Annotated in this window: 43 protein-coding genes and 6 tRNA genes (1 of these 49 cut by a window edge); 38 read left to right on the top strand and 11 right to left on the bottom strand. The window is 48.8% G+C overall.

Annotated features, from left to right (window positions below):
- The first annotated feature begins 63 nt into the window (after positions 1 to 63).
- From HJV72_RS09615 to HJV72_RS09565, 11 genes are all read left to right on the top strand, one after another.
- A tRNA-Tyr gene (locus HJV72_RS09615) sits at positions 64 to 145 on the top strand.
- Between the two features lie 65 nt (positions 146 to 210).
- A tRNA-Thr gene (locus tag HJV72_RS09610) sits at positions 211 to 283 on the top strand.
- 24 nt (positions 284 to 307) lie between these two features.
- Positions 308 to 381 (top strand) — tRNA-Met (locus tag HJV72_RS09605).
- Positions 382 to 544: 163 nt separating this feature from the next.
- A tRNA-Phe gene (locus HJV72_RS09600) sits at positions 545 to 617 on the top strand.
- 26 nt (positions 618 to 643) lie between these two features.
- Positions 644 to 716 (top strand) — tRNA-Lys (locus HJV72_RS09595).
- A gap of 973 nt (positions 717 to 1,689) precedes the next feature.
- Complete coding sequence (locus HJV72_RS09590) at positions 1,690 to 2,631, top strand: L-lactate dehydrogenase (protein WP_208070555.1); 942 nt, start codon at positions 1,690 to 1,692, stop codon at positions 2,629 to 2,631.
- Between the two features lie 126 nt (positions 2,632 to 2,757).
- Complete coding sequence (locus HJV72_RS09585) at positions 2,758 to 3,831, top strand: glycosyltransferase family 2 protein (RefSeq protein ID WP_208070553.1); 1,074 nt, start codon at positions 2,758 to 2,760, stop codon at positions 3,829 to 3,831.
- Positions 3,719 to 6,217, top strand: coding sequence for a YfhO family protein (locus HJV72_RS09580; RefSeq protein WP_208070551.1), 2,499 nt, complete (start codon positions 3,719 to 3,721; stop codon positions 6,215 to 6,217). Before HJV72_RS09585 ends, HJV72_RS09580 begins: the two co-directional genes overlap by 113 nt.
- Complete coding sequence (locus HJV72_RS09575; protein WP_208070549.1) at positions 6,204 to 6,599, top strand: GtrA family protein; 396 nt, start codon at positions 6,204 to 6,206, stop codon at positions 6,597 to 6,599. The genes HJV72_RS09580 and HJV72_RS09575 overlap by 14 nt, the downstream gene beginning before the upstream one ends.
- A gap of 246 nt (positions 6,600 to 6,845) precedes the next feature.
- Positions 6,846 to 9,380 carry a cation-translocating P-type ATPase gene (locus tag HJV72_RS09570; protein WP_208070547.1) on the top strand — a complete coding sequence of 845 codons (2,535 nt, stop codon included), beginning with the start codon at positions 6,846 to 6,848 and terminating at the stop codon, positions 9,378 to 9,380.
- A gap of 1 nt (position 9,381) precedes the next feature.
- Positions 9,382 to 10,542, top strand: a complete 1,161-nt coding sequence (locus HJV72_RS09565; RefSeq protein ID WP_208070545.1) for an AI-2E family transporter — start codon at positions 9,382 to 9,384, stop codon at positions 10,540 to 10,542.
- 46 nt (positions 10,543 to 10,588) lie between these two features.
- On the opposite strand, the gene HJV72_RS09560 is transcribed toward HJV72_RS09565, so the two are convergent.
- The 3 genes from HJV72_RS09560 to HJV72_RS09550 all read right to left on the bottom strand — a co-directional run bounded on the left by HJV72_RS09560 (position 10,589) and on the right by HJV72_RS09550 (position 13,366).
- On the bottom strand, positions 10,589 to 11,563 hold the full coding sequence (locus HJV72_RS09560; protein ID WP_208070542.1) for a dipeptidase: 975 nt from the start codon (positions 11,561 to 11,563) through the stop codon (positions 10,589 to 10,591).
- Positions 11,564 to 11,601: 38 nt separating this feature from the next.
- Complete coding sequence (locus HJV72_RS09555; RefSeq protein WP_208070540.1) at positions 11,602 to 12,837, bottom strand: DUF819 family protein; 1,236 nt, start codon at positions 12,835 to 12,837, stop codon at positions 11,602 to 11,604.
- A 160-nt stretch (positions 12,838 to 12,997) separates the two neighbouring features.
- A complete protein-coding gene (locus tag HJV72_RS09550) occupies positions 12,998 to 13,366 on the bottom strand; it encodes a sporulation initiation factor Spo0A C-terminal domain-containing protein (protein WP_208070538.1) in 369 nt (122 codons plus the stop codon).
- A gap of 133 nt (positions 13,367 to 13,499) precedes the next feature.
- On the opposite strand from HJV72_RS09550, the gene HJV72_RS09545 reads away from it, so the two are divergent.
- The 3 genes from HJV72_RS09545 (at position 13,500) to HJV72_RS09535 (ending at position 16,427) form a co-directional block, all read left to right on the top strand.
- Complete coding sequence (locus HJV72_RS09545; protein WP_243765600.1) at positions 13,500 to 14,282, top strand: helix-turn-helix domain-containing protein; 783 nt, start codon at positions 13,500 to 13,502, stop codon at positions 14,280 to 14,282.
- Between the two features lie 119 nt (positions 14,283 to 14,401).
- Positions 14,402 to 15,028 carry a nucleoside recognition domain-containing protein gene (locus tag HJV72_RS09540; RefSeq protein ID WP_208070534.1) on the top strand — a complete coding sequence of 209 codons (627 nt, stop codon included), beginning with the start codon at positions 14,402 to 14,404 and terminating at the stop codon, positions 15,026 to 15,028.
- 13 nt (positions 15,029 to 15,041) lie between these two features.
- Positions 15,042 to 16,427 carry an alanine/glycine:cation symporter family protein gene (locus HJV72_RS09535; RefSeq protein ID WP_208070559.1) on the top strand — a complete coding sequence of 462 codons (1,386 nt, stop codon included), beginning with the start codon at positions 15,042 to 15,044 and terminating at the stop codon, positions 16,425 to 16,427.
- Here HJV72_RS09535 and brnQ read toward each other — a convergent pair.
- Entirely contained in the window at positions 16,424 to 17,740 is a 1,317-nt protein-coding gene (brnQ, locus tag HJV72_RS09530) for a branched-chain amino acid transport system II carrier protein (protein WP_208070532.1), read from the bottom strand. The two genes, HJV72_RS09535 and brnQ, sit on opposite strands and share 4 nt — an antisense overlap.
- Positions 17,741 to 17,953: 213 nt before the next feature.
- On the opposite strand from brnQ, the gene HJV72_RS09525 reads away from it, so the two are divergent.
- From HJV72_RS09525 to HJV72_RS09510, 4 genes are all read left to right on the top strand, one after another.
- On the top strand, positions 17,954 to 18,655 hold the full coding sequence (locus HJV72_RS09525) for a helix-turn-helix domain-containing protein (protein ID WP_208070530.1): 702 nt from the start codon (positions 17,954 to 17,956) through the stop codon (positions 18,653 to 18,655).
- Positions 18,656 to 18,668: 13 nt separating this feature from the next.
- Entirely contained in the window at positions 18,669 to 19,928 is a 1,260-nt protein-coding gene (locus HJV72_RS09520; RefSeq protein ID WP_208070529.1) for a dicarboxylate/amino acid:cation symporter, read from the top strand.
- Between the two features lie 135 nt (positions 19,929 to 20,063).
- Entirely contained in the window at positions 20,064 to 21,311 is a 1,248-nt protein-coding gene (locus HJV72_RS09515; RefSeq protein WP_330618922.1) for a 5-bromo-4-chloroindolyl phosphate hydrolysis family protein, read from the top strand.
- A 46-nt stretch (positions 21,312 to 21,357) separates the two neighbouring features.
- The gene (locus HJV72_RS09510) at positions 21,358 to 22,494 is read left to right on the top strand and encodes a toxic anion resistance protein (RefSeq protein ID WP_208070527.1); all 1,137 of its coding nucleotides are present in this window, start codon (positions 21,358 to 21,360) and stop codon (positions 22,492 to 22,494) included.
- Between the two features lie 145 nt (positions 22,495 to 22,639).
- Here HJV72_RS09510 and HJV72_RS09505 read toward each other — a convergent pair whose 3' ends face one another.
- Entirely contained in the window at positions 22,640 to 23,998 is a 1,359-nt protein-coding gene (locus HJV72_RS09505) for an MATE family efflux transporter (RefSeq protein WP_208070524.1), read from the bottom strand.
- A gap of 141 nt (positions 23,999 to 24,139) precedes the next feature.
- On the opposite strand from HJV72_RS09505, the gene HJV72_RS09500 reads away from it, so the two are divergent.
- Positions 24,140 to 24,667, top strand: coding sequence for a spore maturation protein (locus tag HJV72_RS09500; RefSeq protein ID WP_208070522.1), 528 nt, complete (start codon positions 24,140 to 24,142; stop codon positions 24,665 to 24,667).
- A 176-nt stretch (positions 24,668 to 24,843) separates the two neighbouring features.
- Here the strand turns inward: HJV72_RS09500 and HJV72_RS09495 are convergent, their stop codons facing one another.
- Positions 24,844 to 26,562, bottom strand: coding sequence for a DUF885 domain-containing protein (locus HJV72_RS09495; protein WP_208070520.1), 1,719 nt, complete (start codon positions 26,560 to 26,562; stop codon positions 24,844 to 24,846).
- 508 nt (positions 26,563 to 27,070) lie between these two features.
- Here HJV72_RS09495 and metG point away from each other — a divergent pair.
- From metG to HJV72_RS09435, 12 genes are all read left to right on the top strand, one after another.
- Positions 27,071 to 28,963 (top strand): methionine--tRNA ligase, encoded by a 1,893-nt coding sequence (gene metG / locus HJV72_RS09490; protein ID WP_208070518.1) that lies wholly within the window; start codon positions 27,071 to 27,073, stop codon positions 28,961 to 28,963.
- Positions 28,964 to 29,085: 122 nt separating this feature from the next.
- On the top strand, positions 29,086 to 30,072 hold the full coding sequence (locus HJV72_RS09485; RefSeq protein ID WP_208070516.1) for a diaminopimelate dehydrogenase: 987 nt from the start codon (positions 29,086 to 29,088) through the stop codon (positions 30,070 to 30,072).
- A gap of 103 nt (positions 30,073 to 30,175) precedes the next feature.
- Positions 30,176 to 30,955 carry a TatD family hydrolase gene (locus HJV72_RS09480; RefSeq protein WP_208070515.1) on the top strand — a complete coding sequence of 260 codons (780 nt, stop codon included), beginning with the start codon at positions 30,176 to 30,178 and terminating at the stop codon, positions 30,953 to 30,955.
- Positions 30,956 to 30,991: 36 nt separating this feature from the next.
- Positions 30,992 to 31,876, top strand: a complete 885-nt coding sequence (gene rsmA / locus HJV72_RS09475) for a 16S rRNA (adenine(1518)-N(6)/adenine(1519)-N(6))-dimethyltransferase RsmA (protein WP_208070514.1) — start codon at positions 30,992 to 30,994, stop codon at positions 31,874 to 31,876.
- Between the two features lie 120 nt (positions 31,877 to 31,996).
- The gene (locus HJV72_RS09470; RefSeq protein ID WP_208070513.1) at positions 31,997 to 33,367 is read left to right on the top strand and encodes a citrate/2-methylcitrate synthase; all 1,371 of its coding nucleotides are present in this window, start codon (positions 31,997 to 31,999) and stop codon (positions 33,365 to 33,367) included.
- 133 nt (positions 33,368 to 33,500) lie between these two features.
- Positions 33,501 to 34,433 carry an alpha/beta hydrolase gene (locus HJV72_RS09465; RefSeq protein WP_208070512.1) on the top strand — a complete coding sequence of 311 codons (933 nt, stop codon included), beginning with the start codon at positions 33,501 to 33,503 and terminating at the stop codon, positions 34,431 to 34,433.
- A 206-nt stretch (positions 34,434 to 34,639) separates the two neighbouring features.
- Positions 34,640 to 35,497: an aminotransferase class IV gene (locus HJV72_RS09460; protein ID WP_208070511.1), complete on the top strand. Its 858-nt coding sequence runs from the start codon at positions 34,640 to 34,642 to the stop codon at positions 35,495 to 35,497.
- A 15-nt stretch (positions 35,498 to 35,512) separates the two neighbouring features.
- Positions 35,513 to 36,298, top strand: a complete 786-nt coding sequence (pxpB, locus tag HJV72_RS09455) for a 5-oxoprolinase subunit PxpB (RefSeq protein ID WP_208070510.1) — start codon at positions 35,513 to 35,515, stop codon at positions 36,296 to 36,298.
- Positions 36,289 to 37,197, top strand: a complete 909-nt coding sequence (locus HJV72_RS09450) for a biotin-dependent carboxyltransferase family protein (protein ID WP_208070509.1) — start codon at positions 36,289 to 36,291, stop codon at positions 37,195 to 37,197. Before pxpB ends, HJV72_RS09450 begins: the two co-directional genes overlap by 10 nt.
- Positions 37,194 to 37,982 carry a putative hydro-lyase gene (locus HJV72_RS09445; protein WP_208070508.1) on the top strand — a complete coding sequence of 263 codons (789 nt, stop codon included), beginning with the start codon at positions 37,194 to 37,196 and terminating at the stop codon, positions 37,980 to 37,982. The genes HJV72_RS09450 and HJV72_RS09445 overlap by 4 nt, the downstream gene beginning before the upstream one ends.
- Positions 37,983 to 38,004: 22 nt before the next feature.
- Entirely contained in the window at positions 38,005 to 38,775 is a 771-nt protein-coding gene (locus HJV72_RS09440; protein WP_208070506.1) for a LamB/YcsF family protein, read from the top strand.
- A gap of 12 nt (positions 38,776 to 38,787) precedes the next feature.
- Positions 38,788 to 39,669, top strand: coding sequence for a DUF4392 domain-containing protein (locus tag HJV72_RS09435; RefSeq protein WP_208070504.1), 882 nt, complete (start codon positions 38,788 to 38,790; stop codon positions 39,667 to 39,669).
- A 9-nt stretch (positions 39,670 to 39,678) separates the two neighbouring features.
- Here HJV72_RS09435 and HJV72_RS09430 read toward each other — a convergent pair whose 3' ends face one another.
- A complete protein-coding gene (locus HJV72_RS09430; protein WP_208070501.1) occupies positions 39,679 to 40,140 on the bottom strand; it encodes an Lrp/AsnC family transcriptional regulator in 462 nt (153 codons plus the stop codon).
- Between the two features lie 176 nt (positions 40,141 to 40,316).
- Between HJV72_RS09430 and HJV72_RS09425 the strand changes: the two genes are divergently transcribed.
- The 4 genes from HJV72_RS09425 to HJV72_RS09410 all read left to right on the top strand — a co-directional run bounded on the left by HJV72_RS09425 (position 40,317) and on the right by HJV72_RS09410 (position 43,868).
- Entirely contained in the window at positions 40,317 to 40,910 is a 594-nt protein-coding gene (locus HJV72_RS09425) for a TetR/AcrR family transcriptional regulator (RefSeq protein WP_208070499.1), read from the top strand.
- Positions 40,911 to 41,169: 259 nt separating this feature from the next.
- A complete protein-coding gene (locus HJV72_RS09420) occupies positions 41,170 to 41,874 on the top strand; it encodes a DUF5058 family protein (protein ID WP_066571388.1) in 705 nt (234 codons plus the stop codon).
- Between the two features lie 17 nt (positions 41,875 to 41,891).
- Positions 41,892 to 42,572 (top strand): hypothetical protein, encoded by a 681-nt coding sequence (locus HJV72_RS09415; RefSeq protein ID WP_208070497.1) that lies wholly within the window; start codon positions 41,892 to 41,894, stop codon positions 42,570 to 42,572.
- 27 nt (positions 42,573 to 42,599) lie between these two features.
- Positions 42,600 to 43,868, top strand: coding sequence for an amidohydrolase family protein (locus tag HJV72_RS09410; RefSeq protein ID WP_208070495.1), 1,269 nt, complete (start codon positions 42,600 to 42,602; stop codon positions 43,866 to 43,868).
- Between the two features lie 289 nt (positions 43,869 to 44,157).
- Here the strand turns inward: HJV72_RS09410 and HJV72_RS09405 are convergent, their stop codons facing one another.
- The 3 genes from HJV72_RS09405 to HJV72_RS09395 form a co-directional block, all read right to left on the bottom strand.
- A complete protein-coding gene (locus HJV72_RS09405) occupies positions 44,158 to 44,634 on the bottom strand; it encodes an ImmA/IrrE family metallo-endopeptidase (RefSeq protein ID WP_208070493.1) in 477 nt (158 codons plus the stop codon).
- A gap of 57 nt (positions 44,635 to 44,691) precedes the next feature.
- On the bottom strand, positions 44,692 to 45,018 hold the full coding sequence (locus HJV72_RS09400; protein ID WP_208070491.1) for a helix-turn-helix domain-containing protein: 327 nt from the start codon (positions 45,016 to 45,018) through the stop codon (positions 44,692 to 44,694).
- Between the two features lie 330 nt (positions 45,019 to 45,348).
- A complete protein-coding gene (locus tag HJV72_RS09395; RefSeq protein WP_208070489.1) occupies positions 45,349 to 45,684 on the bottom strand; it encodes a sporulation initiation factor Spo0A C-terminal domain-containing protein in 336 nt (111 codons plus the stop codon).
- A gap of 86 nt (positions 45,685 to 45,770) precedes the next feature.
- On the opposite strand from HJV72_RS09395, the gene HJV72_RS09390 reads away from it, so the two are divergent.
- Complete coding sequence (locus HJV72_RS09390; RefSeq protein WP_208070487.1) at positions 45,771 to 45,962, top strand: hypothetical protein; 192 nt, start codon at positions 45,771 to 45,773, stop codon at positions 45,960 to 45,962.
- A complete protein-coding gene (locus HJV72_RS09385) occupies positions 45,940 to 46,392 on the top strand; it encodes a hypothetical protein (protein WP_208070485.1) in 453 nt (150 codons plus the stop codon). Before HJV72_RS09390 ends, HJV72_RS09385 begins: the two co-directional genes overlap by 23 nt.
- Before the next feature lie 63 nt (positions 46,393 to 46,455).
- Here HJV72_RS09385 and HJV72_RS09380 read toward each other — a convergent pair.
- A tRNA-Ser gene (locus HJV72_RS09380) sits at positions 46,456 to 46,540 on the bottom strand.
- Between the two features lie 116 nt (positions 46,541 to 46,656).
- Here HJV72_RS09380 and HJV72_RS09375 point away from each other — a divergent pair.
- A protein-coding gene (locus HJV72_RS09375; RefSeq protein WP_208070483.1) for a ComEC/Rec2 family competence protein crosses the window boundary here: on the top strand, positions 46,657 to 47,394 show its 5' portion. The gene runs 180 nt beyond the window's last position; only the first 738 of its 918 coding nucleotides appear in the window; it begins with the start codon at positions 46,657 to 46,659; the stop codon falls past the right edge of the window.

The raw sequence follows: 47,394 nt of genomic DNA, 5'->3' as shown, positions 1-47,394 counted from the left end.
GAGAGCATCTGCCTTACAAGCAGAGGGTCATAGGTTCGAGCCCTATAGGTCCCATATGAAAATGGATGGATTCCCGAGTGGCCAAAGGGGGCAGACTGTAAATCTGTTGGCAACGCCTTCGAAGGTTCGAATCCTTCTCCATCCACTGGAAAAGAGTCAACTGTTTGCTAGAGCAAAATGGTTACAATCTTTTCATTCGTTATCAGACTTGCCGTTGTGGCTCAATTGGCAGAGCAGCTGATTTGTAATCAGCAGGTTACCGGTTCAAGTCCGGTCAACGGCTTCAATATCATATATTAGTTAATAGCGCGGGGTGGAGCAGTCTGGAAGCTCGTCGGGCTCATAACCCGAAGGTCGTAGGTTCAAATCCTGCCCCCGCAATTTGCACGTTGTAGTTCAGAGCGTGCACAGATGCAAAATAATAATTGAGTCAAGCTTGCTTGAGTGAAAGTATTATTTTGTAGATGTATAGGCGGTAACGCCGTGACTGAGAAAACATAGTTTTGAAGTCGTACGCGAAAGTTTCACATAATAATGCCCATTTGCCCAGATAGCTCAGTCGGTAGAGCAGAGGACTGAAAATCCTCGTGTCGCTGGTTCGATTCCGGCTCTGGGCATTTTCTTTACTGTCATAATTGTATAAGGGCGTGTAGCTCAGGTGGTAGAGCACTTGACTTTTAATCAAGTTGTCCGGGGTTCGAATCCCCGCACGCTCATGGGAATGAGAGGAAAGCAGTGTCTTTTATTGGATACTGCTTTTTTTGTTCAGTAAAATCAGGTGGCTTCTATAAAAATATTAATAAAAGTGACGAAATTTGAAAGAAGATATAATTTTATTGACCTTTAATAGTAATATAATGTCTCCTAATTACTTTTGCCTTTGTGAAAACATGAGTTATTATCATTCAGCACACAAAGATAATAACAAGAAGACGGTTTATTCAAAATCTGGATTAGATTCGAATGACATAAAAACAGTAATTGAAGAGAGGCTGTCAGAAAATGAGAGTCAGCCTTTGAAGTTAACAGACGAGCAGAAAAATTATCTAAAGGAGAAATATGATTTGGAGGAAATGACTTTTCCAATCAATTATACTTCATCATCAGTGACCGACAGTTTTATGAAAGACTTGTACGAGAGGTGAGAATATAAGAGATGCCTTTGAGATTTTGGCAGTCCAGCAATAAAGGTATTCGGAGATTGTATTGGGCGAGAACAGCAAGAATATGTACTTGGAAAATGCAAATATGTATAATAAACTGTTGGATATCTTAGATGAGATATATGGATAGAATTGTGTCTATATGCATGACCTCTTGACTCGGTTATCATATTATAGGCTTAAGGGGCTATCGGCTGATACTGATTTTAACCCCAGATATTTAAGAAGGAAAAACCCCTGTAGAATTCAGGCTTTTTCAAAGCCTTGAACCTCTACAGGGGTTTTTTACTCCTTTCCCCCCATATTTCTCAATCTCTTGATGAAGGAACCGGTGATATTTATCCATATTTCGTCCTATCGCATACAACATGAACTTTTTGTATACTTATTATGTCCTATTATGTTATTTGCTATAATTTATAATTTTTAGCGAAACTTAAGATTATCTTTCAGAAATGGATAGATACTATATATATTTACTAATGATTCAAGCAAAAGTAATCAGACATTAAGAAGGAGGTATTTTATGGTCAATATACAGAAAACTGCAATCATCGGGTGTGGATTTGTCGGTTCTACAATTGCGTATACATTATTGCAGAGAGGGACATTTTCAGAGATGGTACTGATTGACACAGATAAGAGAAAGGCCGAAGGAGAAGCGATGGATATTAATCATGGTCTCCCCTTTGTCCATGCTATGGATATCTACGCGGGAGATTATGATGATATAAAAGATGCAGCGCTCGTTATCATAACCGCGGGCGCCAATCAGAAACCGGGAGAGACAAGGCTGGATCTTGTACAGAAAAATACAAAGATTATGCGTTCGATTATCCATGATATCAAGGCTGCCAAGTGCGAGGGCATCCTCTTAATCGTATCGAATCCTGTCGATATACTCACGTGCGTAGCACTAAAAGAATCAGGCTTTCCAAAAGAAAGGGTCATAGGGTCTGGAACGGTCCTTGATACGGCAAGGCTTAAATATCTGCTTGGCGAGCATCTGAAGGTTGACAGCAGAAGCGTGCATGCATTTATCATCGGTGAACACGGTGACAGTGAGCTTGCGGTCTGGAGTACGGCGAATATATCCGGCATAGATATAGAACACTTTAGCGAGCTGCGTGGGCGTAATTCAGAGGAACACGTATGGGAAACCATATATCAGGATGTACGTGACAGTGCCTATGAGATTATAGAGAGGAAAGGGGCTACGTATTATGGCATAGGAATTGCCGTAGCCAGGATTGCAGAGTGCATCATCCGCGACAGCCATGCGGTGCTGCCGATATCTGTATTCCTGTCAGGGCAGTATGGATTACAGGGGCTGTGCCTCAGTATTCCTACAGTCGTAGGCCAGAAGGGGGCAGAGCAGGTACTGGAGATTGAACTGGATGCAAGGGAGCGGCAGAAGCTGATACAATCAGCAGAAGAGATAAGTAAAACACTCAGCCAGATAGTATAACGTGAGCTGATTAAAAGCAATCTTTATCTAAACTTAAGATTTTCTTTCGGAAATCGATAGATACTATATCTATAATTACTATTGAACCAAGCAAAAGCAATCAGTCATTAAGAAGGAGGTTTTATAATGTACGGAGATAAGAAACCTGCGGTCAGCGTGGTTGTCCCTTGTTATAATGAGCAGGATGTACTGCCTCTTTATGTACAGGCCATGCAGGAAGTAATAAAGAAGATGGAGCCTGCAGCCGTGGAGATCATATTTGTAGATGATGGTTCTACAGACGATACGCTTAAGCTTTTAAAGGGATATCATGAGCAGGATAAAGATTACCGATACCTATCCTTTTCCAGAAATTTTGGAAAGGAGTCCGCCCTTTATGCGGGCCTCAAAGCAGCAGGGGGCGAATATGTCGTCGTAATGGACGCAGATCTGCAGGATCCACCTGACTATATACCGGAAATGCTCGGTATATTACAGCAAGGCGAGTATGATTGCGTAGCGACGAGAAGAGGAGACCGTGAGGGCGAAGCCAGGATACGGTCATTCCTGTCGGCATCTTTCTATAAATGTATTAATAAGCTCTCTGAGGTCCAGATAGTGGAGGGTGCCAGGGATTTCCGCATGATGAATAGGAAGATGGCCGATGCCATACTCTCGCTGAGCGAATGCAACCGATTTTCCAAGGGCCTGTTCGGATGGGTCGGTTTCAGGACGAAATGGCTGGAATACCACAATGTGGAACGTGCGGCAGGGGATACGAAGTGGTCTCTTTGGAAGCTGTTCAAATACTCCATCGACGGGATCCTCGGCTTTTCGACAGTACCTCTGTCAATGGCTTCTTATGGAGGGATATTGTTCTGTGGGGCAGCATTCTGCATGATCGTATTTCTCGTCGTCAAGAACCTGTTCTGGCATGACCCCGTAGCAGGCTGGCCGGCCATGATGTGCGTCATCTTCCTGATAGGCGGGATTCAGCTGCTCTGCATTGGAATCTCGGGACAGTATCTTGCAAGGGCTTACACGGAGATCAAAAACAGGCCAATCTATTTATTGAGGGAATCAAGTGATGAAGAGGATGCAAAAACTGATGGCAAAGGCAACAAAAAACAGGGAAGATATTTTATATCTCTCGATTCTTATAATCATTCCGCTCATCCTGTATATCCTGAAGACAAGAAACGGATATCTGGCAGGCTCTGAGATAGACTGGCTCGGGCAGCATATCGTATTCCCGGACTATTTCCGCAAGCTGTTTTATGAGACAGGGACCTTGTTCCCACAGTTTGCGGCAGAGCTTGGAGGAGGGCAGAACATCTATAACTTTGCATACTACGGGCTCTTTAATCCGCTATATCTTCTGTCATACATGCTGCCTTTTATAAAGATGACCACATATATTCAGGCGTTAGCGCTCCTGGAACATATAGCGGACGGGATCCTGTGCTATTGCTGGCTTGGGAGAGGCCATTTCAGAAGGCGGGAAAGCTTCTATGCTTCCGTTATGCTTGCGCTGGCTGCTTCTGTTACCTATCATTCATCGATGCAGCTGATGTTTGTGAATTATATGCCGTTTCTTCTGCTGGCGCTGATCGGTTACGACCGGTATTGCGAGAATGGGAAATATGGCCTGTTGACGGTATCTGTATTATGTATGATACTGACAAGCTTTTACTTTGCCGTGGGAGGGCTGGCAGCTCTGTTCATCTATGGAGCGTGTGGATACAGGCACGAGAAAGGGGCATCAGTGTGGGGCATGATCAAGTGGTTCTGGTACAGGTATTACCCGGCCCTTCTTGGCTGCCTTCTTTCTCTGTTCTATCTTGTGCCTGTATATTTTGCGATGTCGGCAGGGCGGACCGGACACGCGGCCCAGTCTTTGAAGGAGCTGCTTGTTCCTGATATACGGCTTCATAAGCTCCTATACAGCGGTTATGGGATGGGTCTCTCTGTCGCTGCACTCATCCTATTATGTGCGAGTATCTTTTACAGAAGATGCAGAGAGAAGTATATGGCAGCCACGTTGTTTCTCTTGCTGCTGTTCCCGGTGTTTGACTGGCTTCTGAACGGAACGCTCTATCTGAGAGACAAAGCATTCATACCGTTTCTGCCGCTTATGTGCTGGCTCGCCGCCTCGTTCTTTTACAGAATCGGCAGCCGCCTGCTCAGGGCGCGTGAGGCTGTGGGAGGCTGCGTGCTGGCAGGTGTGCTGCTTACGGTCTCCCTGCTGACCAATACTTATGTACGGCAGGAGCAGTATTTTATCTATATCGACTTCGCAGTTTGTGCGGCAGCAATCGCCATCAGCATGTATTGCTGGAAAAAGGCCGTATCCACAGTCATGCTTGCGGTGATGGCTCTGCTGTGCGTAGGTCAGGTGACGCTGCTGAAAGAGGAGCTGGTCACAAAGGCGGAGATGGAAAGAATTGAAAGCCCGGCTATCGGGAAAGCTGTCGAATCTGTGCAGGGTGGCGGTTCATACCGCACTGAGACACGGGACGGATACAGTGCGAACAAGGCGAACCAGAATAAGGTGTGGGTGTGTGGGCAGAACCTGACCACCGTATATTCTTCTATCAGCAATCCTTACTACAGCAGCTTCCGCAGCAAAGTCCTGCATCTGAGCAAGCCAAGCAGGAACAGCCTGATGGCCGATACGGTAGATAGTCCGGTATTCCTGAAGATTATGGGCGTCCGGTATATTGTGGGCAGCCGGGCACCGGACGGCTACAAGAAGATAAATCGGTACGGGGACGTCAATATATATGAAAATAATGAAGTGGCGCCCTCCGTTTATGTGACAGACCAGATTATGACGGAAGAGGATTTCTTAACCTTATCCTGGCCGGAAAGACAGCTTGCTATGCTCCGTACCGCAGTGGCGGATACAAAAGAGGCGGCGGTTGAGAGTAAAGAACGCGCTGCAGAGGTGGATGTACATATGAGTGCATCCAGAATCAAGGGAAGTGCATCGTCCGGTATATTGACTGTTGATAATGACAGGGAAGAAGATGCTTATCTGTTTCTGGAATTTGATGTAAAGAACAATAAGGCTGCCAGAGATGTAACGGTTACGGTAAACGGGGAGCAGAACAAGCTGAGTGCAGATAATGCGGCGTATTATAATGCCAATACGACGTTCCACTATACTTCATTACTTTCTGCCGGTGAGAATGAGGTTCCGGTTGAATATGGCGAAGGAGATTACGAGATCAGCAATGTCCATGCATGGATTGGAAGAGCAGACGAGAAGGAGACGCGCAACCTGTACAGCAGCCCCGTCAGCCTGAATGTTACAGGAGCGGGAAATGTGCTGGAAGGGACGGCCAGGTCCGGCAATGGAGGGTGGCTGGTCACATCCATTCCTTACGACGAGAATTTTAAGCTCTATGTGGATGGCAGGCAGGAGAAGATACACAAAATCAATACCGCTTTTATCGGTGCGCCCCTTAAAGAAGGTGTTCACCAGGTCAGGCTCGTGTACGAGGCCAAAGGCAGAACAGCAGGTATAGCAGCAACGCTGGCAGCCCTTGGCATACTTGGAGCAGACCTTATAAGAAGGAAGAGGAGACTGCATGGTAAAATATAAATATAAAAGAATTACAGCTTACATGATATTTGGGATACTGACTACAGTCGTCAATGTGGCGGCGTATTATGTCTGCTACCAGATACTGAAGGTTCCAAACGTGTACAGCACAATAGCCGCGTGGTGTATAGCGGTCGTATTTGCGTTTCTTACCAACAAGCCTTTCGTGTTCGAAAGCAGGGACTGGAAAGGATTGACAGTCATATCGGAGGCAGCCCGTTTCTTTGGGTGCAGGGCGCTGACCGGCGTGCTGGAGGTGGTACTCATGTATCTGCTTGTGGATATGCTGTCGCTGCAGGGCACGGTTATGAAGATACTGACCAATATTGCAGTCATCATATTGAATTATATCGCAGGCAGATATTTTGTATTTGACAGATGATAATAAATGGCAAATAGTATTGACTTTTATGATTTTATTCGGTATATTATGAAATAATAAAAGGGAGTAACTGGCGCCGGCAGAAGCCCGCGTTTACGATGTCGTCAGTACGATGAGCAATCATCCGTATCGTAATGAAATGGTGAGACTTTTATTGCATATTAAATTATGCAATAGAGGTCTCTTTTTTATTTAGGTGGAAATAATAGAAAAGAGAGTCTCATTGCAGGAAAGAGAGGAAAACATATGCTGACAAGTGAACAGGCAAAAATAAACCAGGAGAAATACGGCTATAATGAGCTGGCGGAAGGCAAGAGGAAGAGCACGGCGAGGATATTTCTGGAACAGTTTGAGGACTTTCTCGTCATTATACTTATAATTGCAGCCATCGTTTCAGGCTTTTTAGGCGATGCGGAAAGTGCTGTGGTCATCTTCGTAGTGATAACAATCAATGCCATACTGGGGACGGTGCAGACGGTGAAGGCAGAACAGTCTCTGAAGAGCCTGAAGCAGCTGTCCGCGCCCGAGGCGAAGGTCATAAGGGACGGGGTGATGGTCCAGATACCATCCAGGGAGGTCACGGTTGGAGATGAAGTGATACTGGAAGCCGGGGACTGTGTTCCTGCTGACGGCCAGCTTCTTGACGTAGCCAGCCTCAAGGCAGATGAAAGCGCCCTTACCGGAGAGAGCCTGTCTGTGGAGAAATCACTGGAAGAAGCTCCGGCCGGGGCAGCGCTCGGCGACCAGACGAACCGGGTCTTTTCCGGAAGCTTCGTAACTTATGGGAGGGGTACCTTTGAGGTCACCTCGATTGGGATGGAAACGGAGGTCGGCAAGATTGCCAGGCTATTGAAGACGACATCGGAGAAGAAGACGCCGCTTCAGATGAATCTGGATGACTTTGGAAAGAAGCTTTCAATCATCATCCTCGTATTCTGCGGTATATTATTTGCAGTAAATGTGGTGCGGGGCGGTTCTGTTGCGGACGCGTTCCTGTTCGCGGTGGCGCTTGCAGTCGCGGCAATTCCGGAGGCACTGAGTTCCATCGTTACGATCGTGCTGTCTTTCGGTACCCAGAAGATGGCCAGGGAACATGCCATTATCCGCAAGCTCCAGGCGGTAGAGGGACTCGGGAGCGTGTCTGTCATATGCTCGGACAAGACAGGAACGCTGACGCAGAATAAGATGACGGTGGAAGATTATTATGTGGACGGCAGGCGGATACCGGCGGGGGATATAGATCTGTCTGTCTGTAACGAGGAGAAGCTGCTTATATTCAGCATGCTCTGCAATGATTCCGTGAATGCGGAGGGTCAGGAAATCGGGGATCCGACGGAGACCGCGCTCATCAATGTGGGCAGCAGGCTTGGCGCTGACGCGTCTGAGATAAGGAAGAGGTTCCCACGTAAGTCAGAGATACCGTTCGACAGCGACCGGAAGCTGATGTCTACGCAGCACCGGATAGACGGAGCAGAGATTATCGTCGTCAAAGGGGCCGTCGATGTTCTGCTTGGACGTATGAGCAGTATAAGGACGGGGGAGGCAGTACGGGATATTACAGAGGACGACAGGCTGGAAATCGAGAGACAGAACATGGAGTTCTCAAGGGATGGCCTGCGGGTGCTGGCATTTGCATATAAGGAGATAGAAAGTGCCCGTGCCCTAACGCTGGAGGATGAAGACGGCCTTATCTTCCTCGGACTCATATCGATGATGGATCCGCCGAGGGAGGAGTCGAAAGCCGCCGTATCGGAGTGCAAGGCAGCGGGCATCAAACCGGTTATGATTACGGGAGACCACAAGGTTACGGCAGCGGCGATTGCAAGGAAGATCGGTATCCTGGAAGATGATTCCGAGGCCTGCGAAGGCGCGGTTATTGAAGACATGTCCGACGAAGAGCTTCAGGACTTCGTGGAAAAAATCTCTGTGTATGCGAGAGTTTCCCCGGAACATAAGATAAGGATTGTCCGTGCATGGCAGGATAAGGGCAATATAGTCGCTATGACGGGAGATGGCGTGAATGACGCTCCTGCGCTCAAACAGGCAGATATCGGGGTGGCCATGGGTATCACCGGTTCGGAGGTGTCCAAGGATGCGGCGTCTATGGTACTCACGGATGACAACTTCGCCACCATTATCAAAGCAGTAGAAAATGGCAGAAACATCTACCAGAACATCAAGAACTCCATACAGTTCCTCCTGTCAGGGAATTTCGGCGCTATTCTGGCTGTACTGTATGCTTCTGTGGCGGGACTGCCGGTGCCGTTTGCTCCGGTCCATCTCCTGTTCATCAATCTGCTGACAGACAGCCTTCCGGCTATCGCGCTCGGCCTTGAACCGCACACGCAGAACGTGATGCAGGAGAAGCCCCGCCCGATGGATGAATCTATACTGACGGGAAAGTATCTGCTCAGTATCGGAACGGAAGGGCTGTGCATCGGCGTCATGACGATGGCCGCTTTTTATATCGGCTATGTAAGCGGGGGCAGTGCGCTTGCAAGTACGATGGCTTTTGGTACACTCTGTACGGGCAGGCTTGTTCACGGTTTCAACTGTAAGTCGAAGGGCCCGGTACTGTTCACGAACAGGTTCTTCAACAATATATACCTCATAGGTGCATTTGTCATCGGCCTGCTGCTTATTACGGGTGTACTGATGATACCGGGGCTTCACGGCATCTTCAAAGTGGTTACGCTTGATCTGGGACAGCTGCTTACCGTATATGGGCTGGCGCTTCTGAACCTTCCTGTGATACAATTGATGAAAAAGATAAGGAGTTAAGATGGAATTTGACAGAGAGAGTGTAAAAAAGATAAGAGGGCTCATCATATTTACAGCTATCGTCGTGCTATGCCTCTGGGAATACAACAAAGTATTCGATATTCTCGGATTCGTGTTCCATATCATGTTCCCGTTTATTCTTGGCGGAGCGATAGCATTTGTGCTGAATGTGCCGATGAACTTTGTGGAACGCCATCTGTTCGGCAGTGAAAGGGCACAGAAGAGCAGAGCGTGTGCCAAAGCGGCGCGTCCGGTCAGCATGCTCATCGTGCTGCTGCTGGTCTTTGGAGTCATAGCCGTCGTAATGTTCATATTGATACCGCAGCTTGGAAGGACCTTTGCAAATCTGGGTGACAGCATTCAGGCATTTATCCCGAGGGTGCAGGTGTGGGCTAATGACCTCTTCCACAACAATAAGGAAGTGATGGCCTGGGTGAACAATCTGAAATTCGACTGGAACAAGATTATGGACGCGGGGATTGATTTCTTCCGGAACGGCGCAGGAAGCGTCCTCGACTCGACCATCACGGCGGCCAAGAGCATCGTGAGCGGAATCACGACGTTCTTCATCGCATTTGTATTTGCCTGCTATGTGCTGCTGCAGAAGGAAAAGCTGAGCGTTCAGGCGAAGAAGGTACTGTTCGCCTTTGTAAGAAGAGGAAGGGCAGAGGCGGCTCTGGAAGTGTTCTCGCTGACCTACAGTACATTTTCCAGCTTTCTGACCGGACAGTGCGTGGAAGCGATCATACTTGGAAGCATGTTCGTCGTATCCATGGGGCTGTTCCGCCTTCCCTATGCGCTGCTGGTCGGTATTGTGATAGCCTTTACGGCGCTGATACCTATCTTCGGCGCTTTCATCGGGTGTGCGGTAGGCGCGTTCCTCATCTTCATGGTCGATCCGGTCAAGGCGCTTGTATTCGTCGTCCTTTTCCTCGTGCTGCAGCAGATTGAAGGGAACCTCATCTATCCTCATGTAGTCGGTAACTCGGTGGGACTGCCGTCCATATGGGTGCTGGCAGCAGTCAGCATAGGAGGAAGCCTGATGGGAATCGTGGGCATGCTCATATTCATCCCTATCGTATCTGTCGTATACGCCTTGTTCCGTGAAATCGTGTATCTGAAGCTGAGGCAGAAAAAAGTGGACCCGGGTTCCATAAAGTAGCAGAAAGGCACAGCCGCATCGGCTGTGCCTTTCGTGATTATATCTGTTATTTAATGACCTCTCGAATAAGACGATGCCAGTTCTTATAGGAGATCTTTTCAATCTCCTCACTATGGAATCCGGCACGTTTCATTTCCTCAATGACATTTGGAACCTTGGAGGCGTCCTCCAGACCGATCGTATAGGGATTCTCCTGGCTGCTGAACGAGCTCAGCGTGTCTCCGCATATAAATTCAGAGAAATCGAAGCCGAAGCCGACGTGGTCGATCCCCATCAGTTCCACCATACGGACGAGATGCTTCACAAGGTTCTCTACCGTCTGTTCTGATTCCACATCATGTACGAACTCATTGAAGGAATTCAGGCCGACGATACCTCCTGTCTTAGCCAGCTCCTTTAACTGTTCATCGGTGAGGTTCCGGCGCTGGTTACACAGAGCCCTGCAGTTGGAATGCGTGGCTACGACAGGTCCTCCCGCCGCATCAAGCAGATCCCAGAAGGATGCATCATTTAGATGCGATACGTCCAGTATCATCCCAAGCTCCTGGATTTTCCTCACTGCCCTCCGGCCCACATCTGTCAGTCCGCGTTCAGGATTCCCCAGCGCTCCCGTTGCCAGCGGATTTTCTTCGTTCCATGTAAGGCCGGCGTGTCTGGCCCCGAACCGATAGAATTCATCAATCAGATCCAGGTCTTCACCGATACTTTTTAATCCTTCCAGCCCGATGAAGGCATACATCCTGCCTTCCTCCCGGGCTTTCATCATATCATCGTAAGAACGTGCCACCTTTAATATATCCGCACAGTCAGGCTCTTCGTGGGCAATCGCCTCCATCATCTGGCGTGTGCGCTTCAGCGGCTCCTTATCGAAAGGTGGATCATTCCAGATTACAAATATTCCGCCCTCAATCTGTCCTTTTTTAAGACGTTCATAGTGGTATTTGCGGAAAATGTCAGATTCCCCGTCAAGATAATGGTGTGTCACGTCGGTCCAGATATCAGAATGTGCATCAAAATTCATATCTTATAATCCCCTTTCTTTCTAGTTGTGTTTGGCTCTTATAAGCCGAGTATGCTTCCTACTACAAGGCCGAAGTATGTACCAAGGACATAACCTAATGTACCGATAAGTACAATCGGTCCGACGAGCTTCGTCCAGCCTTTGGATACTGCCATGGCGACCGCTGTCGTAGGTCCGCCGATGTTGGCGTTGGAGGCAAGTATGATATCCTCCAGGTTGAACTTCAGCAGCTTACCTGCCACAAGGCTGAATGTCATATTGACCGCAACGACGATGGCAGCGAATACGAGCAGCAGCGGAGAGTTCCGGATGATAAGCGGTACAGATGCCGGAACACCGATTACGAAGAAGAACAGGTAGATCAGGAAGGTTCCAAGCTCCTGCGTGCCTTTGATATTGCCGAAGAACCCCGGTGCGAATGTAGCACAGAGCATGGCAATCGTCGTAATCCACAGATACATGTTGCCGAACAGCGTGTTGAGGATCTTCAGGAACGCGTTGGATGTCGGGATGACGCTTCCAAGTCCGGTTGCGATGATATTGGACAATGCAACGATTACAAACGCGGTTGCAGCTGCAAGGGCGATATCCTTCAGGGAGATTTCTTTTCTTCCCCAGAATGCAGATGCGTTCGTCTCGTTTTCTTTCAAGTTGCTACCTGCAGCCTCAACTTCATCCACGTATGGGTGCTTGAAGTTCTTGCGGAAGAAACCGATGGACGGCATCGCAATCAACAGGAAGAAATATAATACCATCAGCAGGTTGTCTGCTACCGTGGCAGCGGAAATCATCTCACCTGATACGTCAAACGCCGCGCCAAGTGCCGCGAAGTTCACCGTGCCGCCGATGTACGTTCCGGTGAAGACTCCTGCAAGCCCTGCCAGCTCCGGAATAAATTTGTTGAGCGCCGTATAGGCAAGCAGTGAACCACACGCCGTACCTACGGAGCCTATGAGGAAGATTATCAGGATACGCCCGGAATCCTTACCTATCTTTCTCATATCGCACTGCAGAAGCAGCAACGGGATGGACAGCGGTACCACATACCCCCACACGATGTCCCATACAGGAGCGCTCATAGGAATGATACCGAAATTGGATAAAACGATTGCAAAGATAAGAGCGATGATGGCTCCCGTCATTTTTGCCGCCCATTTATACCTCTGTTCCAGATAAATGGCAGCAGCGGCGCCTGTGGCACAGATAGCCCAGAGCACCCATGTGTTTTCCTCTCCTATAAGAGGATTGCTCAGATCGAAAATATGTCCCCACATACTCTCTTCCTCCTTTCATTTTTGCAAGTTTTTTGAAGAAATTTCGTCAATTGTTGTTAATTGAACTAAACTAAGTATATATAATCTGTCTAAAAAAGTCAATAATTGTACCAAAAAGGACAAAAAAAGAAAAGACAAAATTGAAATTGTGAGAAATTTTTCACAAAAAAAGAATGGTATGTGTCAGAAGAGCGATGAACTGTGCGTTCGTCGGCCTGACGTCGCAGTAACAGTTGGTCAGTTCCTGATAAGTTATCTTGGCATGTGAATGCCATAGTATGTCGATGGAGTTGCGGATAGCCCGCTCCACGGCGGAGGGGCTTGTGCTGTACGCGGCAGCGAGAGAAGGATATAGATTTTTCGTGATTCCTGAAAGATAACTTGTATCATTGATGCAGAGTGACAAAGCGCTTCTCAGATATAGATATCCTTTCAGCTTGGGAGAAATCTCAAGCCGGTTCAGCAGAAGCGTCAGCCGGCGGTTAAGCTGGATATCTACCGGTGTAGAAGTGTAAATATTGTTAGTCATGGCGTTTACCTCTCTTTTTTGAACATTATGCTTAAAAAAATAATAACAATAAGTCTGATTATAGGAAATATGCTATAATAAATCAATATCGGCATAGGGTAGAAAGTTTCCAAAAATGGAAAGGTGGAGAATTTTGAAAAACGAAAGAATAAAGTATATCATGCAAAAAAGAGGACTTACATTTGAAGATCTGGCATGGCTGAGCGGGGTTCCCTACAGTACGTTGACGAAGATTGGAAGCGGCGTGACGGAGAATCCCGGATTTTCCGCCATGGAGAAGATAGCAAGGGTGCTGGACTGTTCCCTGGACGAGTTTACGGACAGGGAGCCGAATGTGCCATACGACTTTTCGGATTATGTATATCGGTTTAAAAAGCTGCCGGACCCTATGAAAGAATATATAAAATACACGATAGACACCGAATACGACCAGATGATTCACAGCACTTCCCATGAAAAGATAAAAATGAAATGTTTTGAATTTACGAACATAGTACAGGGCCTGGCGCAGTATGACAGCAGGATAGAAAGAGATATAATGGTGAGCGATAATGAGATAAGCCGGCACTGTACCTTCTGTGTATATGTGAGCACACCAGTGCTTACTCCGAAGTTTCCGGAAGGCAGCCTGCTCGGGTTCCGTTATGATGATGATTATGATCCAAAGAACGGAGAGATATGGATTATAATGCGGGGAGGCTATCTGTATATGGGGAGAGTATATAAGAGGCACGATGACATATATATTAAGGCGTTAAATGGTACGATAGATGACTGGCATATCAATTCTCATACGCAGTATAAGAGGATAGGCAGGCTGGTCGGCGTCCTGAGGGAAGGCCATGTGGATGTAGGTGCAAACGGCCCGGTAAGGCAGGACAGGAAGAAGAGCCAGATAAGGAGAGCCAGACGATGACAGGACGTCTGGCTCTCCTTCGTGTACGTATCTGCCGGATGCCGATGTGTCTCGTCCAGAACATATAATATCCCGGTCCGGCATAGGATGTAGAGATATTACATAAATGGAATGATTACATGCTGAATTATCTGTGGGCAGGAATGATACTTGTGGGCATCATATTTGCCGCCTGTACGGGAAAGATGCCAGACGTGACGAATGCAGCCATAGACTCGTCCAAGGAGGCAATTACGCTATGCATCACCATGATGGGGGTCATGTCCTTCTGGGTGGGACTTATGGAAATTGCGACAAAAGCAGGAATTATCAAGAGCGTATCGAAGAAAATGCGGCCCATTATCCGGTTTCTCTTTCCGAGGCTTCCGGCTGACCATCCGGCTGCGGAGCACATTACGACCAATATGATAGCCAATATCCTCGGACTTGGATGGGCGGCCACCCCTGCGGGGTTAAAGGCCATGGATGGCCTGGCGGAACTGGAACGGGAGCGGGGCAACCCAGAATACCAGGATAAGAAGAGGCTGCTTGGAGGCGTGTCGAAAGGCCGTACCGCAAGCAATGAGATGTGTACCTTCCTGATTATCAATATCTCGTCCCTGCAGCTTATCCCGGTCAATATCATCGCTTACCGGAGCCAGTATGGGAGCGTGAATCCCGCCGCTATCGTAGGGGCGGCTATCGTTGCGACAAGCATAAGCACGCTGGCAGGAATCATCTATGCGAAGCTGATGGACAGAAAGTGAGTAGTCTATGACGATGACGGAATATATCAAACAGGTCAACGATGTTCTTCGTGACTTTATCTGGGGCCGGGGCATGCTCATCATCTTTCTTGCGGTCGGCCTTCTTTTTACGGTGCGTACCGGCTTCTTCCAGTTCAGGAAGTGGCGTGTCTGGCTCGGCATGACGCTTGGCCAGCTCTTTCGAAACAGGAAGGTAAGGCGTACGGATGACGAACAGTCCATGTCCCAGTTCCAGGCATTCTGTACGGCTCTGGCAGCCACGCTCGGCACGGGCAACATAACCGGAGTCGCTACAGCGCTCATCGCGGGTGGTCCCGGTGCCATATTCTGGATGTGGATATCTGCGGTGCTGGGAATGATGACCATGTATGCAGAAAATGTCCTGGGCATCCTCTACCGCTATAAGAACAGAAGCGGCAGATGGGTGGGAGGCGCAATGGTCTATATGGAGCGGGGGCTCGGCTGCAAGTGGCTGGCCGTCCTGTTCGCCGTGTTCTGCATCCTTGCCTCGCTCGGCATGGGCAATATGACACAGGCCAATGCGATGGCCGGAGGGCTGAAGGAAGCCTTCTATGTCCCCACTTTTGTCACCGGTCTGGCGGCCATGGTGCTGGTAGGCATGGTATTGTTCGGCGGCGTCCGCCGTATAGCGACCGTGACAGAACGGCTCATACCGCTCATCTCTCTCTTTTATATTGCAGGGGGAGTGATTGTGCTGGCGGCCAATGCGTCTGAGATTCCAAAGGCATTCCAGCTCATTTTTACAGAGGCCTTTAAAGTGCAGAGCGTGGGCGGAGGGGTGCTCGGCTACGGGATGCGGCAGGCAATGAAGACGGGAATCTCCAGAGGGGTATTTTCCAATGAGGCGGGGCTTGGCTCCTCTGTCATGGCCCACGCCGCATCGGATATAGACTCTGCCCCGGTACAGGGGATGTGGGCAATTGTGGAGGTGTTCATCGATACCATCGTATTCTGTACGGTGACGGCGCTTGTCATCCTTACTTCCGGAGTATACGACCAGCAGGGCTTCCTTGCCAATATAGCAAGAGGAGCAGAGAATGTAGACGGCACGACGCTGTGCGGAAGAGCGTTTGCCACGGTCATACCGGGCGGAGACAAGTTTATGGCGCTGTCCATGATATTCTTCGCTTTTGCTACGATCATAGGGTGGGCTTACTTTGGAGAAAGGACTTTTGCGTATCTGTTCGGTGAAAAATCTGCGACTCTATATAAGGTGATATATATTGTGGTGCTGCTTCCAGGATGCGTGATTGCCCCGGGACTTGTGTGGGAGATTGCCGATACGTTCAACGGATTCATGGCAGTACCGAACCTGACCGCCCTTATACTGCTGAGCGGCCAGGTGGTTAGAGTGACGAAGGAATATATGAGGAATTAAGTCCTGGCGGCGATGCTGCCGATGATACGCCGCTGCCTGGACGTCCTTTCTTTTGCAAAGAGGTAGCCGATAAGACCGCATATGGCAGCGGGAAGCATCCACTGGAATCCATATTCATATAGTGGAAGGCCGGCGATATGGATCGGAACCGGCAGATATTCCGATAGAGCTGACAAGGTGCTTACGACGATGGTTCCTGACGCGGCAGACCGATAGACGGCGGCGTCCGGGAGCCATTTTTCCATCAATCCCATGAAGACCAGAAGAACCAGCACTGGATATAAAATATTAAGTATCGGGGAAGCCAGTGCCAGTATCCTGGCTATACCAAAATTAGAGATTACATAGCTGATGCCTGCAAATCCAAACACAAACGCACGGTAGCTTACTCTCCCCTTTGTCTGCTTCTCGAAGAAGGAAGCGGAGGAGGATAAGAGCCCGATAGCAGGTGTCAGGCAGGCGGCGCATACAAGTACGCCGAGCAGTACCATCCCGCCCTCGCCGAGCAACGCCTTGACGATGGCGATGAGCAGTGCCACCCGGTCAATATCGGCAGAAAACTGCCCGCTAACCGTCGCCCCGAGATAGGCGAGGCCGCCGTACACGGCAAAGAGGATGAGCGTAGCGAGAAGGCCGGCGGCGGAGATGACCTTGAACTGGGATTTCGTATCATTGTAGCCTTTCTGCTTTATGGTCAGCAGTATGGAAGCGGAGAATATCATGGCTGCCATTACGTCCATCGTCTGGTAGCCGGCATTGATTCCGCCGCGGACAGCCGAAGAGGCGGCAGACTGAGTCTCCATAACGCCAAGTGGCGACACGATGCCTTTTAAGATGAGGAATAAAAGGGCAGCGAGAATCAAAGGCGCAAAGACGGTTCCGATGATATCGATGACTTTGGACTGCTTAAGACAGAACAGTACCACAGCGAGGAAAAAGAAGAGTGAAAATATCTTTGTGTCAAGCTTTGGAAAGAACGGAGCAATAGAAAATTCATACGCAGTGGCAGCAGTTCTTGGAATGGCAATGAGAGGTCCAAGGCATACCGCGTTCAGTGATAATATTAATATAGAAGGAAGCTTTCCGAGCTTCTCCGTAATGCCCTCTGTCCCCTTGCCCGTTCGCGTCACGACAAGCAGTGCCAGCAGGCTGAGTCCGATATCCATGATGATGAAGCAGAGGAAGCTTAAGAACCAGCTTCTTCCGTTTTGCAAGCCGAGGTAGGGAGGAAAAATCAGGTTCCCTGCCCCAAAGAACATGGCAAATATTGCAAATCCTATGATAGATATATTCTTTGTGTCTGTTCTGTTCATTCATTACACCTTCTGGCTTTCCATCTGTATTGACTTTATTCTATCGTTAATTATTAAACGAGACAAATTGGATGGGGTGTCTTGACAGGAAACTTTTAATGTGTTTATCTATTTATGGTAAACTTAAATTATAAATCATTGGGAAATACATATGAGTATTATCCTATCGGTTATTATTCATGGAAAAGGTGATTTATAGGAAACGGAGGCATTATGGCTATTGATGAGCATGTGGGGAAGAACATCAAGAAGTACCGGCTTGCATATAAACTGACGCTTGAAGAGCTGGCGAAGAAGATACATAAAAGCAAGTCGACCATGTCTAAGTATGAGAAGGGCCTTATATCTATTGATGTGTCAACGCTTAAGGAGATTGCGGACGTATTCCAGATATCGCCCGCGTATCTGCTGGCGGTACAGGATGAGGAGCTGCACGCCAGGCTGGAGCCGGGGGAATTTCTGGACAGGCAGTATATGTATTCCTACGATGGAAGGAGCAGGCGCATTCTGAAAAGTGTTATGGAGAGATACCAGATTCCGGGCTCGGAGCAGATAGGGATACAGCTGTTTTATGACGTCCAGGATGAGGAAAGCTGCGGAAACTGCAAGACATTCTACACCGGCTACAGCCGAAGGTATGAATTCGTGGAAAATTATAACCTGCAGAACCAGAACAACCCTACGGAGCAGGCGTGGATATGCTGCATCAACAGTCTGAACCGGACAAGCCGGAGGACAGGAATGCTGACAGGCCTGTCATACAAAACTATGATGCCCGTGGCGATTAAGGTGATGCTCTCTTCGGCAATACTAAAGGAAGACGATGGGCTGGTATCTTCCCTTCTGCTTACGAAGGAGGATATCAAGATATCCAGAAAATTCAATTTATTTACGATTGACCAGTTTATGGAATGAGGAGGAACAGAGTTTGGATACGAAAAAGGAAAAGAAAAAGGTCTCGCTGACGGTCTGGATTCTGGCAGCGCTTGTACTTGGCGTCATTGCGGGGCTGCTGCTGCAGACGAACAGTGATATAGCGGAGACATATATCAAACCGCTTGGAACGATATTCTTAAATCTTGTAAAGATGGTAGTGGTACCGGTCGTGCTGTTTTCTATCATGCAGGGGGTGATATCTCTCCAGGACATCAGGAAGGTAGGCTCTATCGGTGGCAAGACGGTCCTGTTCTATATGTGCACGACAGCGTTCGCGGTAACGCTAGGACTTGTGATCGCCAATGTGCTCAGTGTAGGCAGCGGGTATAAGCTGTCTTCGGAATCGCTGGAGGCATTCGAGGGAGTCACGGAGACGCCGTCATTTATAGATACGATAGTGAACATATTCCCGTCCAATGCCATCCAGCCTCTGGCTGAGGCTACCATGCTGCAGATAATCGTGATTGCCCTGTTCTTTGGATTTGGTATCATACTTGCGGGAGAGAAGGGCAAGCTGGCCGGAGCGGTTGTGGAGAGCTTTTCGGAAGTCTGCATCAAAGTGATGGGCGTCATCATCAAACTGTCCCCTATCGGAGTGTTCGGCCTGATTACTCCGGTCATAGCGACAAACGGCATGTCTATCCTTCTGCCGCTGATGAAACTGATAGGGGTCGTGTATCTTGTCTGTGCCGTGCATATGGTATGTGTCTATTCCAGCCTTGTCAGGGCGATGGCTAAGATGAGCCCGCTTACTTTCTTCAAGGGTATGGGCGAGGCTATGATATTTGCATTTTCCAGTGCAAGCAGTGTTGGGACGCTGCCTTTTAACATGGAATGTACACAGAAGCTCGGCGCCAGAAAGGAAGTTTCAAGCTTCGTACTGCCCCTCGGTGCTACGATTAATATGGATGGAACTGCAATCTACCAGGGGGTCAGCGTTATATTTATCGCGCAGATATTTGGCATGAACCTCACCATTTCGCAGCAGATTACGATTATACTGACCGCTACGCTGGCGTCCATCGGCACTGCGGGTGTCCCGGGTTCCGGCGTCATCATGCTTGCCATGGTACTGCAGAGCGTGGGGCTTCCGCTGGAAGGGATTGCCCTTGTGGCCGGCGTGGACCGTATACTCGATATGGCAAGGACTACGGTCAATATCACGGGGGATGCGGCATGCACCATCTGTGTGGATGCCTCCGAGAAAAAGAGGGAGCTGAAAAGGCCCCACAGCATGGAGGCGGACGGATAGCGGATGGTAACGAGATGGTAATGTGTGAGCATTGCATTTTCACCATGTTTCCATTATACTTTAAATGATATATGTAAAACAGGAGGCAGTCTTATCTGAGATTGTTGAATCGACAGTAGTGATAACCAGGAGGATATGATGACAAACTGGGATTGGGAAAGATTTGGGGAAGATATCCGCAGGACGGTGCAGGACGCGGTGGATACGAGGAATTTTGATAGATTGAACCAGACGATCAATGATACGATATACCATGCGGTGGATGGTATTGGAAAAGGGGTGCGCAGTGCAGGCGACGCGGTGGACAAGGGTATGCAGGACATGGCGCGCCAAGGCAGGCAGGCGCGGGAGAGAAGGACATACCGGAACCGTCCTTACCCCGGACAGTACCATGGCCGGAGCGGGTATGGGTACGAGGCTGGCGAAAGGCAGATGCCTGAACTGTATGCCAGGACAGGAAGCGCAAAGGCCGGCGGTGTCATCATGGCGGCTGCAGGATATATGCTGGGCGGAATTCTTCTGATTGGGCTGCCTGTCTATATGATAAGAGAGCTTGCAATCGGCAGCTTTGATTTTTTGTTCCAGCTTTTGTTCGGATCTGGTGTCATACTGCTCGGAGCCGGAGCGGTGCTGGCGGGAGCAGGCCATCACGTTCTCGGTAAAGTCAAGCGCTTCAACGCCTACATAAAAGGGATGGAAGGCAGAGAATACGGGGAGGTCAAGGTACTGGCGGAACGTGTGAAGAAACCGCCCAAGTTCGTCGTGAAGGACCTGGAGAAGATGATTGAGAAAGGATGGTTCAGACAAGGACACCTGGACAGACAGAGGACATGCCTTATGGTGACGCACCATGCATACCGCCAATACGAAGAGCTGATGGAACATACGGAGGCGCAGAAGCGGCAGGAGCAGGAAAGAAAAGCGCAGCAGGAAGAGACGGCTGAGAGCATGGATCCCCAGGTGCGGGACATTATACGAACCGGCGATGCATATATCAAGAAGATTCACGAATGCAACGACGCCATTCCGGGGGTAGAGATATCTGCCAAGATATCCCGTATGGAGACGCTCGTGGACCGGATATTCGACCGTGTGGAGCAGAATCCCGGCTGCGTGCCGGAGATACGCAGGCTCATGGAATACTATCTGCCGACTACGGTAAAGCTTCTGGAGGCATATGAGGAGCTGGACGCACAGCCGGTACAGGGGGAGAATATACTGTCTTCCAAGCAGGAGATTGAAAAGACGCTTGATACGCTGAACGCTGCGTTTGAAAAGCTGCTGGACAGCCTGTTCCAGGATACGGCGTGGGATGTGTCGTCCGACATATCTGTACTGAAGACGATGCTGGCACAGGAGGGCCTTACCAAAGACGACTTTTAGGCGAGAGAATATATGAGACCGGCACGGCCGGGCGGAGGATATCATTATGGAGAAAGAATTTGAACAGTTTCAGACGACCCCCACTTTGACATTGGATCCATTCCAGGAAGAGCGGCGTAGCGCCCCTCCTGCCAGGCAGGAAGAGGCTCAGGTATTTGATGAAAGCATCCTGACGGAAGAAGAGAGGAAAGCGGTGGATGCATTTGCAGATCAGATTGATTTGACGAACTCTTCTGTAATCCTCCAGTACGGCGTAGGGACGCAGAAGAAGATGGCGGATTTTTCAGAAAATGCCCTTGAAAATGTGAAAACGAAGGACCTGGGTGAAGTAGGTGAACTGCTCTCCGGTGTGGTGAAGGAACTCAAAAGCTTCGATGAGGAAGAGGATAAGGGATTCTTTGGCAATATATTTAAGAAGACGTCCAATAAGATAACGGCGATGAAGGCGAAGTATGCCAAGGCCGAGGACAATGTGAACCAGATATGCAAGGTGCTGGAAAATCATCAGGTGCAGCTGCTAAAAGATGTTGCTATCCTGGATAAGATGTATGACGTGAATCTTACGTATTTTAAAGAGCTATCCATGTATATTCTGGCGGGGAAGAAGAAGCTTATGGAAATACGGGGCAGCAGGCTTCCGGAACTGATGGAGAAGGCTCAAAGGAGCGGCTTACCCGAAGATGCCCAGGCGGCAAAGGATCTGGACGCTATGTGCAACCGGTTTGAGAAGAAGATACATGATCTGGAGCTGACGAGGATGATTTCTATCCAGACGGCGCCGCAGATTCGTCTCGTACAGGGCAATGATACGCTGATGGTGGAGAAGATTCAGTCCACTATCGTGAACACGGTACCGCTCTGGAAGAGCCAGATGGTGCTTGCCCTCGGTGTGGAGCATTCCGCGCAGGCCGCGGCGGCGCAGCGGGAAGTGACGGATATGACGAACGAACTGCTGAGAAAGAATGCCCAGAAGCTTAAGATGGCTACCGTGGAGACGGCGAAGGAATCGGAGCGTGGCATCGTGGATATGGAAACGCTTAAGATGACGAACGAATCGCTTATCTCCACTCTTGATGAAGTGATGCAGATTCAGCAGACCGGCCGCCAGAAACGCCGGGAGGCGGAGCAGGAGATGATGCGGCTGGAAGGTGAGCTGAAGGCGAAGCTCCTGCAGATGGGGTAATTGAAGACGGCACAATAATGTTAAGAAGGCAGGCTCACGTGTGGAGCCTGCCTTCTGATGTACTCTGATATATATGTCGGAGTGTACCAAGTGCCGGGGCGTACTCAGGGCTGGAAAGGAACCCCGGCTGGCAGCGGCAGTCAGATTACTCTGGGCGCCTTCGAAGGGCAGGCCAGACGGTCAGCATCATGGTAACAAAACAGGCGGTCCCTCCGATGAAGTTGGACACCGGTTCAGCCAGAAATACGCCGTCTGTACCTAAGCCGCATATGGCAGGCAGCCACAGTGTCAGTGGAATGACGATGACGACTTTTCGGAACAGGGAGAAGAATACCGCCTGTCTGGATTTGCCCAGGGCCACGAATACCGACTGTCCCGCAAACTGCAGCGCCATCATGAAGATGCCGAAGAAATAGATGCGCATTGCGGGTACCCCTTCCTTCATCAGACTGGTTTCGCTGCTGAACAAGTGGAGGAAGAAGTTGGGGAAAAAGAAAATTGTGGCCCATGCGGCTGTGGAGAATAAGATGGCCCATATGGTGGAAAAGCGGATAGCCGAGCGGACACGGTCATATTTTTCTGCACCGTAATTAAAGCTCATAACCGGCTGTGCACCGCTTGTCAGGCCGTTGACCGGCATGGTGACGATTTCCCGGACGGAGTTGATTACTGTCATGATGCCGACATAGAGGTCGCCGCCATAGCGCTGTAGTGTTGCGTTGCACATAATCTGTACGGAACCGTTCGTGACTGCCATCACAAAGCCTGACAGCCCGAGTCCTGTGATTTCCTTTACGAGTGCCGCTTCCGGACGCATATATGTTCCTGCTATACGCAGTATCGCTTTTGGGCCGGTGAGAAAACGGAACACCCAGACGGCAGAGACGAACTGGGAGAGGACGGTAGCCGATGCCGCGCCCCTCACACCCATGTGGAAGACGAAGATGAAAATCGGATCCAGTATCAGATTCAGCACTGCCCCGATGGAAACGGTCAGCATGCCGATGATGCCGAACCCCTGCGCGTTGATGAAATTGTTCATCCCAAGGCTTGTCATCACGAACAACGTGCCGCACAGGTAGAGTGTCAGGTATGCGTCCGCGTAAGGGAAGGTGGCATCGCTGGCTCCGAAAAGATAAAGAAGGGGCCGTTTGAACAGATAGCAGAGGATGGCGAGAAGCAGACCGGAGATAATAAGCATGGAGAACGAGTTGGCCATAATCTTCCTGGCGCGCTCTGTGTCCCCGCGTCCCCGCGCCATAGAGAACAGCGGAGCACCTCCCATGCCGAACAGATTGGCGAATGCGGTGATAATCGTAATGACAGGGAGCGTAAGCCCGATACCGGTGAGGGCCTGAGTTGAAGCGTGCGGGATATGTCCGATATATATCCGGTCTACTACATTGTATAGTACATTTATGAGCTGGGCCAGAGTCATGGGGATAGCGAGGCGCATAATGTTCCCCGCCACGCTGCCCTGCCCGAAATCATGTCTGCTGTCCATCTTACCACCGTCCTGTTGTAAATCTCTTACTGCATATAAGTATATTCTTTTTTTATCTGCCTTTCAATGGAGGAAATTAACCATAAAGCCGCGCGGTATGGCATATATTGATAATAAGCATCTATTATAAGGAAATGGTTTATGCGGTTATTCATGTATGTATCAGACTTCATCGTGCCACTCGTAATCTTTGGCATCGTGAGCTATGGGGTGCTGATGAAAGTAAATGTCTATGATACGTTTGTAAAGGGGGCGAAGAGCGGCTTCTTTACCGTCATCAAGATTATGCCTACCCTGATAGGCCTCATGGTGGCGGTGGGGATACTGCGGGCCTCGGGCTTTCTCGGCTTCATGTCCGGGCTTATTGGAAAGGCCACCGAATACATAGGTTTTCCCGGAGAGCTCGTGCCGCTCACCGTAGTCAAGATGTTCTCATCCTCCGCGGCCACTGGCCTGCTGCTGGATGCGTTCAAAGAATACGGGACAGATTCCTATATCGGCCTGATTGCCTCCATCAGCATGTCGTGCACAGAGACGATATTCTACACGATGAGCGTCTACTTTATGACAGCCAAGGTGACAAAGACCAGATATACGCTGTCCGGCGCCATGTTCGCCACCTTTGCCGGCCTCGTGGCGAGCGTGGTACTGGCAGGGATGATGGCATAGGGACAGGGGAAAACGAGATGGGGACGGAGGTTTTTTAAAAAACCTCCGTCCCCATCTCGTTTTCCCCTGTCCCTAATTTGTTTTATGGTGTCCCCATGTAATAAAAAGCCGCCGCAGTTAATTTGCGGCGGCCTTACTCTGGCCCGGTACTTTTGCAGAATGATTTTGGGGATATATTATTGGAAAATGTATGTACGGAGTATGTCGAAAGAGGCCGGGCCAGCGGTAAGCACTTTCTTGTGGAAATTTTCCTGGGTGAAGGTATCGCCCCATTTGTCGATGGCTTCTTTTTTCAGCTCCATAAATTCAACATAACCGATGTAGTACTTCAGGTAGTTTGCGGGGTCCGATATAATCAGGTCGTATATGTTTTCTATCGTATTGGCATCCTCGATGCCGTACTGCCGGAAGAAGGATACCGTATCCATCAGCTTCCAGCCATCGTAGTGGATTCCCATATCGGCCAGGGCGTACAGCCCTAATATCACGGAAGTATTACGCTGCAGCAGGGCGGCCTGCTCCTTGGGTATCGGTGCATAATAATAGCTGAGCATCTCGGTATAAGTGGCCCAACCTTCCGTGTAGCCCCCAAAATTTAGCAGATTGCGTATCGGATCAGGCTTCAGGTTCTGGAAGTATACGGTCTGGTACAGGTGGCCCGGATATCCTTCATGCGCTAGCGTAGTAAACAACGACAAGTCATCCGGCATATGCCCCTGGTTGATGTAGATGACATTATCCGTAGTGCTGTCGATGGCCGGAACCATGAAGAAGGCGGGGCTTAAATATTTTTCCATGGACTTCTGTACATATTTGATTTCAGTAGATACGTCAGGCGGGTCAGGAAAACTTCCTTTTAGCTTTGCCTTAAGGCCTGACAGGATGGAGACAGGATCCGTATCGGAAAGTGCAGGTGCCGCATTGGAAAATGTCTCCTTTGATGAGGAAGTGAGTATCTGCTGCATGGCGGTAAGGTCTTCCAATATCTGCGTCTGTGTGAGCTCCTTTAGCTCATTGACCGAACGACTTGAACCGGTCTCCCGTTTTACAACCAGTTCATAGTATTTACGTCCGTCCGGAAGATAGCACAGGCCGTTGTCGTTCTTACCTGTCGTACGCAGGGCCTGCAAAGCTTCTGCCAGTTTTTTATAAGAAGGGAAAATGTAGTCTTTTACATTTTCGTTGTTGCGTTTTACATAATCATCATAATCTGCCTGGTCGAGCTTCATGGCGTCCAGACGCTCAGTGAAGGAGGAGTAGAGGTAGTTGTCGTTCCCCATATTGATGAATGCATTGCATTCATCGATAATGTCATCCGCGGAATAAGATGCCATGAACAGCCCCTTGTCAGATTTGGCCTGCTCGAAGGCTATGATAGATTCAAAATATTCCGGCAGCTTTGTCATAAGCGTCAGGTATGTATCAATATCTTCTGCATTCTTAAACTGATATTCTGAGAGAAGTACCGGGAGCTGTGCCTGCGTACCCGTCAGCGGGGCCAGAGGCTCATCATACAATGCATATTTCGCCTCATCAAGGGAAATACCGAGATAATCATCCAGCACGTCGTAGGTCAGCTTATTTTTATCTGATAGCTGTGCACGGTTATGGGCGTGGAGCGATGCCAGGGCATTTTCCGCAGAGGCACTGATGGAGGCTGTGTCAGTAGTGCAGCTGCCAAAGGAGACAGGGGCCTCTTTAATTCCGTAATCGGATGGATTTTCTAATGTATAGTGAAGAGAAATCGTGTTGGAGGAAACTTCCTGGCAGAATAAGCTGTTCGTGTAAGCTTCAAATTTTGCGTCTGCACTGCCGCTGCCTCTGGAGCAGGATGCCAGAGCGGCAAGCGCGAAGAGGAGCGTGACGGTCAGGAAAAGCGATATTTTTTTTCGCATGTGGGCTCCTTGGATGTTTTATCTATAAATATGCAGGAACAGGCCATCGTATGAATGTTCCGCAGTTTCCACGGCTTGACAATTGATTTTCCTTATGTTACGATTTTTACCATATTAATAAAGCGTTGAAATAAAATCTAATAAGATGAAACGCGATGACGAAGAGAGTACGTCTTTTGACATTTTACAGAGATATCCTGAACCTTGGCGGCCGGTTGATGATGCAGGGCCGCATGGGGATGCTGAGAGGGATGAATGAAGACTGACGGAAGATGGCTTCTGAGTGGTGTACCGAACAGGGGGCATACGGTGGCGGTTAACGCCTGCGTGTGTTCCATGCAAGGCTGCAATGGGTCCGCCCTTTACTGCGGGAGAGTGCCGGGAGGCACTTGCTGAGGTCCCTGCCGTGAGGCAGAGATAAATAGAAGTGGTATCGCGGGTGAGCTCGTCTTCTCTGATTGAAGGATTAGGGAAGACTTTTTTTATTTCAACGGCAGGAGGATAAGAGATGGAAAAACAAAAGTATTATATTACGACAGCCATTGCCTATACATCAGGAAAGCCCCATATAGGGAATACGTATGAAATCGTGCTGGCAGATGCGATAGCCAGATATAAGAGGAGCCAGGGATATGATGTGTTCTTCCAGACCGGCACGGATGAGCACGGACAGAAGATAGAGCTTAAGGCGGAAGAAGCCGGCGTTACGCCAAAAGAGTTTGTGGACGGCGTTGCAGCAGATATCCAGGGCATCTGGAATCTGATGAACACTTCGTATGATAAATTCATCCGTACGACAGATGAGTATCATGAGAGGCAGGTACAGAAGATATTTAAAAAGTTGTACGACCAGGGAGACATATATAAGGGGCATTATGAGGGGATGTACTGCACGCCATGCGAATCCTTTTTTACAGAATCTCAGCTCGCGGACGGAAAATGTCCCGACTGCGGACGAGAGGTGCAGCCGGCAAAGGAAGAGGCTTATTTCTTCAAGATGAGCAAGTATGCAGACCGTCTGATTGAGCATATCAATACGCATCCGGAGTTTATACAGCCGGTATCCCGTAAAAATGAAATGATGAACAATTTTCTGCTGCCTGGGCTTCAGGACTTGTGTGTCTCCAGGACTTCATTCAAGTGGGGGATACCGGTGGATTTTGATCCGAGCCATGTTGTGTACGTATGGCTGGATGCACTAACCAATTATATTACCGGAATCGGCTATGACTGCGGGGGCGATAATACGGAACAGTTCAAAAGAGACTGGCCGGCGGACCTGCACCTCATAGGCAAGGATATTATCCGTTTTCATACGATATACTGGCCGATTTTCCTTATGGCGCTGGATCTGCCTCTTCCAAAGCAGATATTTGGACATCCGTGGCTGCTGCAGGGAGACGGCAAGATGAGCAAGTCAAAAGGGAATGTGCTGTATGCGGACGAACTGGTAGATTTCTTCGGTGTGGATGCGGTGCGTTATTTTGTTCTGCATGAGATGCCGTTTGAAAATGACGGAGTCATCTCATGGGAGCTGATGGTAGAGCGCATGAATTCAGACCTAGCTAATACGCTGGGCAATCTGGTGAACCGTACTATCTCTATGACGAACAAATACTTTGGAGGCGCGGTTACGGACAAAGATGTGACAGAGGATGTGGATCTGGACTTGAAGGCAGTCGTGGAAGCTACCCCGAAGGCAGTGGAAGCCAAGATGGAAGAACTGCGGGTTGCGGACGCAATCACGGAGATATTTAACTTGTTCAAGCGCTGCAACAAGTATATAGATGAGACGATGCCGTGGGCACTTGCAAAGGATGAAGAGAAAAAGGACCGGCTCGAGACGGTACTTTGCAACCTGCTGGAAAGCATCAAGGCCGGTGCGGTAATGCTGGAACCTTTCATGCCAGAGACATCCGCGAAGATTCTCAGCCAGCTCGGTAGCGGCAAAGTGACTGAGAAGCCGGAGATACTCTTTGCAAGGCTGGATTTAGAAGAAGTGCTGAAACAGGTAGAGGAACTGCACCCTCCGGTAACAGAAGTTCCGGAAGATGTCATAGACATCGAGGCCAGGCCGGAGATAACATTTGAAGACTTCGGAAAGATGCAGTTCCAGGTAGGCGAGATACTCGAGTGTGAAGAAGTACCAAAGTCCAAGAAGCTCCTCTGCTCCAAAGTAAGGGTCGGAAGCGAGATAAAACAGATTGTGTCAGGTATAAAAGCACACTATAAACCAGAAGAAATGGTCGGCAAAAAAGTAATGGTGCTGGTGAACCTGAAACCAGCCAAGCTCGCAGGAGTCCTTTCAGAAGGAATGCTGCTGTGCGCAGAAGATGCAGAAGGCCGCCTGGCACTCATGACACCAGAAAAAGAAATGCCCGCAGGCGCAGAAATCTGCTAAAGGGACACGTTAAATTTAATTGGGGACGGAGGAAAATGAGAAATACCCCGTCCCTAATTCAGAAAGGGACGGGGGAAATTGAGAAAACCTCCGTCCCCAATTGAGAGGAGATGGATTTGATTATGGATAAGATTAGAATTGGTATTGTTGGTTATGGCAACATTGGAAAAGGGGTTGAACTTGCGGTGGCCCGTAATGACGATATGGAGCTTAAAGCTGTATTCACCCGAAGGAACCCATCCGATATCAGCATTGCTACGGAGACTGTGGCGGTGAAGCATATTGATGACATGGCTTCTATGAGAGAGGATATTGATGTCATGGTACTCTGTGGGGGCTCCGCTACGGATTTGCCGGTCATGGGACCTGAAATAGTAAAGAACTTCAATACGATTGACAGTTTTGATACACATGCTAGAATTCCGGAATATTTTGAAAATGTGGATAAAGCGGCAAAAAGCGGTGGAAAAGTGGGGATTATTTCTGTAGGATGGGATCCGGGAATGTTCTCTCTTAACCGATTATATGCGGAATCCATTCTTGTGCAGGGAAGTACATACACATTCTGGGGAAAAGGCGTCAGCCAAGGGCATTCTGACGCAATCCGCCGTGTGGAAGGTGTAAAAAATGGAATTCAGTACACAGTACCTGTGGAAAAAGCTGTGGAAAGAGTCAGAAGTGGAGAAGAGCCGCAACTCACTATAAAAGAAAAGCACCTGCGGGAGTGCTATGTAGTCCCGGAGGATGGTGCTGACCTTAAGGCGATCGAACAGACTATCAAGACGATGCCAAACTATTTTGACGATTATGAAACGACCGTTACCTTTATCACAGAGGAAGAGCTGAAAGAAAATCACAGCAAGATGCCCCACGGAGGCTTTGTAATCCGCAGCGGTGAGACCGGAACAGTGGGAAGCAAGCACATTATCGAGTATTCACTTAAGCTGGATTCAAACCCAGAATTTACGGCCAGCGTACTCGTATGCTATGCAAGAGCGGCATACCGGCTCTCAAAGAGTGGAGAGGCCGGGGCCAAAACAGTATTCGATATTCCGCCGGCATTACTTTCCAACAAAACACCAGAGCAGTTAAGGGCCGAACTCTTATAGGGGACAGGGCAAAAATAAAAAGGGACACGTTAAAATGAATTAGGGACGGAGGAAATTTAAAAAACCTCCGTCCCCAACTACTTTTGGATTTGTGGAGGATTTTATGATTTTTGATACGCATGCGCACTATGATGATGAGCAGTTTGATGCAGACCGGGAGGGGTTGTTGAATTCTATGCAGGAAGGCGGTGTCGGTACTATCGTGAATATCAGCGCCTCGTATGACTCCTGCCGGAATGTTGTGGAGCTGGCTGGTAGGTATCCATTCATGTATGCGGCCGTAGGGATTCATCCAGACCATGTGGGCAGCCTGGACGAAAAGGTTTTTGACGAGATGGAAGGGCTGATGGACAACGAGAAAGTAGTAGCCGTGGGGGAGATAGGTCTTGATTACTACTGGGACAATGAATCCCACGATTTGCAGAGAAAGTGGTTCATCCGCCAGCTTGAGCTGGCCCGCCGGCATAATCTGCCGGTAGTGATACACAGCAGAGATGCAGCGGAAGATACGCTGGAGGTTATAAAGGAACATGCACAGGGGCTCAAAGGTGTAATTCACTGCTTCTCGTATTCCAGAGAGCTGGCCAGGGAGTATATCAAGATGGGCTTTTACATCGGCGTCGGCGGCGTCGTTACATTCAAGAATGCGAAGAAGCTCAAAGAAGTGGTAGAAGAAACACCCCTTACATCTATTGTTCTGGAGACAGACTGCCCTTATCTCGCACCGGAGCCATACAGAGGAAAGAGGAATAATTCTCTGTATATCCGGTACGTGGCAGAGGCAATTGCACGTATTAAAAATGTAGATTACGACACGGTCGTAGGACAGACAGAAGCCAATGCGATAGAATTGTATGGAATTTCAGACAATTTTGTTGTATAATAAAAATTAGCACATTATTCAGGAGTTAAGTAATATATGATGAGACCTACGCTCGGAAACCCGCAGAATACCATAGAGATACTGCAAAGATACGATTTTTCATTTCAGAAAAAGTTTGGCCAGAACTTCTTGATAGACACTCATGTCTTGGATAAGATTATCCTGGCCGCAGGCATCACAAAGGATGATATGGTATTGGAGATCGGTCCCGGAATCGGAACCATGACCCAGTATCTGGCAGGGGCCGCCGGAAAAGTTGTCGCCGTTGAGATTGACAAGAATCTCATACCGATTCTTTCGGACACGCTGAAAGATTATGACAATGTAACAGTCATCAACGAGGATGTGCTGAAGCTGGATATAAAGAAGCTGGCCGGTGAGGAACATGCCGGCCGGCCGATTAAAGTGGTGGCAAATCTGCCGTATTATATAACGACGCCCATAATAATGGGCTTATTCGAGCATGATGTACCGGTGGAGAGTATAACGGTAATGGTCCAGAAGGAAGTGGCAGACAGGATGCAGACAGGGCCCGGCAGCAAAGATTATGGAGCACTGTCGCTGGCCGTGCAGTATTACGCAGAGCCTTATATAGTAGCAAATGTACCGCCGAACTGCTTCATGCCAAGGCCGAAGGTCGGATCTGCCGTCATACGACTCACAAGACACGAGAAGCCTCCCGTTGAAGTAAAAGACGAGAGACTGCTGTTTGATATCATAAGGGCATCTTTTAACCAGAGGCGTAAGACGCTCGCAAACGGGCTGAACAATTCCGGCACGCTGGATCTGCCGAAGGAAGAGATTATCAAGGCGATAGAGAAGCTTGGGAAGGGTCCGGGTGTGCGTGGAGAGTCGCTCACGCTGGAGGAGTTCGCGCGGCTAAGCAACTACCTGTATCCCCTGATGGCTGCCGCCCCGTAAGCCGCACTTGCCGAATCCCCTGATAGATAACCGGATATGTCCGTAAGGACTTGAGAATGTGATATTTCGTCCGCCCTGGGCGGATTGACAATATGAATAAGGACAGAAAGGATGATGACTATGACTAAAAATGTGGAACATGCATTATTCGAAATCACGCCGGAGATACAGCAGCTGGCACAACTATGTGAGGACAACAATGCGATTGAAAAGGAACTGTATACCAAATACGAAGTTAAACGGGGCCTCCGCGATGTTAATGGCAAAGGTGTACTTGCCGGTCTGACAAATATATCTGACGTATGTGCCAAGAAAATTGTTGATGGCGAAGAAGTACCCTGTGCAGGCAATCTGTATTACAGGGGTTACAATATCAAAGAATTAGTCAAAGGGTTCCTGGAAGCGAAGCATTATGGATTTGAGGAGATATCCTATCTATTGCTTTTTGGGGAGCTTCCGACAGACGAGCAGCTCGCAGCATACCATGAGACTCTTGTCGAGAGAAGGACGCTTCCGCCGAACTTCGTAAGAGATGTCATCATGAAGGCTCCAAGCCGGGACATGATGAACAGCCTGTCCAGATCTATCTTGAGCCTGTACTCCTATGATGCAAAGGCAGACGACACATCTATACCAAATGTCCTCCGCCAGTGCCTGAACCTGATCAGCCAGTTCCCTATGCTTATGGTATATGGATACCATGCATATAACTATCGGCTCGGAGAGGACTTATTTATCTATGCTCCGTCACCTGAGCTGTCCACGGCGGAAAACATACTTATGATGCTCAGAGAAGACAGGAAATACACGAAGCTGGAGGCCAAGATACTGGATATGGCACTCGTGCTCCATATGGACCACGGCGGCGGTAACAACTCGACCTTTACGACCCATGTCGTTACATCATCCGGTACAGATACATATTCGACAATCGTAGCCGCCATGGCTTCACTGAAGGGGCCGAAACACGGCGGAGCCAACATCAAGGTAACCCAGATGTTTGAGGATATGAAGAAGAAGCTCACAGACTGGAAAGACGAAGATGCGGTTAGACAGTACCTGTGCGATCTCCTGGATAAGAAGGCCTTTGACCAGAAGGGCCTGATATATGGTATGGGACATGCGATTTATTCCGTATCCGACCCAAGAGCGGATATCTTCAAGAAGTTTGTAAAGCAGCTGGCAAAGGAAAAGGGCTTTGAGGAAGAATATGCCCTCTATGAGATGGTAGAACATATGGCTCCGGACGTTATCGGAGAGAAACGCAAGATATACAAAGGCGTCAATGCCAATGTAGACTTCTACAGTGGACTCGTGTACAGCATGCTGGATCTGCCTGCATCACTCTACACACCGATATTTGCCGCTGCCCGTATCGTGGGATGGAGCGCTCACAGACTGGAAGAGCTCAAGAATGTAGATAAGATAATCCGGCCGGCATATAAGCCTCTGGCACCGCACCGGGATTATATTAAGATGGATGACCGCTGATACAGCGGTCTTTTCCATAATCAGGTTCCATAATCAAAATGTTCCGGGAGGACGCATGCCAGCGTTTCTGGCCATTTAATCCGCCTGCAATAAACGTTAAAGGCGCAATCTATGAATGACAGGAGATGTACGAATGAAAAAAGATTTTTATTATCCGTCCAACGACGGCCTGACCCAGATTCACGCGGCAGAATGGATACCGGATCAGGAGATAAAAGCTGTCGTCCAGATATGCCATGGTATGGTGGAATATATCGAAAGATATAGCGAATTTGCCGATTATCTGACAGAACAGGGGATATATGTAACAGGACACGATCATCTCGGCCACGGGCAGTCCGTCAATAAAGAAGAGGAGCACGGTTATTTTGATGCGGCCAAGGGAAATGAATTTATCATCGGAGATATCCACAAGCTGAGGGAGATGACGCAGGAAAAGCACCCGGATGTGCCATATATCCTGCTCGGCCACAGTATGGGGTCTTTCCTGCTTAGGCAGTATCTGACTGTATACAGCCAGGGTCTCGCCGGTGCGGTTATCATGGGAACCGGATGGAAGGGGAAGGCCCTGCTCACCATGGGGCAGACGCTATGCAGGATTATCGCCGCATTCAAGGGATGGAAGCACCGAAGCCCCCTGGTGGACAACCTCAGCTTCGGAAGCTACAATAAGCGGTTTGAGCCGGGTAATACGCCGAAGGACTGGATAACCTCAGACAAGAAGAAATGTGCCGAATATGTCAGCGATCCGCTCTGCAGCTTCGTATTTACCGTCAGTGCGTATTACCAGATGTTTGAGGGTATGAAAGTTCTGACAAAGAAGGAGAGCACGGAAAACATCAAAAAAGACCTTCCCGTCTTAATCATTTCAGGAGCGGAAGACCCGGTGGGGGACTTCGGCAAAGGGGTGCAAAAGGTGTATGAACAGTTCCGGGGGGCAGGCATACAGGATGTAACAATGAAGCTCTATGAGGGAGACAGGCATGAAATCCTGAACGAGACAGACCGTGAACTCGTATATGAAGATATTTATCAGTGGATTTTCGAAAAAATTCGTGTATCATAAGAATAGAATCAAAAAAAATTCGGAATCAAAACTGATTTATTGACATTGAGGAACGAAGAGAATAGAATAAAACAAAATTTTAAAATAGGTACACAGACAAAGGTGTCGAAACTTTGTTTGTGTACTTTTTTTATGCATTTTTTTAACTGAGGACAGCAGATGTCCATAATTACGAATGGGCCGCGCCCGGGAATGGAGGAAAAAGGATGAAAACATTAGGGTATTACAATGGTAGATTCGGGGAGCTTGATGAGATGACGGTACCGATGAATGACCGCGTATCTTGGTTTGGAGACGGGGTATATGATGCGGGGCCTTCAAGGAATTACAAGATATTTGCACTGGATGAACATATAGACCGGTTTTTCAACAGCGCGGGCTTGCTTAGGATTCAGATGCCGGTGACAAAGAGCAGGCTGAAGGAGCTGCTGAAGGGGCTGGTGGAGAAGATGGATACCGGAAACCTGTTCGTCTATTATCAGGTGACAAGAGGAACAGGTATCCGTGACCACACATTTACAGATGGCCCGGGCAACCTGTGGATCATGTTAAAACCAGCGGAAATATCTGACGGAAAGGAACCTGTCCGGCTCATTACGATGGAGGACACGCGCTATCTTCACTGCAATATCAAGACACTGAACCTGATACCTTCAGTAATGGCAGCACAGAAAGCCAAGGAGGCCGGCTGTCAGGAGACGGTATTCTACCGGGCAGGAGGACGCGTGACCGAGTGTGCACACAGCAATATCCATATTATCAGGGACGGCGTCCTTGTGACGGCGCCTGCGGATAACCTCATACTTCCCGGCATAGCAAGAGCCCATCTCATCAACATATGCAGGCAGCTATGCATACCGGTGAGTAAGACGCCATATACGCTGGATGATCTGTATGGCGCTGAGGAGATTATCGTTACAAGCTCCAGCAGCCTCTGCCTCCACGCAAATGAAATAGATGGAAAGACAGCCGGGGGAAGGAACCCTGATTTGCTGGAAAGAATCAGGGCAGCGCTGCTGCAGGAGTTCTATGACGCGACTCCGGCAGAAAATGCCGGGAGATAGACGGGAGGATGTGGCATGAATGCAATCAGATTTCTGCCCGGAGGAGACCGGGCCATGACTGTGGAGTTCGGGAGCCGAATCGACACTAAGACCAATGACCGGGTACACGCTCTTGCGGCAAAGCTGGAAAAGGAAGGGCTGACTGGAATTATAGAGCTCGTGCCCACCTACCGGTCGCTGACAATATATTATGAGCCAGGAGAGATATCTTTCGGCACTCTGAAAGAGAGGATTCTCTCTTATGGAGATATTGCAATGAATCCCATTCACATGAAAAAGAAGATATGGAAGATACCGTGCTGCTATGGGGCAAGGTTCGGATGTGACCTTGCGGATATGGAGACATATACCGGGCTGGGACGGGATGAGATTATCGCAGTCCACAGCGCGGTGGATTACAAGATATATATGATGGGCTTCCTTCCAGGCTTCGTCTACCTTGGAGGGCTTGACAAGAGGCTTGAAGTGCCTAGGCTTGAGACGCCGAGGTTAAAGATACTTCCAGGCGCTGTAGGTATCGGAGGCGGCCAGACAGGCGTGTACCCGGTAGCATCGCCCGGAGGGTGGCGGCTGATAGGGGCAACGCCAGTGGAGTTCTATTACCCTGGCAGGAAGGAGCCTGTCTTCTGTAGGGCCGGCGAATATATCCGTTTTGTTCCGATAACAATCAGCGACTACTACGACATACGCAGGCTGGTGTCAAGAGGCGAGTATGAGGTAGAAGTGCAGGAGTGCGAGGAAATGGAAGAGGAAGAAGTGGAAGAGGTAGAAATGGAAGCGGAGGTGAAAGCATGGCGGTAAAGATTACCATGCCGGGAGCATTTACGACAGTACAGGATGCAGGGAGGTACGGCTATCAGTGCTATGGGATAGGACCATCAGGTGTCATGGATGAAAAGGCATATGCGGATGCCAATTATCTGGTAGGAAATGAAAACAAAGAGGCAGTATTAGAGACAGCCCTGTACGGAGGCGAGATGGAAATTACAGAAGATACGGTATTGGCTGTGACAGGTGCGGATATGGAGCCGAAGCGCAATGGAGAGCTGGTTCCCATGAACGAACCTGTCAGGATGAAAGCCGGAGATACCCTTTCTCTTGGCGCGGCCAGGGAAGGCTGCCGTACATACATCGCGTTTGCGGGAGGAATAGACGTCCCGGTGGTGATGGGCAGCCGTTCTACCAGTATCAGATATAAGCTTGGCGGATATGAGGGGCGTGCATTGAAAGCAGGAGACGAACTTCCGTTTGGAAAAGGAAGAAGCTTCGAGGAAGTGAAAGGCAGGAAGACAGAAGGGCGTGAATTCCCTTCTGAACTATGCATAAGGGTGATTCCAGGCCCCCAGGATGATTATTTTACCGAGAAGGGAAAAGCCACATTCTATAGTGCCATATACACGGTCTCGGAGCAGAGCGACCGTATGGGCTGCCGACTGGACGGCCCTGGAATCGAGAGCAGGGAAGGAACAGATATCGTGTCTGACGCCATCCCATGTGGTTCTGTCCAGGTTCCCGCAGACGGCCGTCCGATTGTACTGATGGCTGACCGCCAGACGACAGGGGGATATGCCAAGATTGCGACAGTATGTGCTTTTGACATTCCAAAGCTTGCACAGGGAATGCCCGGAGACAGGGTGAGATTTACCGCTGTATCAAGGGCAGAGGCGGATAGAATCAACAGAAAGCAGGTGAGGAAATGACAGAATATTACAACATGAGTCCCCGAAAGGTGAGAAAACTTGTGCGGAACGGTATGATTACCGGTCCTACTTCCGGAATGTGCGCCGGATATGCACAGGCCAATCTCGTCGTACTGCCGAGAGAGCTGGCTTATGATTTTCTGCTGTTTACACAGAGAAATCCGAAGTCGTGCCCGTTGCTGGAAGTAAGCGATACAGGAAGCAGAAAACTGCCTCATATTGCCCGGGATGCCGACATAGCCAGAGATTTCCCTAAGTACCGCGTCTACAAAAGAGGGACACTTATCGGCGAATATACAGATGTGGAACGATTCTGGAGAGATGATTTTGTAAGCTTTCTTATCGGGTGCAGCTTTTCTTTCGAATCCGCCCTGCTGGAAGCAGGAGTAACGGTAAGGCACATAGAGGAAAGCTGCAATGTACCTATGTATAAGACGAACATAGCCTGCACCCCTGCGGGGATGTTCTACGGCAATCTGGTAGTGAGCATGCGTCCCCTTCCGCAGGATCAGGTTGCAAAGGCGGTCCTTGTGACGGGGGAGATGGCGAAGGTACATGGAGCGCCGGTCCAGATTGGAGAACCGGAGGCAATCGGCATCAAGGACATACATACGCCGGATTTTGGTGACAGGGTTACCATCCGCCGGGGGGAGGTGCCGGTGTTCTGGCCGTGTGGCGTGACGCCTCAGAATGTTGTGATGAAGGTAAAGCCGGAGATTGCCATTACGCATTCGCCCGGACACATGTTTATCACGGATGTCAAAAATGTGGAGTTGAAATATTAGCGCAATGGAAGGAGGAAGAACTATGCATACGGTAGATTTGAATTGCGACCTGGGTGAAAGCTTTGGCAATTATAAATGCGGGCTGGATGAAGAAGTGATACGCTACATATCTTCTGCCAATGTAGCATGCGGGTTTCACGCTTCCGATCCTGCCGTGATGACAAGGACTGTAGCACTAGCCAGAGAGAACGGCGTGAGCGTAGGGGCCCACCCCGGCTATCCCGATCTGCAGGGATTCGGGAGGAGAGACATGGATGCATCACCGGCGGAAGTCAAGGCGATGGTACAGTATCAGATCGGCGCACTGGAGGCGTTCTGTACGGCGCAGGGCATAAGCCTTGCACACGTTAAGCCCCACGGGGCGATGTACAATATGGCAGGCAGGGATGAAACGCTGGCAGAAGCAATCTGTGAGGGGATATATGAGGTGGATCCCGGTCTCGTACTTCTGGGGCTGTCAGGCAGCAGAATGCTTGAGGCTGCGAAGAGGACTGGACTTAAATGTGCAAAAGAAGTGTTTGCAGACCGGGCCTATGAAGAAGACGGCACACTCGTGGCAAGAAATGTCCCAGGGGCCTTGATTACAGATGAAGATGAAGCGGTAGAGAGAGTACTGCGGATAGTAAAAGACGGCGTGGTGACGGCAATCACGGGCAGAGACATCGAAGTGGCGGCAGACTCGGTGTGCATACACGGAGACGGGCCAAAAGCACTTGCTTTTGCCGCAAAGATAAGAAAAGCGCTGGAAAGAGAAGCTGTCCGGATCGTGCCGCTTGGAAAGTCTGCCGGTTAGGAGGGATGTGTGATGGATACTGTGGCAAAGAAGAAAACAGAGACAGTGGAGGATATCGTACTGCGCTATTCCAGAAGAGGTATGCATATCCTGCGTGAACATCTGGATGAAAACTTCTGCAGACTGGCAGCAGAGAGGATGCTTACGCTGAAGAAAGGGAACATCCTGCTGACAACAGGATTTTATGTGGATGGCCATGCGGAGACAGACGGCCCTCTCGGGACGATGACGCTGGCCAACGCTCTTCGGAAGGTAGGCTATCACCCTATTATCATTACAGACATGTTCTGCAGGGGCTTTTTTGAGATGGAAGGACTGGATGTCACATACATGGATATTAAGGACGGATGGAAAGAGTATGGATCACTGATTAGAGAATATGACCCCGTAGGCATGATTTCTATTGAACGCTGCGGACGGAATACAGAAAGCGATTATGTCAACATGCGTGGTGACAGCATCAAATCCAGGACCGCCAGAATCGATCTTCTGTTTGAACTGGCCATGGAGCATAAAATACCGACATTCGGCATTGGAGACGGAGGAAACGAGATAGGCATGGGCAACCTGAAAGAAGTGATACAGGAGGAACTGTCGCTCGCTCCATGTGAGGTGACGGTAGATACGCTCGTGATATCCACCGTGTCAAACTGGGGCGCCTATGCCGTGGAGGCTTACATGCAGCAGATGAAGAAAGTAAGGCTGCTCCCTTCATACAAAGAGATAAAAAGATATCTTGAGACAATTGTGAATATGGGAAGCGTGGACGGTGTGACAGGCCGGCAGTCTGCCAGCGTGGATGGATTTCCACTGGAGGTAGAAAGAGAAATCTTAGAATCCCTTGACGTTGCAGCATCAGCGGCAGATGCAGGAGAAGCAAGAAAAGCAGGATAATTCCTGCTTTTAAACATCGTCCTCCTTCGCGGGCAGGGAGGAATGTATATTCTTAATCGTGCTCAGCACGTAGTGGGTTCTTGTCTGGCGGACACCTGTCTGGCTTTTAACCCACTTGTGTATCTCTTCCAGATGTTCCGACGACTTGCAGGTGACTTTCAGCAGAAAGTCAAATTCACCGGTAAGGTAATAACATGCTATCACATACGGGTTGACTGTCACATTTTCAATAAATGTGTCATTGAACTGCGGGTGCTCCATACTCACTTCTATAAGCACGGTCACATCATTCCCCACCTTGGCGTCATCCGTTATGATCGTATATGATTTGATGATGCCGGCCGCTTCCATCTTATGGATGCGGTCGATGACCGTGGAGACAGAAAGGTGGACTTCACGGCTGATTTCAGAGGCACGCTGCCTTGCATTGCTCTTTAGTTTTTCGAGAATCTGGTAATCAAGAGAATCCATGGAACAGCCTCCTTCAGATTAGTGCGGCAATCAAATATATTCTATCACAGGTTCTGGAAAAAAGAAAGGAGACAGTGCGCTGCAAATTGTTCTGCTGAAAATTCCCCCAAAGTCTGATATAATACTCATTGAGACTTAAATCCCTTAGACAGAGTGGGATTACGGAGGTAGTACCAATGAACAGAGAGAGAGAAAAGACAGGCCTGAAAGAAGAGATAAAGGCTGCTGCATGGGAACTGTTTTATGAAAAGGGATATGAAGAGACGACGATAAATGACATTATAAAAAAGGCAAATACATCGAAGGGCGGTTTTTATTATTACTTTAAGGCCAAGGACGAGCTTCTGCATTCGTTGTATTCGTTCTTTGACAGGGAATATGAGAAATTTTACGAGAATATGGACAAGGGTCTGGACAGCCTCGTACAGCTGAAGCAGCTGAGCCAGTATGTCTCATACTTTATAGAGGGCAATGTCTCCGCAGAGCTTCTGGCAGCGCTGTACCAGTCGCAGCTCGTAAAAAAGAAGCAGGACTGTTTTCTCAATCCCGACCGTTACTATAACCGGCTTGTACGTAAGATAATAGAGGAGGGCCAGGAGAAAGGTGAGATACGACGGGATATGGCAGTAGAAGAGCTGGCACATCATGTGCTGCTGCTCGAGCGTGGGATTATCATGGACTGGTGTGTACAGAACGGGGGCTTTTCGCTCGGGTATTATGGAACGAGAAATTTTGATCTGTATATAGAATTTATGAGACCGGACAGATAAGAAAGTGCACTGGAGGGCACTTTTTTTGCCCAAATACAAACTGCGGTCTGCAACTGGTCGGGGCGAATACGCTAAAAATAACGCTAATAAAGACTGTAAATAAAGCATAATTCAAATTTATAATCTGATAAATAAAACATTAATAATTGATAATTAAGATAATTATGTTGACAATCGCAATAATATATTGTTATTATTATAACTATAACAAACCGCGGTTTCTAAAAATGTGTTCTTTAGAGTGATTGGAGGAAGGAATATGCTTTACACAGAGATCTGTAATGCAGTCTGGATGTTTTTATGGGTAGGCGTCCTGCTGCTGGCTGTCATACTTCAGTGCCTTATCTTTATGAAGAGGGCATGGAAGCATGCACTCGAACTGGGACTTCAGCCAGCTCAGATAAAAAAGGGGCTGACGACTGGGATATCCATCAGTATCATGCCTACGCTGCCGGTGCTGCTTGTGCTGCTGTCACTGATGCCGCTGCTTGGCACGCCACTTCCGTGGCTGAGGCTGTCTATCATAGGTTCTGCTTATTATGAGACGTATGCCGCTTCAACGGCGCTTGAATGCGTGGGAGAGACGCTCCAGATAAACGGGTACAGCGTAGACGGATGGGTTGCCGCGGCCTGGGTCATGACAATCGGAGGAAGCGCCTGCGTACTCTGGTCATCGCTGGCGATCAAGCCGATATCGATGATATATGAGAAAGCGGAAAAGGTTGATATGAAGCTGGTCCTGTCCATAGGGAGCGGATGCCTTGCCGGAGTCATGGCTTATGTATCCGTATCATATGGGTTCAGTGCGATGTCTACGAAAGGGGTCGTATTCTGTATCAGCTTTGCAGTCGGTGCATTGCTCGTATATATACATAACAAGAGGCCGAAATCTAAGTGGCTGTCCGATTACCTGATGACAATCAGCATGCTCGTCGCTATGGCGGCGGCCTGCTTTATATTTTAGAAAGGAAGTGTTTGTCCATGAAGCAGAAAGGTGGTTACCACAGTTGGGTACATCGGTTCGGAATCGCGTCAAGCCTGTTTTTATTTGTGGCTATGACGGCATTTCCCATAGCAGTCAGCGCGGTGTATGGCTTATGGCCTGATTTTAAGCTGCTCTGGCCGGGGTTCATAGCGGTGATACTTTTTATGGCACCATACTGGCCTGCGGAGACGATAGGCTATATGTCTGTCATGGGTCCTGGAGCGCTTTATATGTCATATATTACAGGAAATGTGACGAACCTGAGGATGCCGGCCACGATTGGTACGATCAATTCATTGGGCATTAAGCCCAATACCGATGAATGCCACACGATGGCGGTCATTGCCTGCGGAGCTTCTATTATTACTACGGTAGTCATAGTGGCTCTTGGGGTAGTGATAGCGGCCCCGCTCGCGCCGGTTCTCAGTTCGCCGGTGATCCAGCCGGCATTTGATTACGTTGTCCCGGCGCTGTTCGGCGGGCTTGTAGCGCAGACGATACTGAAAGGGAAGAAGCAGTTTCTGTATTTTCTCGCCCCTCTCGCCGTCTGCCTGTTCTTCTGTTATTTTACGGCGGTAAACAGTGCATATTACATGCTGATTGCCATTGCCATATCAGTTCTCATCTATGTGACGGACTACAAAAGCGGTAAGAATAAGGAAAAGAAAGAGGCTTAGAAGCCATCTGTAAGAGAGGAGAAGACTATGGATAGACTTACATATATTATTTGTGGAAAGCTGTACGACGGTTTGGAAGATGAGTTCAAAGAAGGATATAAGATTCTTGTTAAGAATAATAAGATCGAGGAGGTAGGCCCGGCCATCGTATGCCCGGAATCGGCGGAGGTTGTGGATCTGTCCGACGCTACGGTTACCCCCGGCATGATAGATGCACATATGCACATGGATTATATCGACTGGCATACGATACGGGAAGAGGTATATACCACGTCCGAAGAAGCCAAGACTATCGCAATCGTCCGTACTGCACAGAAGACATTGTCCCGCGGATTCACGACAATCCGCCATACGGGCGGCATCACATCCAACGGCTTCGGGGTATTGGACGTCAAAAGGGCAATCGAAAAAGGCTACATCACCGGTTCACGTATCGTGGCTGCACCAAGATTCCTGTGTGGCGCCGGGAGTCATGGGGACCTGTCCCAGGGCTTTGCCAGGAATCCGGAGCTGTCCATGATGCTGCAGAACCTGCGTCCTACGCTTGGTGCCGGCAAGGACTTCTTCGTCAATGCTGTCCGTGAAGAGATCAAGTACGGAGCGGATTTTATTAAGATTATGGCGACCGGCGGGTTCTTTACCCCCTACGATAATCCGTCTCAGCTGCAGATGAATGACGAGGAGCTGCAGGCGGTCATGAACACGGCCCATGAATGGGGCAAGACGGTGACGGCCCACGTCTACAGCGTAGACCATATGAAGAAGCTGGTAGGCTTTGGCATCGACGGTATGGAACATTGTTCTCTGATGGATGAAGAGACGGCACAGCTTATCATCGATAATGACGTCTATGTCGTGCCTACATTCTGCCCATATGAAGAGGCGGTCCACTACGATCCGGTGCTCATACAGACCAAGCAGGAGGAGTACAGAATTAAGCTGGAATATTATAAAGATGCGCTTCAGGCCGGACGTGAGGTTATCAGGAACTGCAAATGCAAGCTCGGATATGGAACCGATATGGTGGCCACCCACCAGAACTATGACAGCGGATATGAATTCAAAGCATGGATGGAAAGCGGCATGGGGACGTTCCGAACACTGCACGCGGCTACGAAGGTCAATTCGGAAATCCTGCAGCTTGAGGATAAGATTGGAACGCTGCAGCCTGGCAAGTATGCGGATATTGCCGCCTGGAAACGAGATCTGATGACAGATCCGTACGCCCTGCTCGATTGTGCTTTTGTCATGAAAGAAGGAATAATCTACCCGACGGAACGATGCGAGGAAATATAACAGATGAAAAGGCGGAACCCGTTAGCCATATGGTTAACGGGTTCCGTTGTTGTTATAGTTATTTAAAGGAATGAGAGTAAAGTACGACACCGGGGAAATGATATTCCCCGGTGCGTTTACTTTATGAGGGGGGAGATAGTTGTGTGTTGTTCAACTATCTGACTCTTAGTATAAAGTAAAATTGTGTCCAAAATATGTTTAAAATATAAAAGAAAGCGAAAAATTCTTAAGCGATTATTAATTTAGAATCTGTTGGTGGTCATATGGTTAAGGAAATGAAACGGGCCGTCTACAGCGAGAAATCAATCTTCCCGATCATCAGGTTCGGGATAAACATTATATAATAGCCGTCAGCGATAGTGCCGGTGCCATATTTGCCGCAGTAGTAATCCAGCGCCTCCTGCAGGAATTCTTCCGTAACCTCCAGATAACGGGCGGTCTCATGCCGGTCGGTGCATCTGTGCTCATAGGCACGGATAAGACCCTCGAGACCGATTTGCTTATTGTATGCCCATACCCGTGCCTGCCGCTCCTGCTTCCGGTTGCCGGATGACGTAAGGTCCACGATGTTGCCGATGGACGTGTGATGATGCCCAAGTTCCTCGGCGAGGACGCAGGCTTTTTCTTCTGTCGTGTTCAGGCTTGACGAGAGTGCAATATTATTATCTACATACAGGCCACAAGTCTTCCCGCTAAAAGGATAGTTCTCATCTATGGATATCCCCTCGGCTGCAGCTTCGCCTAATAATTCTTCGTATCTGTTCATTTGATCAACTCCTGTTACCAGTATAAGCTGCCTGTTGTGTCATAAACAGGACTTTTCTTACGTTCGGTTTCTTTTGGCTCTGATAAATTCGATATAATTTTCTACGTCTTTTTTTTCTTCCTCTGTCAGGTCATCTGTGTCAAAATGGGCGGCAACCGTATCCGGGTATGCAATATGGGCCGTATTGGTTCTGCCGAGCAGATAATCGGTGTCTACATTGAAAAAATCAGCAATCAATTCCAAAGTTTCAAAATTAGGCTGACGCTCCCCTCGTTCATACATATTGACAGCACTCTTAGATATACCGAGCAACCGGGCAAGTTCCTGCTGTGATATCCCTCTTTCATTTCTTAACAGACGTAATACATTCCCAAAATCAGCCATCGGTCCACTTCCTTTCTTGATATAACTGTATTATACACGAAACGTGCTTAAAAGTAAACAAAAAGTTCACAAAATGTGCTTGACAAACGAGCACAAAACGTGTACTTTATAAGTGAGCACAAAACGTGCACGGAAGAAACAGAATCAAAAAGCCAGAGCGTTCAGCTCTGGCAGAAGGAAAAGTTATGAAAAAGAAAATCTATATGAAAAGCGCTGCCGCTTGTTTGCTTACTAATATAAAGCTGAAATGTGACAGAATTGTGATGCCAAGATGAAGTATCTATAAAGATTTTAAAAATAAAAAATGAACCGGGAATGGAGAAGAGCCTGCTAAGCAGGCCCTCCTTCCCTGGTTAAATAGTTGTAGAGGATGTCGATGAATTCCCCGTTTGCCGGTTTGTGCTTAAGCTCGTACCCAGTGATTCTGTTGAGCAGATTCCGGTTGCCCTTATACCAGCAGCTGGAAACGGCAGTGCGGATACAGTGCCCTACATTGTCCCTGGTAGTACCGAACTTTATAGCCACATCAACATACAGGTCTTTGTAGACAGATAGAAGATAGTCTTCATTTTGCAAGCAGAGCTTTAAGGCATACAACAGGAAATGAAAACCTCTTAACGTAGAGCGTATCCCCAAGTCCAGTAAAAGAGCTCTCGTTCTATCCATAAATGCCTCCTGTTCTACCCGACCCTACTACCCAATTGTAAACAAAAGAAAGCAGATTGAAAATCAAAAAAAGAGGAGATGATAAATTGAACAGACAAAGAAGAACCAGAACTGTATGCAGGATGGATAAAGAGGACCGTCTCAGGGCGCTGTCCGCCGGACGTCCTGACGCGGCAGCTGCCAGACAGTTCGTACATAAGGCTTATGAAAGCTATACGGTTGACGGATATATGAAAAGCAAGGAGATGAGTGATATTGGACAACTACCTTCTGAATGAATATGCGGCCATGAAAGCAGAGGTAAGGGATCTGCGCCGCAGAATAAGCAGCTTAAAGCACGAGATGAAAAAAGCATCCGCGGCATGCGATGATGGTAAAGGGGTGAAAGGTTGGAAAGGACGCGGCAGCGTAAGGGTAACCGGGTATCCTCCATCACTGTTTCATAAGAAGCAGGAGAAGATGATGGAGCTGGTGCTGTTACTAGAATGCCGTGAAGTAGAGTTCCTGGATAGGACGCTGGAAGTTGAAAGATTTATAGAAGCCATCGCAAAGAGTGAGATGCGTATTATGTTCAGACTTTATTATATAGAAGATTTTTCTTATATAAAGGTTGCGGATGAGATGAACCAGATGTTCCCGAGAAGGAGCATTGCCTATACGGATGAAAATGTAAAGAAAAGAATACAAAGATTTCTGGCAGCCTGCTGACATGAAAAGATTTAACGGCCAGAGAGAACGTACAAAAGCGATGGCAGAACCGGCAATAAAAAACGCAGCAGAAGGGATTCGAACCCCCGGAGCCTTTCGGCTCTTCAGCTTTCGAAACTGACGCCTTCGACCACTCGGCCACTGCTGCATTCCTATTATAGCACAGGCAGGTGTGGTTTTAAAGAGTGATATTCAAGTAAGTTGAAAAAAAAGTGCGCCTGTGATAATCTGTGAGAAATAGTTTGAAAAGAAGGGGAGATTATCATGGGTACGCAGATACGGGGAAAGAGATTGAAGAATGTAAGGAACATCGGGCTGATACTCTGCCTGGCCCTGCTGCTGTCGGGCTGCCAGGCAGTATCCTTCCTGTTTCAACCGGCTGCAGGCACGGGAACTTCTGACAGGGACGTGCAAGATGTGGCGGGGGAGATGAAAGTCACTTTTCTGGACGTAGGCCAGGGCGACTGTACGATTATCCAGGAATCTGGGCACAGTATGGTGATTGATGCCGGCAATAACGGGCAGGGAAGCAAGGTGGCCGCATATCTGGAAGAGCAGGGAATCGAAAGGCTGGATTATCTGATGCTTACACATCCCGACGCAGACCATATAGGCGGGGCAGACGGCGTGATGGAGCGTGTGGAGGTCAGGCAGGTCATCATGCCGGATATCACAAATGACACGAAGACGTACGAAGAGGTGGAGGACGATATCGAGGCCATGGATATCGGGGTCATCTACCCGGAAGTCGGGCAGACCTATGAGCTAGGAGAGGCTTCCTTTGAGATATTATGCCCTGAGGACGTAAAGGAGAATGATATGAATGCGTCATCGGTAGGAATCAAGCTGACACATGGACAAAAATCGTTCGTCATGTGCGGAGACGCGGAGATACCTTCCGAAGAAGCTATGATTGAGTCTTTTGGCAGCAGCCTGGAGTGTGATGTGCTCAAATGCGGACATCATGGGAGCAGTACGGCGACATCGGAAGCTTTTCTGGAA

Source organism: Extibacter sp. GGCC_0201 (assembly GCF_017566055.1).
In the GTDB taxonomy this organism is placed as follows: domain Bacteria; phylum Bacillota; class Clostridia; order Lachnospirales; family Lachnospiraceae; genus Extibacter.
The sequence above is the reverse complement of the archived record's forward strand: the minus strand, read 5'-3'. Positions and strand labels throughout refer to the sequence as shown.

Excerpts from the sequence above, each read along its gene's own strand:
- HJV72_RS09405 (WP_208070493.1), bottom strand. The coding sequence starts at position 44,634 with ATGAACAGATACGAAGAATTATTAGGCGAAGCTGCAGCCGAGGGGATA.
- HJV72_RS09590 (WP_208070555.1), top strand. The coding sequence starts at position 1,690 with ATGGTCAATATACAGAAAACTGCAATCATCGGGTGTGGATTTGTCGGT.
- HJV72_RS09485 (WP_208070516.1), top strand. The coding sequence starts at position 29,086 with ATGGATAAGATTAGAATTGGTATTGTTGGTTATGGCAACATTGGAAAA.
- HJV72_RS09470 (WP_208070513.1), top strand. The coding sequence starts at position 31,997 with ATGACTAAAAATGTGGAACATGCATTATTCGAAATCACGCCGGAGATA.
- HJV72_RS09525 (WP_208070530.1), top strand. The coding sequence starts at position 17,954 with ATGGCTATTGATGAGCATGTGGGGAAGAACATCAAGAAGTACCGGCTT.
- HJV72_RS09550 (WP_208070538.1), bottom strand. The coding sequence starts at position 13,366 with ATGACTAACAATATTTACACTTCTACACCGGTAGATATCCAGCTTAAC.
- HJV72_RS09510 (WP_208070527.1), top strand. The coding sequence starts at position 21,358 with ATGGAGAAAGAATTTGAACAGTTTCAGACGACCCCCACTTTGACATTG.
- metG (WP_208070518.1), top strand. The coding sequence starts at position 27,071 with ATGGAAAAACAAAAGTATTATATTACGACAGCCATTGCCTATACATCA.
- HJV72_RS09465 (WP_208070512.1), top strand. The coding sequence starts at position 33,501 with ATGAAAAAAGATTTTTATTATCCGTCCAACGACGGCCTGACCCAGATT.
- rsmA (WP_208070514.1), top strand. The coding sequence starts at position 30,992 with ATGATGAGACCTACGCTCGGAAACCCGCAGAATACCATAGAGATACTG.
- HJV72_RS09495 (WP_208070520.1), bottom strand. The coding sequence starts at position 26,562 with ATGCGAAAAAAAATATCGCTTTTCCTGACCGTCACGCTCCTCTTCGCG.
- HJV72_RS09500 (WP_208070522.1), top strand. The coding sequence starts at position 24,140 with ATGCGGTTATTCATGTATGTATCAGACTTCATCGTGCCACTCGTAATC.
- HJV72_RS09415 (WP_208070497.1), top strand. The coding sequence starts at position 41,892 with ATGAAGCAGAAAGGTGGTTACCACAGTTGGGTACATCGGTTCGGAATC.
- HJV72_RS09395 (WP_208070489.1), bottom strand. The coding sequence starts at position 45,684 with ATGGATAGAACGAGAGCTCTTTTACTGGACTTGGGGATACGCTCTACG.
- HJV72_RS09540 (WP_208070534.1), top strand. The coding sequence starts at position 14,402 with ATGCTGAATTATCTGTGGGCAGGAATGATACTTGTGGGCATCATATTT.
- HJV72_RS09580 (WP_208070551.1), top strand. The coding sequence starts at position 3,719 with ATGGCAAAGGCAACAAAAAACAGGGAAGATATTTTATATCTCTCGATT.
- HJV72_RS09585 (WP_208070553.1), top strand. The coding sequence starts at position 2,758 with ATGTACGGAGATAAGAAACCTGCGGTCAGCGTGGTTGTCCCTTGTTAT.
- HJV72_RS09435 (WP_208070504.1), top strand. The coding sequence starts at position 38,788 with ATGGATACTGTGGCAAAGAAGAAAACAGAGACAGTGGAGGATATCGTA.
- HJV72_RS09410 (WP_208070495.1), top strand. The coding sequence starts at position 42,600 with ATGGATAGACTTACATATATTATTTGTGGAAAGCTGTACGACGGTTTG.
- HJV72_RS09440 (WP_208070506.1), top strand. The coding sequence starts at position 38,005 with ATGCATACGGTAGATTTGAATTGCGACCTGGGTGAAAGCTTTGGCAAT.
- HJV72_RS09445 (WP_208070508.1), top strand. The coding sequence starts at position 37,194 with ATGACAGAATATTACAACATGAGTCCCCGAAAGGTGAGAAAACTTGTG.
- HJV72_RS09450 (WP_208070509.1), top strand. The coding sequence starts at position 36,289 with ATGGCGGTAAAGATTACCATGCCGGGAGCATTTACGACAGTACAGGAT.
- HJV72_RS09430 (WP_208070501.1), bottom strand. The coding sequence starts at position 40,140 with ATGGATTCTCTTGATTACCAGATTCTCGAAAAACTAAAGAGCAATGCA.
- HJV72_RS09555 (WP_208070540.1), bottom strand. The coding sequence starts at position 12,837 with ATGTGGGGACATATTTTCGATCTGAGCAATCCTCTTATAGGAGAGGAA.
- HJV72_RS09575 (WP_208070549.1), top strand. The coding sequence starts at position 6,204 with ATGGTAAAATATAAATATAAAAGAATTACAGCTTACATGATATTTGGG.
- HJV72_RS09535 (WP_208070559.1), top strand. The coding sequence starts at position 15,042 with ATGACGGAATATATCAAACAGGTCAACGATGTTCTTCGTGACTTTATC.
- HJV72_RS09560 (WP_208070542.1), bottom strand. The coding sequence starts at position 11,563 with ATGAATTTTGATGCACATTCTGATATCTGGACCGACGTGACACACCAT.
- HJV72_RS09480 (WP_208070515.1), top strand. The coding sequence starts at position 30,176 with ATGATTTTTGATACGCATGCGCACTATGATGATGAGCAGTTTGATGCA.
- HJV72_RS09515 (WP_330618922.1), top strand. The coding sequence starts at position 20,064 with ATGATGACAAACTGGGATTGGGAAAGATTTGGGGAAGATATCCGCAGG.
- HJV72_RS09420 (WP_066571388.1), top strand. The coding sequence starts at position 41,170 with ATGCTTTACACAGAGATCTGTAATGCAGTCTGGATGTTTTTATGGGTA.
- pxpB (WP_208070510.1), top strand. The coding sequence starts at position 35,513 with ATGAATGCAATCAGATTTCTGCCCGGAGGAGACCGGGCCATGACTGTG.
- brnQ (WP_208070532.1), bottom strand. The coding sequence starts at position 17,740 with ATGAACAGAACAGACACAAAGAATATATCTATCATAGGATTTGCAATA.
- HJV72_RS09460 (WP_208070511.1), top strand. The coding sequence starts at position 34,640 with ATGAAAACATTAGGGTATTACAATGGTAGATTCGGGGAGCTTGATGAG.
- HJV72_RS09505 (WP_208070524.1), bottom strand. The coding sequence starts at position 23,998 with ATGGACAGCAGACATGATTTCGGGCAGGGCAGCGTGGCGGGGAACATT.
- HJV72_RS09565 (WP_208070545.1), top strand. The coding sequence starts at position 9,382 with ATGGAATTTGACAGAGAGAGTGTAAAAAAGATAAGAGGGCTCATCATA.
- HJV72_RS09400 (WP_208070491.1), bottom strand. The coding sequence starts at position 45,018 with ATGGCTGATTTTGGGAATGTATTACGTCTGTTAAGAAATGAAAGAGGG.
- HJV72_RS09425 (WP_208070499.1), top strand. The coding sequence starts at position 40,317 with ATGAACAGAGAGAGAGAAAAGACAGGCCTGAAAGAAGAGATAAAGGCT.
- HJV72_RS09570 (WP_208070547.1), top strand. The coding sequence starts at position 6,846 with ATGCTGACAAGTGAACAGGCAAAAATAAACCAGGAGAAATACGGCTAT.